At 72.3% G+C, this 51,059-nt stretch carries 43 protein-coding genes and 1 tRNA gene; 22 read left to right on the forward strand and 22 right to left on the reverse strand.

Annotated features, from left to right (window positions below; all coding sequences use genetic code 11):
- Both IF19_RS0131005 and pyk read left to right on the forward strand, forming a co-directional pair.
- A partial coding sequence (locus IF19_RS0131005) for an SIMPL domain-containing protein (RefSeq protein ID WP_030290212.1) occupies window positions 1-682 on the forward strand: 682 nt, incomplete at its 5' end.
- Between the two features lie 120 nt (window positions 683-802).
- The gene (gene pyk, locus IF19_RS0131010) at window positions 803-2,242 is read left to right on the forward strand and encodes a pyruvate kinase (protein WP_030114396.1); all 1,440 of its coding nucleotides are present in this window, start codon (window positions 803-805) and stop codon (window positions 2,240-2,242) included.
- A 6-nt stretch (window positions 2,243-2,248) separates the two neighbouring features.
- Here the strand turns inward: pyk and IF19_RS0131015 are convergent, their stop codons facing one another.
- Both IF19_RS0131015 and IF19_RS1000000137850 read right to left on the reverse strand, forming a co-directional pair.
- Window positions 2,249-3,037: a hypothetical protein gene (locus IF19_RS0131015; RefSeq protein ID WP_030114397.1), complete on the reverse strand. Its 789-nt coding sequence runs from the start codon at window positions 3,035-3,037 to the stop codon at window positions 2,249-2,251.
- Between the two features lie 81 nt (window positions 3,038-3,118).
- Window positions 3,119-3,201: transfer RNA gene (locus IF19_RS1000000137850), tRNA-Leu, on the reverse strand.
- Window positions 3,202-3,295: 94 nt separating this feature from the next.
- Here IF19_RS1000000137850 and IF19_RS0131020 point away from each other — a divergent pair.
- Window positions 3,296-3,952, forward strand: coding sequence for an ANTAR domain-containing response regulator (locus IF19_RS0131020; protein ID WP_030114398.1), 657 nt, complete (start codon window positions 3,296-3,298; stop codon window positions 3,950-3,952).
- Window positions 3,953-4,025: 73 nt separating this feature from the next.
- Here the strand turns inward: IF19_RS0131020 and IF19_RS0131025 are convergent, their stop codons facing one another.
- The 7 genes from IF19_RS0131025 to IF19_RS0131055 all read right to left on the reverse strand — a co-directional run bounded on the left by IF19_RS0131025 (window position 4,026) and on the right by IF19_RS0131055 (window position 13,383).
- Window positions 4,026-4,742, reverse strand: coding sequence for an ABC transporter ATP-binding protein (locus IF19_RS0131025; RefSeq protein ID WP_030114399.1), 717 nt, complete (start codon window positions 4,740-4,742; stop codon window positions 4,026-4,028).
- Entirely contained in the window at window positions 4,739-5,701 is a 963-nt protein-coding gene (locus tag IF19_RS0131030; protein WP_030114400.1) for an ABC transporter ATP-binding protein, read from the reverse strand. The genes IF19_RS0131025 and IF19_RS0131030 overlap by 4 nt, the downstream gene beginning before the upstream one ends.
- A 4-nt stretch (window positions 5,702-5,705) precedes the next feature.
- Window positions 5,706-7,499 carry a branched-chain amino acid ABC transporter permease gene (locus tag IF19_RS0131035; protein WP_030114401.1) on the reverse strand — a complete coding sequence of 598 codons (1,794 nt, stop codon included), beginning with the start codon at window positions 7,497-7,499 and terminating at the stop codon, window positions 5,706-5,708.
- Window positions 7,499-8,428 carry a branched-chain amino acid ABC transporter permease gene (locus tag IF19_RS0131040; RefSeq protein WP_030114402.1) on the reverse strand — a complete coding sequence of 310 codons (930 nt, stop codon included), beginning with the start codon at window positions 8,426-8,428 and terminating at the stop codon, window positions 7,499-7,501. The genes IF19_RS0131035 and IF19_RS0131040 overlap by 1 nt, the downstream gene beginning before the upstream one ends.
- 112 nt (window positions 8,429-8,540) lie before the next feature.
- Entirely contained in the window at window positions 8,541-9,752 is a 1,212-nt protein-coding gene (locus IF19_RS0131045; protein WP_030114403.1) for a branched-chain amino acid ABC transporter substrate-binding protein, read from the reverse strand.
- Window positions 9,753-10,423: 671 nt separating this feature from the next.
- Window positions 10,424-10,894, reverse strand: a complete 471-nt coding sequence (locus IF19_RS0131050) for a PaaI family thioesterase (protein WP_030114404.1) — start codon at window positions 10,892-10,894, stop codon at window positions 10,424-10,426.
- A gap of 209 nt (window positions 10,895-11,103) precedes the next feature.
- Complete coding sequence (locus IF19_RS0131055; protein WP_030114405.1) at window positions 11,104-13,383, reverse strand: FdhF/YdeP family oxidoreductase; 2,280 nt, start codon at window positions 13,381-13,383, stop codon at window positions 11,104-11,106.
- A 119-nt stretch (window positions 13,384-13,502) separates the two neighbouring features.
- Here IF19_RS0131055 and polA point away from each other — a divergent pair, with 119 nt between their 5' ends.
- Window positions 13,503-16,214, forward strand: coding sequence for a DNA polymerase I (gene polA, locus IF19_RS0131065; RefSeq protein WP_030277852.1), 2,712 nt, complete (start codon window positions 13,503-13,505; stop codon window positions 16,212-16,214).
- 69 nt (window positions 16,215-16,283) lie between these two features.
- Here the strand turns inward: polA and IF19_RS0131070 are convergent, their stop codons facing one another.
- Window positions 16,284-17,156 carry a DUF4184 family protein gene (locus IF19_RS0131070; RefSeq protein WP_030114408.1) on the reverse strand — a complete coding sequence of 291 codons (873 nt, stop codon included), beginning with the start codon at window positions 17,154-17,156 and terminating at the stop codon, window positions 16,284-16,286.
- A 188-nt stretch (window positions 17,157-17,344) separates the two neighbouring features.
- Between IF19_RS0131070 and IF19_RS0131075 the strand changes: the two genes are divergently transcribed.
- The 3 genes from IF19_RS0131075 (at window position 17,345) to pgfA (ending at window position 20,444) form a co-directional block, all read left to right on the forward strand.
- A complete protein-coding gene (locus IF19_RS0131075; RefSeq protein ID WP_030277853.1) occupies window positions 17,345-19,126 on the forward strand; it encodes a lytic transglycosylase domain-containing protein in 1,782 nt (593 codons plus the stop codon).
- 188 nt (window positions 19,127-19,314) lie between these two features.
- Window positions 19,315-19,452 carry an SPW_0924 family protein gene (locus IF19_RS1000000137270; RefSeq protein ID WP_106973626.1) on the forward strand — a complete coding sequence of 46 codons (138 nt, stop codon included), beginning with the start codon at window positions 19,315-19,317 and terminating at the stop codon, window positions 19,450-19,452.
- Between the two features lie 26 nt (window positions 19,453-19,478).
- Window positions 19,479-20,444 (forward strand): cell envelope lipid trafficking protein PgfA, encoded by a 966-nt coding sequence (gene pgfA / locus IF19_RS0131085; RefSeq protein ID WP_030114410.1) that lies wholly within the window; start codon window positions 19,479-19,481, stop codon window positions 20,442-20,444.
- On the opposite strand, the gene hrpB is transcribed toward pgfA, so the two are convergent.
- The gene (gene hrpB, locus IF19_RS0131090) at window positions 20,431-22,947 is read right to left on the reverse strand and encodes an ATP-dependent helicase HrpB (protein ID WP_030114411.1); all 2,517 of its coding nucleotides are present in this window, start codon (window positions 22,945-22,947) and stop codon (window positions 20,431-20,433) included. The two genes, pgfA and hrpB, sit on opposite strands and share 14 nt — an antisense overlap.
- A gap of 38 nt (window positions 22,948-22,985) precedes the next feature.
- Window positions 22,986-23,825: a class I SAM-dependent methyltransferase gene (locus IF19_RS0131095; protein WP_030114412.1), complete on the reverse strand. Its 840-nt coding sequence runs from the start codon at window positions 23,823-23,825 to the stop codon at window positions 22,986-22,988.
- 407 nt (window positions 23,826-24,232) lie between these two features.
- On the opposite strand from IF19_RS0131095, the gene rpsA reads away from it, so the two are divergent.
- Window positions 24,233-25,747 carry a 30S ribosomal protein S1 gene (rpsA, locus tag IF19_RS0131100; RefSeq protein WP_006123726.1) on the forward strand — a complete coding sequence of 505 codons (1,515 nt, stop codon included), beginning with the start codon at window positions 24,233-24,235 and terminating at the stop codon, window positions 25,745-25,747.
- A 100-nt stretch (window positions 25,748-25,847) separates the two neighbouring features.
- Here the strand turns inward: rpsA and IF19_RS0131105 are convergent, their stop codons facing one another.
- The gene (locus IF19_RS0131105; protein ID WP_030114413.1) at window positions 25,848-26,807 is read right to left on the reverse strand and encodes a right-handed parallel beta-helix repeat-containing protein; all 960 of its coding nucleotides are present in this window, start codon (window positions 26,805-26,807) and stop codon (window positions 25,848-25,850) included.
- A gap of 371 nt (window positions 26,808-27,178) precedes the next feature.
- Here IF19_RS0131105 and IF19_RS0131110 point away from each other — a divergent pair, with 371 nt between their 5' ends.
- The 3 genes from IF19_RS0131110 to IF19_RS0131120 all read left to right on the forward strand — a co-directional run bounded on the left by IF19_RS0131110 (window position 27,179) and on the right by IF19_RS0131120 (window position 29,272).
- Window positions 27,179-28,117, forward strand: a complete 939-nt coding sequence (locus IF19_RS0131110; RefSeq protein ID WP_030114414.1) for a PAC2 family protein — start codon at window positions 27,179-27,181, stop codon at window positions 28,115-28,117.
- A gap of 31 nt (window positions 28,118-28,148) precedes the next feature.
- Entirely contained in the window at window positions 28,149-28,754 is a 606-nt protein-coding gene (gene coaE, locus IF19_RS0131115) for a dephospho-CoA kinase (protein WP_030114415.1), read from the forward strand.
- Window positions 28,755-28,903: 149 nt separating this feature from the next.
- Window positions 28,904-29,272: a tetratricopeptide repeat protein gene (locus IF19_RS0131120; protein WP_030114416.1), complete on the forward strand. Its 369-nt coding sequence runs from the start codon at window positions 28,904-28,906 to the stop codon at window positions 29,270-29,272.
- Between the two features lie 58 nt (window positions 29,273-29,330).
- Here IF19_RS0131120 and IF19_RS0131125 read toward each other — a convergent pair whose 3' ends face one another.
- Complete coding sequence (locus IF19_RS0131125; protein WP_030114417.1) at window positions 29,331-29,639, reverse strand: DUF6343 family protein; 309 nt, start codon at window positions 29,637-29,639, stop codon at window positions 29,331-29,333.
- Between the two features lie 149 nt (window positions 29,640-29,788).
- Here IF19_RS0131125 and IF19_RS0131130 point away from each other — a divergent pair, with 149 nt between their 5' ends.
- Window positions 29,789-30,487 (forward strand): class I SAM-dependent methyltransferase, encoded by a 699-nt coding sequence (locus IF19_RS0131130; RefSeq protein WP_030114418.1) that lies wholly within the window; start codon window positions 29,789-29,791, stop codon window positions 30,485-30,487.
- An 83-nt stretch (window positions 30,488-30,570) separates the two neighbouring features.
- Here IF19_RS0131130 and IF19_RS0131135 read toward each other — a convergent pair whose 3' ends face one another.
- A complete protein-coding gene (locus IF19_RS0131135) occupies window positions 30,571-30,927 on the reverse strand; it encodes a hypothetical protein (protein WP_030114419.1) in 357 nt (118 codons plus the stop codon).
- 452 nt (window positions 30,928-31,379) lie between these two features.
- Here IF19_RS0131135 and IF19_RS0131140 point away from each other — a divergent pair, with 452 nt between their 5' ends.
- Genes IF19_RS0131140 through IF19_RS0131150 form a run of 3 tightly spaced genes read left to right on the forward strand, consistent with a single transcriptional unit; the run spans window position 31,380 to window position 36,533 of the window.
- Window positions 31,380-34,406 (forward strand): DEAD/DEAH box helicase, encoded by a 3,027-nt coding sequence (locus IF19_RS0131140; RefSeq protein ID WP_030114420.1) that lies wholly within the window; start codon window positions 31,380-31,382, stop codon window positions 34,404-34,406.
- Complete coding sequence (locus IF19_RS0131145) at window positions 34,403-35,758, forward strand: SWIM zinc finger family protein (RefSeq protein ID WP_030114421.1); 1,356 nt, start codon at window positions 34,403-34,405, stop codon at window positions 35,756-35,758. Before IF19_RS0131140 ends, IF19_RS0131145 begins: the two co-directional genes overlap by 4 nt.
- A gap of 43 nt (window positions 35,759-35,801) precedes the next feature.
- The gene (locus tag IF19_RS0131150; RefSeq protein WP_030114422.1) at window positions 35,802-36,533 is read left to right on the forward strand and encodes a DUF7873 family protein; all 732 of its coding nucleotides are present in this window, start codon (window positions 35,802-35,804) and stop codon (window positions 36,531-36,533) included.
- A gap of 376 nt (window positions 36,534-36,909) precedes the next feature.
- On the opposite strand, the gene IF19_RS0131160 is transcribed toward IF19_RS0131150, so the two are convergent.
- Both IF19_RS0131160 and IF19_RS0131165 read right to left on the reverse strand, forming a co-directional pair.
- Window positions 36,910-37,557, reverse strand: a complete 648-nt coding sequence (locus IF19_RS0131160; protein ID WP_030114423.1) for a cysteine peptidase family C39 domain-containing protein — start codon at window positions 37,555-37,557, stop codon at window positions 36,910-36,912.
- Window positions 37,554-38,765: a pyridoxal phosphate-dependent aminotransferase gene (locus tag IF19_RS0131165; RefSeq protein ID WP_030114424.1), complete on the reverse strand. Its 1,212-nt coding sequence runs from the start codon at window positions 38,763-38,765 to the stop codon at window positions 37,554-37,556. Before IF19_RS0131165 ends, IF19_RS0131160 begins: the two co-directional genes overlap by 4 nt.
- 85 nt (window positions 38,766-38,850) lie before the next feature.
- Between IF19_RS0131165 and IF19_RS0131170 the strand changes: the two genes are divergently transcribed.
- A complete protein-coding gene (locus IF19_RS0131170; protein ID WP_030277855.1) occupies window positions 38,851-39,543 on the forward strand; it encodes a winged helix-turn-helix transcriptional regulator in 693 nt (230 codons plus the stop codon).
- A gap of 213 nt (window positions 39,544-39,756) precedes the next feature.
- Window positions 39,757-40,404 carry a nucleoside/nucleotide kinase family protein gene (locus IF19_RS0131175; RefSeq protein ID WP_030121109.1) on the forward strand — a complete coding sequence of 216 codons (648 nt, stop codon included), beginning with the start codon at window positions 39,757-39,759 and terminating at the stop codon, window positions 40,402-40,404.
- 62 nt (window positions 40,405-40,466) lie between these two features.
- Here the strand turns inward: IF19_RS0131175 and IF19_RS0131180 are convergent, their stop codons facing one another.
- Together IF19_RS0131180 and IF19_RS0131185 are read right to left on the reverse strand one after the other, a co-directional pair.
- Window positions 40,467-41,357 (reverse strand): carbohydrate kinase family protein, encoded by an 891-nt coding sequence (locus tag IF19_RS0131180; protein WP_030114428.1) that lies wholly within the window; start codon window positions 41,355-41,357, stop codon window positions 40,467-40,469.
- A gap of 92 nt (window positions 41,358-41,449) precedes the next feature.
- Window positions 41,450-42,385 (reverse strand): pseudouridine-5'-phosphate glycosidase, encoded by a 936-nt coding sequence (locus IF19_RS0131185; RefSeq protein WP_030114429.1) that lies wholly within the window; start codon window positions 42,383-42,385, stop codon window positions 41,450-41,452.
- Between the two features lie 105 nt (window positions 42,386-42,490).
- On the opposite strand from IF19_RS0131185, the gene IF19_RS0131190 reads away from it, so the two are divergent.
- Window positions 42,491-42,853 carry a cupin domain-containing protein gene (locus IF19_RS0131190; RefSeq protein WP_030114430.1) on the forward strand — a complete coding sequence of 121 codons (363 nt, stop codon included), beginning with the start codon at window positions 42,491-42,493 and terminating at the stop codon, window positions 42,851-42,853.
- Window positions 42,854-42,912: 59 nt separating this feature from the next.
- Here the strand turns inward: IF19_RS0131190 and IF19_RS0131195 are convergent, their stop codons facing one another.
- The 3 genes from IF19_RS0131195 to IF19_RS0131205 all read right to left on the reverse strand — a co-directional run bounded on the left by IF19_RS0131195 (window position 42,913) and on the right by IF19_RS0131205 (window position 45,980).
- Complete coding sequence (locus tag IF19_RS0131195; RefSeq protein ID WP_030114431.1) at window positions 42,913-44,115, reverse strand: MFS transporter; 1,203 nt, start codon at window positions 44,113-44,115, stop codon at window positions 42,913-42,915.
- A gap of 223 nt (window positions 44,116-44,338) precedes the next feature.
- Entirely contained in the window at window positions 44,339-44,914 is a 576-nt protein-coding gene (locus tag IF19_RS0131200) for a methylated-DNA--[protein]-cysteine S-methyltransferase (RefSeq protein WP_030114432.1), read from the reverse strand.
- Window positions 44,915-45,095: 181 nt separating this feature from the next.
- Window positions 45,096-45,980, reverse strand: a complete 885-nt coding sequence (locus IF19_RS0131205; protein ID WP_030121106.1) for a glycerophosphodiester phosphodiesterase — start codon at window positions 45,978-45,980, stop codon at window positions 45,096-45,098.
- 228 nt (window positions 45,981-46,208) lie between these two features.
- Here IF19_RS0131205 and IF19_RS0131210 point away from each other — a divergent pair, with 228 nt between their 5' ends.
- The 4 genes from IF19_RS0131210 to IF19_RS0131225 all read left to right on the forward strand — a co-directional run.
- Window positions 46,209-47,063, forward strand: coding sequence for an MHYT domain-containing protein (locus tag IF19_RS0131210; protein WP_050493776.1), 855 nt, complete (start codon window positions 46,209-46,211; stop codon window positions 47,061-47,063).
- A gap of 39 nt (window positions 47,064-47,102) precedes the next feature.
- A complete protein-coding gene (uvrB, locus tag IF19_RS0131215; protein WP_030114435.1) occupies window positions 47,103-49,232 on the forward strand; it encodes an excinuclease ABC subunit UvrB in 2,130 nt (709 codons plus the stop codon).
- A gap of 295 nt (window positions 49,233-49,527) precedes the next feature.
- The gene (locus IF19_RS0131220) at window positions 49,528-50,106 is read left to right on the forward strand and encodes a TerD family protein (RefSeq protein WP_030121105.1); all 579 of its coding nucleotides are present in this window, start codon (window positions 49,528-49,530) and stop codon (window positions 50,104-50,106) included.
- A gap of 307 nt (window positions 50,107-50,413) precedes the next feature.
- Window positions 50,414-51,059 (forward strand): TerD family protein (locus IF19_RS0131225; RefSeq protein ID WP_030290213.1); only part of this gene is annotated, 646 nt, incomplete at its 3' end.

The following is a 51,059-nucleotide window of genomic DNA, read 5'->3' on the forward strand; positions in this document are numbered from 1 at the left end:
CTCCCACGCCACCCCCACCGCCCCCCGCGTCACCGTCCGCGGCGAAGCCCACCTCGAAGTCGACCCCGAGATCGCCCGCATCACCATCACCCTCACCGCCCGCGGCACCGACCGCCGCACCACCCTCGACGACCTCACCCACCGCAACACCACCACCCTCGACCTCATCAAGACCTACGGCGACGCCGTCGAAAAACTCGAAACCGGCACCCTCGCCATCCGCCCCGAACTCGCCCGTCACGGCCGCGGCGAACGCATCCGCGCCTACCACGGAAGCATCCAACTCACCGCAACCCTCGGCGACTTCACCGTCCTCGGCGAACTCGTCACCCGTCTCGCCGACCACGACCTCACCCGCATCGACGGCCCCTGGTGGGCCCTGCGCCCCACCTCCCCCCACCACGCCGCCGCCCGCCGCCAAGCCGTCCACGAAGCCCTCCAGCGCGCCCGCGAATACGCCGAAGCCCTCAACACCCGCATCGACGCCCTCCTCGAACTCAGCGACACCGGCACCCTCGGCGGCCCCACCTTCGCCACCGCCTCCTACGGCGCTGGCCTCTCCCGCTCCGCCCACACCGAAACCGCCACCGACCCCGCCCCCATCGACCTCGAACCCGTACGCCAGAACGTCGACGCCCACGTCGAAGCCGCCTTCACCCTCATCCCCCCGAACCTCGGATAAACGCTCATCGGAGCACCCCGCCGCACAATTCAACACTTGTCAATAACCCTTCACCCAAAGGTTGTTGAGGTGTCATACCGACCCACATACCTACCCGTAGGTAAGGATTAGGCTCGAACCATGCGCCGAGCCAAAATCGTCTGCACCCTGGGACCCGCAACCGACTCCTACGACCAGATCAAAGCCCTGGTCGAAGCCGGAATGGACATCGCCCGCTTCAACCTCAGCCACGGCAGCTACACCGAACACGAAGCGCGCTACCACCACGTACGCAAAGCCTCCGAGGAAACCGGCCGCAGCGTCGGCATCCTCGCCGACCTTCAAGGCCCGAAGATCCGCCTCGGACGCTTCCGCGAAGGCCCCGTACTCCTTGAACGCGGCGACACCTTCACCATCACCGTCGAACCCCTCGAAGGCGACGGCACCGGCGACATCTGCGGCACCACCTACGACGGCCTCGCCACCGACGTCACCACCGGCGAACGCATCCTCGTCGACGACGGCCGCGTCACCCTCGAAGTCACCGGCGTCGACGGCCCCCGCGTCCACACCACCGTCATCGAAGGCGGCATGGTCTCCGACAACAAGGGCCTCAACCTCCCCGGCGTCGCCGTCTCCGTCCCCGCCCTCTCCGAAAAGGACATCGACGACCTCCGCTGGGCCCTGCGCACCGGCGCCGACCTCATCGCCCTCAGCTTCGTCCGCACCGGACACGACATCGACGACGTCCACCGCATCATGGACGAAGAAGGCCGACGCGTCCCCGTCATCGCCAAAGTCGAAAAACCCCAGGCCGTCGACAACATCGACGACATCGTCGCCGCCTTCGACGGCATCATGGTCGCCCGCGGCGACCTCGGCGTCGAAATGCCCCTCGAACACGTCCCGATCGTCCAGAAACGCGCCATCAAACTCGCCAAACGCAACGCCAAACCGGTCATCGTCGCCACCCAGATGCTCGACTCGATGATCGACAACTCCCGCCCCACCCGCGCCGAAGCCTCCGACGTCGCCAACGCCATCATCGACGGCACCGACGCCGTCATGCTCTCCGGCGAGACCAGCGTCGGCAAATACCCCGTCGAGACCGTGCGCACCATGTCCCGCATCGTCGAAGCCGCAGAGGAAGACCTCCTCGCCAAGGGCCTCCCACCCCTCACCGAACGCAGCAAGCCCCGCACCCAGGGCGGCGCCGTCGCACGAGCCGCCGCCGAGATGGGCGACTTCCTCGGCGCCAAGTTCCTCGTCGCCTTCACCCAGAGCGGCGACACCGTCAAACGCCTCTCCCGCTACCGCTCACCCATCCCGCTCCTCGCCTTCACCCCCGACGAAGCCACCCGCGCCCAGCTCAACCTCACCTGGGGCGTCGAGACCTTCCTCGGCCCGGAGGTCGACTCCACGGACGCGATGGTGGCCCAGGTGGACGAGGAACTCCTGCGCATCGGCCGCTGCAAGAAGGGTGACGTGGTCGTCATCACCGCCGGCTCCCCGCCCGGCGTCCCCGGCTCCACGAACCTGGTCCGCGTCCACCACATCGGCGAGGACGACAGCCCGAAGTAGGGCGGCTCAGTACTTCGGCCCGACGTGCGCATCCATGAGGGCGACGGATGCCCGTCGGGCTACGGAGATGTTGTAGGGCTTGCCGGCGCGCGTGCAGTGCGTCCACACGACACCGAGCGCGTCGAGGGTGTCGGTGTAGATGCGGCGGATGTCGTCGGAGACGTTGGTGAACCAGTAGCGGGGATACTCGTAGCGCTTGCGTTCACCGCCGACCACGCGGGTCGTCCAGTTGGTGAGCCGGCAGCCGTCGGAGTGGACGAGACCCCGGACGAGCTGCCAGGGATGAGCGTCGACGATCTTCTGCTGCCAGGGCTCCAGGACGGTCCCGCGCTCGTGCTTCCTGCCCGGACCGTGCTGGGGGAAGTAGCAGACGAGATGCTTCGAATACACCTTGATGTTGTGACAGCCGGTCCGGCGGACCCGGCACGTGGCGTTCTGCGGGAAGACCCTGCGTAACGCGGCCTCCGCCTCGTCCTGGATGCCTGGCCAGGCATCGTCCAGAGTGATCATCAGGCTGGGTGCTCGGTGCTCCGAGTGTTGACTGATGTGGCCGTCGCCCAGGTAGAGCCCGAGCAGGTAGGCGTAGGCGTGCTCGTCCAGTACCGGGCCGTCGCACCGGTGGCACGACGGGTTGTGCGCCCCGGGGCACTCGCCACGCTTGGAACGGTCCTTATGAAGCCAGTACGAGACGGTACCGCGAGGGATGCTCAGCCGACGGGCCACTTCGGCGCTCCCGGTGCCGTCCCGTAGCAGAGCAAGCGCCTCTTGGCGTACCTCTGTGCTGTGCGCGTTCATGCGTTCACTCTTCGCGAGCTGACTCGACCGCGGACAGCGAAAAGCGGATGTTCACCCTAAAGTGAACATCCGCTTCGGTTGTGCCCGGTGTGGGATTCGAACCCACATGCCCGAAGGCACGGTGGTTTGAGCACCGCGAGTATGACCAGTTCCTCCAACCGGGCAGGTCACGCTGCTCAGAGTGTACCGGGTCCCTGGCCGTCGCTACAGCTAGGTAGGCTCTGAGGCAGCAGTTCTGCCCTGGAACAAGGAGCCTCCGTGACCACCCCCGAGTCGCCCCAGCCCGTTGACGCCGCCGACGACGACAAGTCGCACGTCCCGCCGCTGACGACCCGTGTCGTCATCGCCGAGGACGAGGCGCTCATCCGCCTCGACCTCAAGGAGATGCTGGAGGAGGAGGGCTACTCCGTCGTCGGAGAGGCCGGCGACGGGCAGCGGGCCGTCGAGCTGGCCCGGGAGCACCGGCCGGACCTCGTCATCCTCGACGTGAAGATGCCGGTCCTCGACGGCATCTCCGCCGCCGAGAAGATCGCGGGCGAGTCCATCGCGCCGGTCCTCATGCTCACCGCGTTCTCGCAGCGCGAGTTGGTCGAGCGGGCCCGGGACGCCGGGGCCATGGCGTACCTCGTGAAGCCGTTCAGCAAGAGCGACGTGGTTCCGGCCATCGAGATGGCCGTCTCCCGGTTCGCGGAGCTGAAGGCGCTGGAGAACGAGATCGCGGACCTCTCGCAGCGGCTGGAGACCCGGAAGCTGGTGGACCGGGCGAAGAGCATCCTGCAGACGGACTACGGGCTGTCCGAGCCGGCGGCGTTCCGGTGGATCCAGAAGACGTCGATGGACCGCCGGATGTCGATGCAGCAGCTCGCGGAGGCGTTGATCGCGGACGCCGAGGAGAAGAAGAAGGCGGCCGAGTAGCCGCGTACGGACAGGGCGAGAGGCCCGCACCCGGGGTGAACCGGGTGCGGGCCTCTCGCGTGCGGCGGGGGTGTCAGTCCTCGCCGAGGTACGCCTTGCGGACGGACTCGTCGTGGAGCAGGTCGGAGCCGGCTCCGGAGAGGACGATCTTGCCGACCTCCATGACGTGGCCCTGGTCCGCGAGGGAGAGGGCGGCCTGGGCGTTCTGCTCGACGAGCAGGATGGTGGTGCCCGCCGCCTTGAGCTCGACGATGGTCTCCATGATCTTCTGCATCATGATCGGGGAGAGGCCCATGGAGGGCTCGTCGAGCATGAGCAGCTTGGGCTGGGACATCAGGGCGCGTCCCATGGCGAGCATCTGCTGTTCGCCGCCCGAGAGGGTTCCGGCGGCCTGCTTGCGGCGTTCCCCGAGGATGGGGAAGAGGTCGTATGCGCGCTGGACGTCCTTCTCGATGCCTGCCTTGTCGTTGCGGAGGTAGGCGCCGAGGAGGAGGTTCTCGGTGATCGTCAGCCGGGGGAAGATGTGGCGTCCCTCGGGGGAGTGGGCGATGCCCAGGGAGACGATCTTGTGGGCGGGGATGTTGGCCAGGGGCTTGCCCTCGAAGAGGATGCGGCCGCCGAGGGGCTTGAGCAGTCCGGAGAGGGTGCGCAGGGTGGTGGTCTTGCCGGCGCCGTTGGTGCCGATGAGGGTGACGACCTGGCCGGCGTCGACGGTGAAGGAGATGCCCTTGACCGCTTCGATCTTGCCGTAGGCGACCCGGAGGTCTTCGACCTCTAGCAGTGCGGTCATCGGGTGCCCTCCTCATCGGTGCTGGTGGTGTCGGGCGCGGTGGTGTCGGCCGGGGTGCCGGTCGCCTTGGTGGGGGCGGTCCTGGTGGGGGCTGTCTCGGCCGGGGCCGTGGTTCCGGCGTGGGCTTCGGCGGCTTCCACTTCGGCGACTTCGTCGGCGCCGGGGGCGCCTTCGAAGGGGGTGCCGAGGTAGGCGGCGACCACGCGTTCGTCGGCCTGGACCTCGCCGGGGGTGCCTTCGACGAGTTTCTCGCCCTGGACGAGGCAGGCGACCCGGTCGCAGAGGTTGAAGATGAACCGCATGTCGTGCTCGATGACGAGGACGGCGATGCCCTGGTCCCGGATGGCGAAGATGAGTTCTTCGGTGACGCGGGTTTCCTGGGGGTTCATACCTGCGGTGGGCTCGTCGAGGAGGAGGAGTCCGGGGTCGCTGGCGAGGGCGCGGGCGATTTCCAGCTTGCGCTGGTCTCCGTAGGGGAGGTTCCGCGCGAGGTGGTCGGCCTTGTCCTGGAGGCCGATGAATTCCAGGAGTTCCATGGCGCGTTCGCGGCTGGCGTCTTCGGCTTTGTGGAAGCCGGGGAGGCGCAGGAGGGCTGACCAGAGGCCCTCTTTGGTCCGGGTGTGGCGTCCGACGAGGACGTTTTCCAGGACGGTCATGTTGGCGAAGAGCCGGATGTTCTGGAAGGTGCGGGCGATGCCGGCCTTGGTGACGAGGTGGGGTTTGGGCGGTAGGACGGTGCCCTTGTAGCTGACCTTGCCTTCGGTGGGGATGTAGAGGCCGGTGAGGCAGTTGAAGAAGGTGGTCTTGCCGGCTCCGTTGGGGCCGATGAGGCCGACGATCTCGCCGCTGTTGACGGTGAGGTCGACGCCGCGTACGGCGGTGAGTCCGCCGAATCGCATGGTGACGCCGCTGGCGTCGAGGACCGTGGTGGTGGTCGGGGTGGTGGTTTGGGTGGTCATGTGTTCACGCCCCCGCCTTCGTGGTGCCGGCGGTCGTCTGGGTCAGCGGGGCGTCTTCCGCTGGGACGTCGAGTTGGCCGGTCTCGTGGAATTCGAGCTGCTTCCTGCGGTCGGCGACGAGGCCTTCGGGGCGGAAGCGCATGAGCAGGATCAGCGCGATGCCGAAGAGGAAGAGCTGGTAGTCCTGCATGAATTGGAGTTTGGCCGGGATGAGGTAGAGGAGGGCCGCGCCGACGAGGGGTCCGCTGAGGGTTCCCATGCCGCCGAGGATGACGGCGGCGAGGAGGAAGGCGGAGTTCGGGGGTACGGAGCCGGCGAACTGGTACTGCTCGGGCGTCACGGTGTAGGAGACGTGGGCCTGGACGGTACCGGCGAGTCCGGCGAGGGTGGCGCCGAGGGCGAAGGCGAGGAGCTTGAGCCGGAAGGCGTTGATGCCCATGGCGGTGGCGGCGGTCTCGTCCTCGCGGATGGCGACCCAGGCGCGGCCGATGCGGGATTCTCCGGAGCGTCGGAAGACCAGGACGACGACGGCGGTGAAGACGAGCATCAGCAGGTAGTAGTTGGCCGACCTGCCGAGGGTGAATCCGGCGATGTCGTGGCTGATGCCGAAGTCGAAGCCGAAGAGGTTGAGGTCGGGGATGCTGGGGATGCCCTGGGAGCCGTTGGTGAGGTCGGGGCCGCTGACGCCGTTGAGGGCGTTGACGGTGAGGCGGAAGATCTCTCCGAAGCCGAGGGTGACGATGGCGAGGTAGTCGCCGCGCAGTCGCAGGGTCGGGGCGCCGATGACGACGCCGAAGACGAGTGAGGCTGCGGCGCCGGTGAGGACGGCGGCCCAGAAGGGGAATTGGACGCCGACGGGGGAGAGCGGGGAGCCGGAGACCAGGGCGGCGGCGTAGGCGCCGACGCCGAGGAAGGCGACGTATCCGAGGTCGAGGAGTCCGGCGAGGCCGACGACGACGTTGAGGCCGAGTGCCACGGTCGCGAAGATGAGGATGTTCGCGCCGATGAGGGCGTACTGCTCGTTCTGCTGGGTGAAGGGGAAGCAGAACGCGGCGACGAGTGCGGCGGCCAGGGTGACGTTGCGGTGCTTCGTGGTCAGCCGGGTGATGCGGGAGATGAGTCCGGCCCGGTTGAGTGCGGTGAAGCCGAACGCGACGCTGATGATGTAGCCGATGAAGAGTTCGGCGTACTCGGTGTCGATTCCGTAGGTGAAGACGTGGAGTGCGACGCCGAAGGCTGCGGCGATGATGAGGATCTCGGCCCAGTTGGGGAGGTCCTTGGCGCGTTCGGGCGCGGGGGCTCGGAGGGTGTTGAGGAAGCGGTCGAGGGGGTTGTGCTTGATGGTGTCGTCGAGCGGCTGGTCGGTGGGGAGGCCGAGGGAGGCGGCGACGGCGATGATGGCGCCGGCGAGGCTGACCCAGGCTCCGGGTTCCAGGTTGACGATGCCGCCGAGTTCGACGGAGATGGCGCCGATGGTGAAGCCGGTGGTGCCGAGGACGCCGATGGCGGCGAGTCGGACGGGGCTGTTGGCGCCGCCGGGGGTGAGCCAGCGCAGGCCCTTGATTCCGTAGCCGGAGAGGGCCAGGAGGAGGGTGAGGGCGGCGCCGACGAGGGTGAGGACCTGGAGGCCGCCGGGGTAGCCGGTGACGGTGAGGTCGCCGGGGAATTCGGCGGTCCAGGTCCAGGCGAGGAAGGTGCCGATGAGGGCGGTGGCGGCGCCGGCGGTGGTGAGGTGGCGGGCCGCGGGCACCGTGATGAGGGGGGTGCCGGTGGGCGTGTTGTTGTTGGTCATGGTCATCACGCTCGATCCGAGACGCGTTCGCCGAGCAGGCCCTGGGGTCGGACGAGGAGGACGATGATGAGGAGGGCGAAGGCCCATACGTCCTTCCAGGCGCCGCCGCCGAAGAGTTCCATGCCGGGGACTTCGCTCATGTAGCCGGTGGCGAGGGCTTCGGCGATGCCGAGGACGACGCCGCCGAGCATGGCGCCGTAGATGTTGCCGATGCCGCCGAGGACGGCTGCGGTGAAGGCTTTGAGGCCCATGATGAAGCCCATGCGGAAGCCGATCTGGCCGTTCTTGAGCCCGTAGGCGACGGCGGCGACGGCGGCGAACGCGGCGCCGATGGCGAAGGCCATGACGATGATGCGGTCGGTGTTGATGCCCATGAGCTTGGCGGTGTCGGGGTCCTGCGAGGTGGCCTGCATGCCGCGGCCGGCGCGGGTCTTGGAGACGAAGAGGCCGAGGGCGAGCATGCAGAGGGGGGCGACGATGAGGACGAAGATGTCGCCGCGTTGGATGGTGGCGCCGAGGACGTCGAAGGATTCGCCTTCGAACTGGGGGAAGGAGCGGTCCTTGGTGGCGTTCGGGTACCACATCCATACCGCTTGCTGGAGGGCGAGGGAGAGCCCGATGGCGGTGATGAGGGGTGCCAGGCGTGGTCCGCCGCGCAGGGGCCGGTAGGCGAAGCGTTCGGCGGCCATGCTGATGGCGACGGCGGCTATGACGCCGCCGACGATCATGAGGGGTATGGCGGCGATGAGGGAGAATCCGGACGGAAGCCCGAGGTAGACCGTGAGGGCTCCGAAGCCTCCGATCATGAAGATCTCGCCGTGTGCGAAGTTGATGAGCTGGATGATTCCGTAGACCATCGTGTAACCGATCGCGATGAGACCGTACATCGCGCCGAGGATGAGTCCATTGGCCAGCTGTTGCGGCAGTTCGTTCACCGCAGGGCCTCCGTGGAGTGGTTCGGATATGGCACCGCGCGGGAGGGCTGGTAGCGCTCCCGCGCGGTCTGGTTGCTTTGTGTGACGGGGGCGGGGCGGGGCCCGGCCGGTGTTACTTGACGGTGCTGCTGAGCTTGGAGGCCCACTTGCCGCCGGTGACCTGGTAGGCGGTCATGAGGGTGTTGGTGGTGTCGCCGTATTCGTCGAAGGAGACGGGGCCGGTGACGCCTTCGAACTTGACCTTGTCCATGGCGGCGAGGACCTTGGCGCGGGCGTCGTCGCCGGGGATCTTGCCGTCGTTCTCGGCGGCGACGATCTTGACGGCTTCGATGATGGACCAGGTGGCGTCGTAGGTGCCGCCGCCGTAGGCCTCGTAGGCGTCCTTGTAGCCGGCGGCCTTGTAGTCGGCGATGAACTTCTTGGCGGATTCGAGTTCTTCGACGGGCTTGCCGACGGAGGTGGCGATGTCGCCTTCGGACTTCTTGTTGAGCTTGATGAAGTCGGCGCTGTACATGCCGTCGCCGCCCATGAGCGGGATCTTGACGCTGTCCTTGATCTGCTGGCTCAGGGGGGCGCCGGCGGGGTATTCGCCGCCGTAGTAGACGGCCTTGGCGCCGGAGCTCTTGACCTTGGTGGCGACGGAGTTGAAGTCGCGGTCCTCGGGGTTGACGTGGTCGGAGCCGACGATCTTGCCGCCGAGCTCGGTGAACGTCGCCTTGAAGGAGGCGGCGAGGCCGGCGCCGTAGGGCTTCTGGTCGTCGATGAGGTAGACGTCCTTGATCTTCGCGGTTTCGAAGAGGTACTTGGCCGCGAAGGCGCCCTGGATCTGGTCCGTGGTGGCGGTGCGGAAGTAGGACGCGTAGGGGCGCTTCTTGTCGCCGGTCTTCCAGTTGTCGCCCTGGGACAGTTCGGTGCCGGTGTTGGCGGGGGAGACCTGGGTGAGCTTGGCGTCGTTGAGGGGCTTCTGCATCGACTGGGCGACGCCGGAGTTCAGCGGGCCGACGACTCCGAGGACTTCGTCGGTGCCGATGAGCTTGACGGCGTTCTGCTGGCCGACGGAGGGCTGGGCCTGGTCGTCGAGGGCCTGGAGTTTGAAGGTGACGCCGGGGACGGTCTTGTCCTTGTTGGCCGTGTTGACGGCGAGCTCGGCGGAGTTCTTGATGCCGAGGCCCAGGGCGGAGAGGTCGCCGGTGAGGGGGGCGTCGAGGCCGATGACGACCGTCTGGTTTCCGCCGTCGCCGCCGCCGCTCTTGCTGTCGTCGCGCGACCCGCAGGCGGTGAGGGTCAGTGCTCCGGTGGTGAGCACTGTGGTGAGTATGAGCAAAGAACGGTGTCGCACGAAAGGTCCTTTCCCTGGCGCGGCCTCCTCTGCGTGAGGTGCCGTGTCGGTCGCCGGGCCGTACTGGGTTGGTACAGGGCCGTGCTGCAGACGCGCCCGGCGGCGCGGTGACTGGCCGTGACTCTAAGCGCAGCCGGGGGCCATCGGGATGGGTCGGCGAGGGATGTGACTCTCTTGTTATGCCCTTGAGCAAGGCTTGAGCTTCCTGTGAGGACATGTGCCGGTTTCGCCTGGAGTGCGCGGTGACCACATGGTGAGAACGCGCAGCTCTGCTAAGGGGCTTGGGGTGATCTTGGTGCTGACGGGGGTGTCCGGCCGTGGTGGGGTGCGGCGGGCATGGCGGGGTGGCCCCGGGTGGCGGCGTGGGTGTGGGCGGCCGGTTTCCGCATCCCTTGATCGTCACGCTGTGTTACGTGGGGCGTGGGGGTGCGGGTGTCGCCGGGGCTGATGTGGCTGCTGAGTGGCTCATGGAACGCGTGCTGGCGTCAAGGGAGTTGACCGAGTGTGTTGGTCAACGGTCTTTCTTTGGTGGGGATATGGGACTGCCCGGCCGGATTGCGCTGGGTGCGCTTCCGGCCGGGCAGATGGGTGGTGCGGTGTGCGGGGGTGCTTTCCGCGGTGCGCGGGGTGCTTCTTCGTGGCGGGGTGTGGTGGTGTCAGTCGGCGTCGGGTCGCGGTGCGTCGCGCAGGAGGCAGGTGAGGCGGGCGGTGCAGACGCGCTTGTCCTGTTCGTCGGTGATGACGATTTCGTAGGTGGCGGTGGAGCGGCCGCGGTGGACGGGGGTGGCGACGCCGGTGACGAGGCCGTTGCGGGCGCCGCGGTGGTGGGTGCAGTTGAGGTCGACGCCGACGGCGATCTTGGAGGCGCCGCCGTGGAGCATGGAGCCGACGGAGCCGAGGGTTTCGGCGAGGACGGCGGAGGCGCCGCCGTGGAGGAGTCCGTAGGGCTGGGTGTTGCCTTCGACGGGCATGGTGCCGACGACGCGGTCGGCGGCGGCTTCGACGATGGTGACGCCCATGCGTTCGCCGAGGTGGCCGGCGGAGAAGAGGGCGGGGAGGTCGACGCCGAGTGCCGCGTACTCGTCGATGACTTCCTGGGGGAAGAGGGGTGCGGTGTGCTCGCCCATGGTCCGGCTCCGTTCGGGTGCGCTGGTTCGTCGCTGTCTGCCCTGTTCCTATCAGACGGCTGAGCGGACGCTTAGGGCGTGTCGGGCGGAGTGTGACCGGATCCGCGGCTTCTGGTGCGGCCCGTCCGGTCCTGGTCCGCCGGACCCACCCCGGGGTGGGTCCGGCGGACCGTGGCCGGGTGGTGGTCCGGCGGGCGCCGCTGGGGATCTCAGGCGGTGCGGGTGTTCTCGAAGCGGATGACGACGGACTTGCTGGCGGGGGTGTTGCTGGTGTCGGCGGTGGAGCCGAGGGGGACCAGGACGTTGGTCTCGGGGTAGTAGGCGGCGGCGCAGCCCCGGGCGGTGGGGTAGTGGACGATGCGGAAGCCCTCCGCGCGTCGTTCCACGCCGTCCTTCCATTCGCTGACGAGGTCGGTGTAGGAGCCGTCGGGGAGGTCGAGGGCGGTGGCGTCCTCGGGGTTGATCATGACGATGCGGCGGCCGCCTTTGATGCCCCGGTAGCGGTCGTCGAGGCCGTAGATGGTGGTGTTGTACTGGTCGTGGGAGCGCAGGGTCTGCAACAGGAGCCTGCCGTCGGGGAGTTCGGGGTATTCGACGGGGGCTGCGGTGAAGTTGGCGCGGCCGGTGGCGGTGGGGAAGCGGCGTTCGTCGCGGGGGGCGTGGGGGAGGGCGAAGCCGCCGGGGTGGGCGATGCGGGTGTTGAAGTCCTCGAAGCCGGCGACGACGTGGGAGATGCGGTCGCGGATGGTGGCGTAGTCGCGTTCGAACTCCTCCCATTCGGTGCGGGATTCGGGGCCGAGGACGGCGCGGGCGAGCCGGGCGACGATGGCGGGTTCGGAGAGCAGGTGGGGGCTCGCGGGGGTGAGGTTGCCTCGGGAGGCGTGGACCATGCCCATGGAGTCCTCGACGGTGACGAACTGTTTGCCGCTCGTCTGGACGTCCTTGTCGGTGCGGCCGAGCGTGGGGAGGATCAGGGCGCGGGTGCCGGTCACGGCGTGGGAGCGGTTGAGCTTGGTGGAGACGTGGACGGTGAGGCGGGCGCGGCGCATCGCGGCCTCGGTGACGGCGGTGTCGGGGGTGGCGGCGACGAAGTTGCCGCCCATGGCGAGGAAGACCTTGGCGTCGCCGTCGCGGAGGGCCTGGATGGCGCGTACCACGTCGTAGCCGTGGTGGCGGGGGGAGGTGATGCCGAATTCCTTGTCGAGGGCGTCGAGGAAGGCCGGTGCGGGGCGTTCGAAGATGCCCATGGTGCGGTCGCCCTGGACGTTGGAGTGGCCGCGTACGGGGCAGACGCCGGCGCCGGGGCGGCCGATGTTTCCGCGCAGGAGGAGGAAGTTGACGATTTCGCGGATGGTGGGGACGGAGTGCTTGTGCTGGGTGAGGCCCATGGCCCAGCAGACGATGGTGCGTTGCGAGGCGAGGACCAGGGCGAGGGCCTGCTCGATCTCGGCGCGGGTGAGGCCGGTGGCCTTGAGGGTCTCGTCCCAGTCGGCGGCTTCGGCGGCTTGGGCGAACTCCTCGTAGCCGTGGGTGTGTTCGGTGACGAAGGCGGTGTCGACGGCTCCGTCGGCGGCGAGGATCAGCTTGTTGAGGAGGCGGAAGAGGGCTTGGTCGCCGCCGATGCGGATCTGGAGGAAGAGGTCGTTGAGGGCGGTGCCCTTGAGCATGCCGTGGGGGGTCTGGGGGTTCTTGAACCGTTCCATGCCGGCTTCGGGCAGCGGGTTGACCGAGATGATCTTCGCGCCGGCCTTCTTGGCCTTCTCCAGGGCGGACAGCATGCGGGGGTGGTTGGTGCCGGGGTTCTGTCCGGCGACGATGATCAGGTCGGCCTGGTGGATGTCCTCCAGGGAGACGCTGCCCTTGCCGATGCCGATGGTCTCGACGAGTGCCGAGCCGGAGGACTCGTGGCACATGTTGGAGCAGTCCGGCAGGTTGTTGGTGCCGAATTCGCGGGCGAAGAGCTGGAGGAGGAACGCGGCCTCGTTGCTGGTGCGGCCGGAGGTGTAGAAGAGGGCTTCGTCGGGGGAGTCGAGGGCGGTGAGTTCCTCGGCGATGATCGCGAACGCGCGCTCCCAGGTCACCGGTTCGTACCGGTCGCCGCCCTCGGGTAGGTACACCGGCTGGGTGATCCTGCCCTGCTGGCCGAGCCAGTAGCCGCTGCGCTCGGCGAGGTCGGCGACGGGGTGGGCGGCGAAGAAGGCGGGGGTGACGCGGCGCAGGGTCGCTTCCTCGGCGACGGCCTTCGCGCCGTTCTCGCAGAATTCGGCGGTGTGCCGTTCGTCGCCCTCGGGCCAGGCGCAGCCGGGGCAGTCGAAGCCGTCCTTCTGGTTGACCTTGAGCAGGGTGCGGGCGGTGCGGCCGATGCCCATCTGCTGCCGGGAGATGCGCAGGGAGTGGGCGACGGCGGGCAGGCCGGCGGCGGCGTGCTGGGCCGGTTCGACCGTAGGGGCGTCCTGGACCGGGTCACCGGTCGGCGGCTTGGTTGCCATGATGCTGCTCCCCTTCGAGCGCTTCTTCCTCGGGTCTGTGTCCTGTCCATCGATCCTGTCACGGCTGGGCGAGGCGGTGGAGGCCCGGATTGTCGGTGGGCCGTGGCAGGATCGGGGGCGTGGCTGAGACGGCATCGAAGAAGACGGCAGACAACCGACCGCGCCTGCTCCTCATGGACGGGCACTCCCTGGCGTACCGGGCGTTCTTCGCCCTGCCCGCGGAGAATTTCACGACGGCGGTGGGCCAGCCGACGAACGCCGTGTACGGCTTCATGTCGATGCTGGCGAACACGTTGCGTGATGAGGCGCCCACGCATTTCGCGGTCGCGTTCGACGTGTCCCGCAAGACGTGGCGGTCCGAGGAGTTCCCGGAGTACAAGGCGAACCGTTCCAAGACCCCCGACGAGTTCAAGGGGCAGGTGGAGCTGATCGGGGAGCTGCTGGACGCGATGAACGCGGACCGGTTCGCGGTGGACGGGTTCGAGGCGGACGACGTCATCGCGACGCTGGCGACCCAGGCGGAGGAGGCCGGGTTCGAGGTGCTGATCGTCACCGGCGACCGGGACTCCTTCCAGTTGATCACGGACAACGTGACCGTGCTGTACCCCACGAAGGGGGTCTCCGAGCTGACCCGGTTCACGCCGGAGAAGGTCGTCGAGAAGTACGGGCTCACTCCGCGGCAGTATCCGGACTTCGCGGCCCTGCGCGGCGACCCGTCGGACAATCTGCCGAGCATCCCGAAGGTCGGGGAGAAGACGGCCGCGAAGTGGATCAACCAGTTCGGTACGTTCGACGAGCTGATCGCGCGGGCCGACGAGGTCAAGGGTGTGGCCGGGCAGAATCTCCGGGACCACCTGGACGCGGTGAAGATGAACCGGGTGCTGACCGAGATGGTCCGGGACGTGGAGCTGCCGAAGACTCCGGTGGAGCTGGAGCGCGCTCCGTACGACCGTACGGCGGTCACGGGCATCCTCGACATACTGGAGATCCGCAATCCGAGCCTGCGGGAGCGGCTGCTCGCCGTGGACCCGGGGGCGGCGGAGGCCGAGCCGCCGGCGCCGGCGGCCGGGATCGAGCTGGACGGGGCGGTGCTCGGTTCCGGCGAGGTCGGGCCGTGGCTGGAGGAGCACGGGGCGCAGCCGCTCGGCGTCATGACGGTCGACACGTGGTCGCTGGGGGCCGGGACGGTCACCGAGGTGGCGCTCGGCGCCGCGGACGGGTCGGCCGCCTGGCTGGACCCGACGCAGCTGGACGAGGCCGACGGGCGGGCGTTCGCCGCCTGGGTCGCGGACGGGTCCCGGCCGAAGGTGCTGCACAACGCGAAGAACGTGATGCGGGTCTTCCCGGAGATGGGCTGGCGGCTCGAAGGCGTCACGATGGACACGGCGCTCGCCGCGTATCTGGTGAAGCCGGGGCGGCGCTCCTTCGCCCTGGACGCGCTGGCCGTGGAGTACCTGGGTCGTGAGCTGGCGCCGGCGGCCGCGTCCGACGGGCAGCTCGCGTTCGGCGCGGACGACCGGGCCGAGCAGGACGCCCTGATGGCGCAGGCCCGTGCGGTGCTCGATCTGGGCGAGGCGTTCACGACCCGGTTGCAGGAGGTGGGCGCGGCGGAGCTGCTGCACGACATGGAGCTGCCGACGTCGATCCTCCTGGCCCGGCTGGAGCGGCACGGGATCGCCGCGGACCGGGCCCATCTGGAGTCGATGGAGCAGCAGTTCGCCGGGACGGTGCAGCAGGCGGTGAAGGAGGCGCACGCGGCGGTCGGCCGCGAGTTCAACCTCGGTTCGCCCAAGCAGCTCCAGGAGATCCTCTTCGGTGAGCTGGGTCTGCCGAAGACGAAGAAGACCAAGACCGGTTACACGACGGACGCGGACGCGCTGGCGTGGCTGGCGGCGCAGACCGAGCACGAGCTGCCGGTCCTGATGCTGCGCCACCGTGAGCAGGCGAAGCTGCGGGTCACCGTCGAGGGGCTGATCAAGACGATCGCCGAGGACGGGCGCATCCACACCACGTTCAACCAGACGGTGGCGGCGACGGGGCGGCTCTCCTCCACCGACCCGAATCTGCAGAACATCCCGGTCCGTACCGACGAGGGCCGGGCGATCCGCCGGGGCTTCGTCGTCGGTGAGGGCTTCGAGACACTGATGACGGCGGACTACAGCCAGATCGAGCTGCGGGTGATGGCGCACCTGTCCGAGGACGCCGGTCTGATCGAGGCGTTCACCTCCGGCGAGGACCTGCACACCACGGTCGCCTCGCAGGTCTTCGGCGTCGGGAAGGACGCGGTCGACGCGGAGATGCGCCGCAAGATCAAGGCCATGTCCTACGGTCTGGCGTACGGGCTCTCCGCGTTCGGTCTCTCCCAGCAGCTGAACATCGACCCGGCGGAGGCCCGGGTGCTGATGGACACCTACTTCGAGCGGTTCGGCGGGGTGCGGGACTATCTGCACCGGGTCGTGGAGGAGGCCAGGGCCACCGGTTACACGGAGACGATCCTCGGCCGCCGCCGCTACCTCCCCGATCTGAACAGCGACAACCGCCAGCGTCGTGAGGCCGCCGAGCGGATGGCGTTGAACGCCCCGATCCAGGGCACGGCCGCCGACATCGTGAAGGTGGCGATGCTGCGGGTGGACAAGGCGCTGCGGGAGGCGGAGCTGACCTCGCGGATGCTGCTCCAGGTCCACGACGAAATCGTCCTGGAGATCGCGAAGGGCGAGCGGAAGCGGGTGGAGGAGATCGTGCGCCACGAGATGGCGAACGCGGTCAAGCTGCGCGCCCCGCTCGATGTGTCGGTCGGCGTCGGCACGGACTGGGAGTCGGCCGCGCACTGAACGGGCCCGTCCCGCAGGTCACGGGGGCCCGGAACCGCGTCCCGGTTCCGGGCCCCCGTTCGTGTGCGGCTACCCCCGGCCGGCCGGGGCCTTCGTCCGGGGCTCCTCCTCCGGTAGGGGCCCGGGGCGTCCGGACCCCCGCGTCCCGCGCCGCAGCCGCATCCCCGCCCCGTACAGGAGCAGTCCGGCCGCCAGCCCCGCGCCCGCGCCGAAGCAGGCCGTGGGGACGATGTCGAGCGGGCTCTCCACCCGGCCGAAGTGGGCGTACCAGCGCAGGCACCGGTGGGCGACGCCGGCCAGGAGGCACACCGCCAGCAGTCCGAGCGCGCCCCACCGCTCCCGGCGGCCGAGCACCGGCACCTCCGCGGGCGCGGGGAGGGGTGCGGTCCGCCGCAGCCCGGTGGCGGCGAACCAGCCGATGACCACGAGGGCGAGCGCCGAACTGCCGTACTGGGCGAGCTGGTACCCCGGGAAGCCGCCGACGGCGCGGTTCAGTACCGGCAGCGACTCCGTGCCCCACCGGCTGTGGTGGGTGAACGCGTCCCACACCACGTGCGTGGCCGCGCCCAGCGCCGCCGAGGCCGCGAACCGCGCCCACGCGGACGGCCCGAACGATTCCCGTGTCCACCGCTGACCCCGGACGAACGCGTGGACGCGGCCCCGTACGTCTGCCGGCAACAGTGCGACCAGCGGCTCCCGCAGCAGCGCCCAGACGGCGACCAGGGCCGCGGCGATCGCCACGTTCACCGTGACGACGCCGACGGCGGTGTGGGTGAACGCCCCGAACTCCATCGCCCCGGGGACCACCGTGTCCGCGAAGTAGGTGACGTCCGGCGCGAACGAACCGGCGACGAGCGCCGACGGGAGCAGCGCCCAACGGGCGGTCCCGTTACGGCGGATCGCCGGGAGCACGGCGGCGGCGTGGCTGAGCGTGAACGGCATGGCGGCAAGTATGGGGGACCGTTCGGGCACCCTTCCGTGGCCGGGCGGACAACGTAGGGCCCCGAACGTGAAAAAACAGTAAGAAGCGGTCAGGGTGCGGTGCCCCGGTGACACGAGGTGTCGTAGGGTCGCTGAAGTCCTCGCGCTGGGGAGCGCGAGCAGCCTTCGAGGGGGAGGGACCGGAACGTATGGCAGCGCACATGCGCCGACGTCTGCGCAGGGGAGCCACGACCACCGCGGTGGCGGCGGCCGCCGTGGCGGCGCTCGCGGCCTCGCAGGCGCCCGCGGCGACCCTGTCCGAGGGGTCGGCCGGCGGTGACCCGCAGGCCGCCGGGGAGGACACCGCGAGCGCCGGGAACGACGGCGCGGCGACCGGCAACTCGCCCTACTACACCGACCTTCCGCCCCTGGTCACGCCCGACAGGCCCGGTTCGTCCAGCAACCTCCCGGCGGCAGGCCGTGCGGAGGCGGGCATTCCGGCGACGATCCTCGCCGCGTACAAGCAGGCCGAGCGGACCGTCGCGACCACCGACCCCACGTGCCGGCTGCCCTGGCAACTCCTCGCGGCGATCGGCAAGGTCGAGTCCGGGCAGGCCCGCGGCGGGCGCGTCGACGCCGACGGCACCGCGAGCCCCCGCATCCTCGGCCCGGCCCTCAACGGCCAGGGCTTCGCGCTGATCAAGGACACCGACGGCGGCGCCTACGACGGGGACGCGGTCCACGACCGTGCCGTCGGCCCCATGCAGTTCATCCCGTCGACCTGGGCCTCCTGGGGCCAGGACGCCAACGGCGACGGCCGCAAGGACCCCAACAACATCTACGACGCGGCGCTCGCCGCCGGCCGCTACCTCTGCGCCAACGACCGCGACCTGGCCGTCTCCGCCGACCTCGACAAGGCTGTGCTGAGCTACAACCGGTCCACGGAGTACCTGAACACGGTCCGCTCCTGGTTCTCCTACTACCAGCGCGGTACGCACGAGGTCCCCGACGGCGCCGGCACGCTGCCCACCACCCCGAGCACGCCCCTCCCCACCCTCCCGGGTCCGCGTCCGGGCTCCGGTCCGAGCGTGACGCCGAGCCCGAAGCCCTCCCCGTCCAAGCCGGGCGGCAAGCCGAGCCCGAGCCCCTCGAAGCCCGGCGGAGGCTCCACCAGCCCGACCCCGACCCCGAAGCCGCCCACCCCGCCCACCGGCGAGCCGACGCCGCCGGCCGAGACGTTCGGCTCCCTGGAGAACGCGGGCACCGGACCGCTGCGCGCCACCGCGGGCGCATCGTTCGACGAGCGGGTCTCCGTCCGCGCCCGCAACGCGCTCGGCGCCCCGCTGGCCAAGGCGCCCGTCACCTTCACCGTCACCGGCGACACCGGCACGCTCTTCGCCGGCGGCAAGAAGACCGTCGTGGTACGGACCGGGGCCGACGGCACCGCCACCGCGCCGGAGCTCCGGGCGGGCGAGAAGGCCGGGGAGTTCACCGTGACCGCCACCGCCGGCATCGGCCGGCCGCGCACCCTGACCTACGCGGCGACCGTCACCGCCCGCCAGGCCGACGCCATCGCCCGCACCGACGACAAGGAACTCGTCGCCGTCTCCGGCGAGAAGTTCACGGACGCCGTCACCGTCAGGGCCACCTACAAGGACGCCGCCGCGCCCGGCGTGGCCGTCACCGCCACCATGGTCAAGGACCGCCTCGGCGTCATCGACAACGACAAGGGCCCGTACTTCGAGGACGAGGCGGGCAAGCCCGTCCGCACCCTCACCGGGCTGACCACGGACGCCGACGGGAAGCTGCGCCTCCCGGACATCCACGCGGACGGCGAAGCGGGCACCTACCTGCTGCGCCTCACCACCGAGGGCGGCGGCTCGGTCGTCGTCGAACTCACCGTCAAGGCGCCGGCGGAGACCGCACCGGAGGAGCCGGCGTCCCCCAAGACCCCGAAGGCGACGGGGACTCCCCAGGCCGTCAAGCCCTGACCCCGGGCCCACCGCCCCGCCACCGCACGGCGATCGCACAGCCCCCCGGCCACCCGGCCGGGGGGCTGTGCGCCGTGCCCCGGCCGCCGGTGTTCTCATCTCGCGCCCGGGTTGCTACGGTGCCCCCGCCCTGGCGGCCCGTCAGCTCGCGGCGCCGTCGCCGGACCACCGCCCCGGGAGGCCCCAGCATGCGCGCCCTCGTCGCCGCCGCCATCGGGCTGGCCGCCGCCCTCGCCCTCGTGCTCACCGTCTCCGCCGTCGGCGCACCGCCGGGGGAGACCTCCCCGAAACCCCTGCTCACCACGGTCCCGGGCCCCAAGAGGTGACACCGCGGAGGGAGAGGACCCCCACCATGCGCCGCCGAGCCGGTCTCGTACTCCTGGCCTTCGCCGTCTTCTTCGCCGCGCTGTCACCGCTGCTGCGCTGGTACGCCTTCCCGCGCCTGGCCAAGGTCCCGCCGAACCAGTACCAGGAAGTCGTCCTGGAGGCGTCCCCCGCCACCCTCCTCGACTACACCACCCTGAAGGCGAAGGAGGTCGAGAAGGTCACCATCGTCCAGACGCTCAAGGGCAACGTGGAGGAGTCCGAGAAGATCGAACGCAGCGCCGGACGCGACGTCGTCGTCTGGGACGCGCTCTCCTACATCGAGGGCCCCGACGGCGAGAAGGTCTCCGCCATCCCCGAGCGCTACATCTTCGACGCCCACACCCAGGCCCCCGTCAACGCCACCGGCGAGATGGTCGACGGCGACCCGGTCCGCCGCGAGGGCATCGAGTTCAAGTGGCCCTTCCTCACCGAGAAACGGGACTACGCCTACTTCGACGCCCAGACCCGCACCACCGCCCCCATCCACTACCGGGGCACCCGCACCTTCCGCGGGCTGGAGGTCTACTACTTCGAGCAGACCGTCCCCTGGACCAAGGTCCCCCTGCCGAAGAAGATGCCCGTCGAGGGCATCACCCCCGAGCAGATCGCGCGGACCGGCATGACCCGCTGGTACACCACCCAGCGCATGTTCTGGGTCGACCCGGTCACCGGAGCCCCCGTCAACGGCGAGGAGATCCACCGGGAGGAACTGCGCGACGCCAGGAAGATGGGCATGTCCGAGGACACCGTCACCGCGTTCTCCGGCCATGTGAAGATGCGCGAGGACTACATCGAGGACACCGTCGAGCTGGTGAAGTCCCAGCGCGTCCTGGTCCTCCTCCTCACCTCGTACCTGCCCTGGGGATTCCTCGGCCTCGGCGCCGGACTGCTCGCGCTCGCCCTGTGGCTGGAGGCCCGGACGCGCCCGCCGCGAGGCCCTACGACCGCTTGAGCCGGGCCGTCGTGAACCGCGTCGCCGGTACGGTCGCGGGGTCCTCCGGCCACGGATGCTTCGGATAGCGGCCGCGCAGCTCCGCCCGCACCGCCCGGTAGCCCTCCCGCCAGAACGATGCCAGATCGGCGGTGACGGCCGCCGGGCGCCCGGCGGGGGAGAGGAGGTGCACCAGGACCGGCACCCCGGCCACCCGGGGCGTCTCGGCCAGCCCGAACACCTCCTGGAGCTTCACCGCGAGGACGGGCTGCTCCCCGCCGTACTCCACCCGGATCCGGGACCCGCTCGGCACCTCGATCCGCTCCGGCGCCAGCTCGTCCAGCCGGGCCGCCTCACCCGTCGCCCACGGGAGCAGCCGCCGCAGCGCCTGCCCCGCGTCCAGCCGCCCCAGATCCGAGCGCCGCCGCGCCCGCGACAGCTCCGGCTCCAGCCACGCGTCCGGGTCCGCGAGCAGCGCCCCGTCCGACACGTCCGGCCACGGCGCCCCCAGCACCCGGTGCAGGAACGCCAGCCGCGCCCGCGACTGCTCCGCGTCCCGGCTCCAGCGCAGCAGCCCGAGCCCCTCGCGCCGCAGCCCCTCCACCAGCGCCCCGCGCACCAGCCCGGTGTCCGGCTGCTTCAACGGCCGTACCGCCAGCTCCACCGCGCCCAGCCGGTCCACCGACCGGGCCACCACGTCGCCGTCCGTCCAGCGGACCTCCTCGCCCCGCACCCGCAGCCGCCCGGCGGCCGCCAGCGCGGTCTCCTCGTCGACCACCGCCGCCAGCCGCACCCGCGCCGACGCCGCGTGGGAGGGCCGGTCCGCGACCGCCACGGCCAGCCAGGGCGCACTGCGCAGCCGCGACCCCTCCCGCAGCTCCGCGCCCGTACCCGACACCATCAGGAACGCCCCGTCGCCCCGGGCCCGCGCCACCCGCTCGGGGAACGCCAGCGCGGCGACGAGCCCGACCGCCGCGTCGTCGGAGCGTCCCCCGCCGCCGGCCTCCCCGGCGCCCCCGCCGTCCACCTGGGCGGAGAGCCGGCGCACCTCCTGCTTCCAGCGCCCCGCGTACCCGTCCTGACCCCGGCGGGCCGCCCGCAGCGCCGCCGCGAGATCGTCCCCGTACTCCCTCGGCGGCTCCTCGCTGAGCAGCGCCACCACCTCCGCGGCCCGCCGCGCCCCGAGCTCCGCCGCCCCGTCCAGCAGGGCCCGCGCCAGCCGGGGGTGCAGCCCCAGCCGGGACATCCGTACGCCGCGCGGTGTGGCCCGGCCGTCCGCGTCCACCGCGCCGACCGCCGCCAGCACCTCCCGGGCCGCGCCCATCGCCCCGGCGGGCGGCGGGTCCAGCAGGGCCAGCGAGGAGGCGTCCGGATCACCCCAGCACGCCGCCTGGAGCGCGAACGCGGCGAGGTCGGCCACCTTGATCTCCGGGGCCGGGAAGCGCGCCAGCCGCCCGTCCTCGGCCTCGTCCCAGCACCGGTACACGGTCCCCGGCGCCTCCCGCCCCGCCCGGCCGGCGCGCTGCCGCCCGGCCGCCCGCGAGGCCCGCACGGTCGTCAGGGCGCTCAGCCCCCGGGCATGGTCGGTACGCGGCTCCCGCGCCAGACCCGCGTCCACGACGACCCGGACGCCCGGCACCGTCAGGGACGACTCCGCCACCGAGGTCGCCAGCACCACCCGGCGCCGCCCCTCGGCGGACCCGGCCAGCACCGCGTCCTGCACGGCCGCCGGGGCGCGCCCGTGCACCTGGAGGACCTCGGCGTCCAGCCCGGTGAGCTGCCCGGCCACCCTGCCGATCTCCCCGACGCCGGGCAGGAAGCAGAGCACGTCGCCCTCCCGCTCCGCGAGCGCCCGCCGCACGGTCGCCGCCACATGCGCCAGCAGCGCCGGATCGACTCTCATCCCGTGCGGCGGCCCCACCGGCCGCACGGGCGGCGCCCACACGACCTCCACCGGGTACGCGACGCCCTCGGCCTCGACGACCGGGGCGTCGCCCAGCAGCCGTGCCCAGCCCTCCGCGTCCGTCGTCGCCGACGCCGCCACCAGCCGCAGATCGGGCCGGATCGCCTCCCGTACGTCGAGGAGGAAGGCGGCCACCGTGTCCGCGTCCAGGTGCCGCTCGTGGCACTCGTCGATGATCACCACGTCGACCCCGGCCAGCTCCTGGTCCCGCTGGAGCCGCTGGAGCAGCACCCCGGTGGTCACGACCTCCACCACCGTGCCCCGCCCCACCGCGCGCTCGCCGCGCACCGTGAAACCGACCCGCTCGCCCGGGCGCTCGCCCAGCAGCCAGGCCATCCGCCGCGCCGCCGCCCGCGCGGCGATCCGGCGCGGCTCGGCCACCAGCACCCGGCGCACCGGGCCGCGACCGCTCAGCCCCGCCAGCACCAGCGGCACGAGCGTCGTCTTGCCGGTGCCGGGCGGGGTGCACAGGACGGCGACGCCCCGATCGTCGAGCGCGCGCGCCAGGGCGGGCACGGCGGTGCGGACGGGCAGGCGGTCCAGGGCTTCGGTACGGATCACGCCCCCAGTGTCGTACGGGGCGGACGCGGTCCGGGCGGTCAGTCCCGCTCGCACACGAAGATCGCCGTGCCCGGGATCAGGTTGCCGCGCAGCGGGGACCAGCCGCCCCACTCCTGGTCGTTCCAGGCGGGCCATTCCGGTTCGACCAGGTCGACCAGCCGGAAGCCGCCCGCCACCACGTCACGGACCCGGTCGCCGAGCGTGCGGTGATGTTCCACATAGACGGCCGTGCCGCTCTCGTCCTGCTCGACGTAGGGGACGCGGTCGAAGTAGGAGGCGGCGACGGACAGGCCCTCGGGCCCCGGCTCGTCCGGGAACGCCCAGCGGATCGGATGCGTCACGGAGAACACCCAGCGCCCGCCCGACCGCAGCACCCGGCGCACCTCGCGGAAGACCCGCACGGGGTCGGCGACGAACGGGACAGCCCCGTACGCGGAGCAGGCCAGGTCGAAGGAGCCGTCGCGGAACGGGAGCCGGCCCGCGTCGGCCTCCACCAGGGGCACGTCGCCGCCGATCCGCAGCGCGTGCTGGAGCTGGCGGTGCGAGAGGTCGAGGGCGACCGGGCGGGCGCCCCGCGAGGCCAGCCAGCGCGAGCACTGGGCGGCCCCGGCCCCGATCTCCAGGACGTCGAGGCCCGCCAGGCCGTCGGCCGGCCCCAGCAGGGCGGCCTCCGCCTCGTCCAGCCCCTCCGGGCCCCAGACGAAGCGGTCGTCCCCCAGGAACCCGCCGTGATCGCTCTGGTACTCGTCGGCGTTCCGGTCCCACCAGCCCCGGCTGGCCCGGCTGCTCTCCGCCTCGTCGGCGGGGCGGCGGGTGGCCTCCGCCCCGGCGTCGTCGGCCGCTTCCGCGGAGTGGGTGCGGTGGATCTCTTGGCTCATCGTGCCCGCCGTTGTAGTTTGCCTTCACCCGCCGCACGCGGTACATACCAGGGGTGTACTCCCGGGTAGGGGCCCGCGTCCGGGGTGCCGTGCCGTGGTGTTCCGGGACCGACGAGGCCCCGGGGAACAGGAGTTGTGCCGGGAATGGGGCGTTCCGCCCCGGGTGTGCGCCTTCGCGCATTGACCCTGTCCGGCTGCCCCCGTATGCTACAAGTTGCGCTGCGAGCCTGCGCGCTTCAGACCTAGCAGGCCGCGCTCGCGTCTGTTGCATGTCCCCTCGGTTGTCGAGGCGTCTCTCCGGAAACGGATTGCGCGCTTTCCAGGCTGTCCGGCTTCTGCAGAGGCGATACGGGCTTTCGGCGTGGCATTACCTACGACTCTCTGTCCGTACCGGAGCCCTTTCCCACATGACGAGCAGCACCGAGACCACCGCCACCACTCCGCAGGTTGCGGTCAACGACATCGGCGACGCGGACGCGTTCCTCGCGGCGATCGACGAGACGATCAAGTACTTCAACGACGGCGACATCGTTGACGGTGTCATCGTCAAGGTTGACCGGGACGAGGTTCTCCTCGACATCGGTTACAAGACCGAAGGTGTCATCCCGAGCCGCGAGCTCTCGATCAAGCACGACGTCGACCCGAACGAGGTCGTCAAGGTCGGCGACGAGATCGAGGCCCTGGTTCTCCAGAAGGAGGACAAGGAAGGCCGCCTGATCCTCTCGAAGAAGCGCGCTCAGTACGAGCGTGCCTGGGGCACCATCGAGAAGATCAAGGAAGAGGACGGCATCGTCACCGGTACCGTCATCGAGGTCGTCAAGGGTGGTCTCATCCTCGACATCGGCCTCCGCGGCTTCCTCCCGGCGTCGCTCGTCGAGATGCGTCGTGTCCGCGACCTCCAGCCCTACGTGGGCAAGGAGCTCGAGGCGAAGATCATCGAGCTGGACAAGAACCGCAACAACGTGGTCCTGTCCCGCCGCGCCTGGCTCGAGCAGACCCAGTCCGAGGTGCGCCAGACGTTCCTCACCACCCTGCAGAAGGGTCAGGTCCGCTCCGGCGTCGTCTCCTCGATCGTCAACTTCGGTGCCTTCGTGGACCTGGGCGGCGTCGACGGTCTCGTGCACGTCTCCGAGCTGTCCTGGAAGCACATCGACCACCCCTCCGAGGTCGTCGAGGTCGGTCAGGAAGTCACCGTCGAGGTCCTCGACGTCGACATGGACCGCGAGCGCGTCTCCCTGTCGCTCAAGGCGACGCAGGAAGACCCGTGGCAGCAGTTCGCCCGTACGCACCAGATCGGTCAGGTCGTCCCGGGTAAGGTCACCAAGCTCGTTCCGTTCGGTGCGTTCGTCCGCGTCGACGAGGGCATCGAGGGTCTGGTCCACATCTCCGAGCTGGCCGAGCGCCACGTGGAGATCCCGGAGCAGGTCGTCCAGGTCAACGACGAGATCTTCGTCAAGGTCATCGACATCGACCTCGAGCGCCGCCGCATCAGCCTCTCGCTGAAGCAGGCCAACGAGTCCTTCGGTGGCGACCCGGCCTCGGTCGAGTTCGACCCGACCCTGTACGGCATGGCCGCGTCCTACGACGACCAGGGCAACTACATCTACCCCGAGGGCTTCGACCCCGAGACCAACGACTGGCTCGAGGGCTTCGAGGCGCAGCGCGAGGTCTGGGAGACCCAGTACGCCGAGGCGCAGCAGCGCTTCGAGCAGCACCAGGCCCAGGTCATCAAGTCCCGCGAGGCCGACGAGGCTGCCGCGGCCGAGGGCGCTGCCGCCCCGGCCGGCGCTGCTCCGGCCGCCTCCGGCGGCAGCGGTGGCGGCGGCTCCTACTCCTCGGAGTCGGCGGACAACTCCGGCGCCCTGGCGTCGGACGAGGCCCTTGCCGCGCTGCGCGAGAAGCTCGCGGGCGGCCAGAGCTGACGCTTTGACCCCTGCGGCCGATCGGCTGCGGTAGCTGTACAGCGGTAGGTGAGGCCCGTTCCCTTCGGGGGGCGGGCCTCACTCGCGTTCGCCGGGGCCGCTACGGGGTGACGGCGATGTTGGTCAGCCCCTTGCCGCCGGTGACGGTGTTGCTCGCGTACACGGTGGTCCGGCAGTCGGGGCCGCTGTTGGTGACGTTGACGGCGAGCTGCTTGTCGCCGGTGGCGCCCGTCAGGTTCGAGGAGTTGTTCCGGAAGACGGCGCCGCAGCCCCAGCCGCTCCGCTGGGTGTGGGTCTCGTAGCCGTTGTTGGTGGTGCGGGAGCCCTTGTTGCCCTCCACCAGGACGTCGTTGCCCTTCACGTCGACCCAGGAGTCGTCGTAGTTGGCGCCGGTCAGCCCGTCGCCGTCGAAGGTGTTGCCGATGATCCGCGCCCCGGTCGTGCCCTCCTTGATGTCGACGGACTCGCCGCCGACGCCGGGGCCGATGGTGTTGTTCAGGATCCGCGCGTTGTCGCTGCGGTCGGAGAGGTCGCCGGCCGAACCGACGTACACGCCCTCGCCCATCCCGCGCCCGTTCTGCCCGGTGTCGTGGATCCGCGAGTTCTTCAGGACGCCGTCCCTGCTGGAGTCGCGGAAGTGCACGCCCTCCATGTCCAGGTCGTGCACGGTCACCGAGTCGATCACGACCCCGTTCGCCGCGTCGGTCACGATCCCCTTCTGGCCGCCCCTGACCGTGACCCCGTGCACCGTCCAGTACGAGGCGCCGTTCAGGTGCAGCCCGTAGCCGCCGCCCGCCGCCAGGACCGCCCCGGCGGAGCCGGTGAGGGTGATCCGCGCCCCGGAGGTACCCGGACGGGTGGCCTTGAAGTTCCCGGTGTAGGTGCCGTCGGCGAGCCGGATCGTGTCGCCGGGGGAGACGGTGGTGAGCGCCGACTTGAGCTGGGCGGCCGTGCTCACGTCGATCACGGCGGCGTTCGCCGGGCCGGCCGAGACCACGGTGAGACCGCCCGCCGCGAGGGCGGCGGCGAGCAGGGCGGTGAGGGGGGAGCGGGTGCGCATGGGGGGCCTTCCCGTCGGGGGAGTTGCGTCCGGAGCGTGCGGGCGGGTGTGCCGGTGCGTGCGTGGCAGGGCCGGGGGCGGGTGTGCGGGCGTGCCCGTGCGGGTGCCGGCACGGCCGGATGGTCGCGTGCGGGGATGTGTGGGGATGCGGAGCGTCGTGCTCTTCGGAACGCTCCGTGACGGTAGGGGCGGCGCCCGGACCCGTCAAGGTCTGGACCAGGATGGGCGTACGGCCGGCGTCGGCGGAGCGTCCGCACCGGGGGGCGGCCGACGGCCCGTGAACCGCTCCCGCCGGGAAAGGTCCGGGCGAGGGGGAATGCCCGTGCGGCCGGCCGCGTTCTCGCCTAGGAACACGAGGAGGAGCGGTAACCGTGCCTGATCCGCAGAGTTTGTACGAATGGGAGCCGAAGGGCCTGGCCGTCGTCGACATGGCGCTGGCACAGGAGTCGGCCGGCCTGGTCATGCTCTACCACTTCGACGGCTACATCGACGCGGGCGAGACCGGCGAGCAGATCGTCGACGGCCTGCTCGAGACGCTGCCGCACCAGGTCGTCGCGCGCTTCGACCACGACCGGCTCGTCGACTACCGCGCACGGCGCCCCCTGCTCACCTTCCGCCGCGACCGCTGGACCGCCTTCGAGGCCCCGACCCTGGAGGTCAGGGTGGTCCAGGACGCCACGGGAGCGCCCTTCCTGCTGCTGTCGGGCCCGGAGCCGGACGTGGAGTGGGAGCGGTTCGCCGCGGCCGTCGAGGAGATCGTCGAACGCCTCGGCGTCCGGCTCGCGGTCAACTTCCACGGCATCCCGATGGGCGTCCCGCACACCCGTCCCGTCGGCGTCACCCCGCACGGCAACCGCACCGACCTGATGCCGGGCCACCGCAGCCCCTTCGACGAGGCGCAGGTGCCCGGATCGGCCGAGGCCCTCGTGGAGTACCGGCTGATGGAGGCGGGCCACGACGTCCTCGGGGTCGCCACCCACGTTCCGCACTACGTGGCCCGCTCCGCCTACCCGGACGCCGCCCTCACCGCGCTGGAGGCGATCACCGCGGCGACCGGCCTGGTGCTGCCCGCCCTCGCGCACACCCTGCGCACCGAAGCGCACCGCACCCAGACCGAGATCGACCGGCAGATCCGCCAGGGCGACGAGGAACTGGTCTCCCTGGTCGAAGGACTTGAGCACCAGTACGACGCCGTCGCCGGCTCCGAGACCCGCGGCAACCTGGTCGCCGAACCGGCCGACCTGCCGTCCGCCGACGAGATCGGCCGCGAGTTCGAGCGGTTCCTCGCCGAACGGGAGGGCGAGGGCTGAGCGCCCCCGGGCGGCCCGTAGGCTGCGGCCCATGCTGAAAGTGGGTCTGACCGGTGGCATCGGCGCCGGCAAGAGCGAAGTGTCGCGGCTGCTCGTCGAGCGCGGCGCCGTCCTGATCGACTCCGACCGGATCGCCCGCGAGGTCGTCGAGCCCGGAACACCCGGACTCGCGGCCGTCGTCGAGGAGTTCGGTCCGGACATCCTGACGGCGGAGGGGACCCTGGACCGCCCGGCGCTCGGCGCGCTCGTCTTCGCCGACGACCAGCGGCGGGCCGCGCTGAACGCGATCGTCCACCCCCTCGTCGGCGCCCGCGCGGCCGAGCTGGAACGGGCGGCTCCCGAGGACGCCGTCGTCGTCCACGACGTACCCCTCCTCACCGAGAACGGGCTCGCCCCCTTCTACGACCTGGTCGTGGTCGTCGACGCCTCCGCCGAAACCCAGCTCGACCGGCTCGTCACGCTGCGCGGAATGACGGAGTCCGACGCCCGTGCCAGGATGTCCGCCCAGGCGACCCGAGAGGAGCGCCGCGCCGTCGCCGACCTGGTCGTGGACAACGACGGCACGCACGAGGCGCTGGTCGAGCAGGTCGACGCGGTCTGGGACGAACTGGTCCGCAGGGCCGCCGCCCCGCGCTGAGCACCGCTGGGGGACGCCCGGCGCGCGGCCGGCGGAACACGAAGAGCCCCGGCGCCGGAATACCGACGCCGGGGCGGACGTTGACGGCGCGTGGGGGCCCGTGCGAGGTGCGCGCGGCCGAGAACCCGAGGACCGGGAAGGACGGAACCGTGCCCGAGAGGAACCCGGAGACCGACGTCATCGACTTCCGCGCGGCCGAGCAACTGCTCGACGCCCGGGACCCCCGGGGCGCCGTCAAGCTCCTCGACTCGGTGATCGCCGCCCACCCGGAGAACACCGCCGCCCGGCTGCTGCGCGCCCGCGCCTTCTTCGCCGCCGCCCAACTGCGCCCGGCCGAGCTGGAGTTCGAGCTGGTCCTGGAGCGCGAACCGGACAACGCGTTCGCCCACTTCGCGCTGGCCCGCACCTTCGAACGCTCCGGCAACCCGGTCCGGGCGACCCGGCACTTCCGCCTGGCGGCCGCGCTGGACCCGAAGCCGGAGTACCTGCGCGCGGCGAAGTTCGACGAGCGGCCCTGAACGGACCGGGGCGCGCTCCCCGGCGTGCGGGCCGGGGAGCGGCGGCGGTCCGGCACGGTCAGCCCGAGGGCCCGCGCGGACGCCGGTCGCCGCGGTCCGGCTCGTACGGCGGAACCTCCCGGCCCGGCTGGTAGCGCGAGCCCTGGCGCATCCGGTACGTGACCACGCAGAGGTCCGTCACCGCGACCAGCAGCACCACCCCGCACGCCGCCGCCCAGCCGGGTCTGCCGTTCACCGCGAAGGCCACCAGGCCGAAGAGGGCCCAGGCCGTGCCCCACAGGCTCAGCCAGAGCCGCATCCGCAGCGGACTGCGGGCGGTCGTCGGTTCACTGCCGGTACGCATGGCGATCACCTCACTCCCCAGCATGGACCCACCCGGCGAAGGACGCGGCGCGGTGCGGCGTACGCGACCGGAACCGCCGGGTGCGCGGACGGGCGCGACCACCCGCGGTGACGGCGAGTTGCAGCCGGTGGGCGGCGGTGGAACCGGGGGCGGCGGCGGATCGTTCGTCTCTCATGAGCGAGTCACTGGTACGTGAGGGGTACGCCGGGACCGGCCCCGGGGCCATCACGCCGGACGGGTGCGCGGTCGAGCTGTACCGCCGGCTGGCCGTGGGCGACGAACCGGACGTGATCGCGGGCGCGGCTCCCGCCGGGGCGAGCCTGCTCGAACTGGGCTGCGGCGCGGGGCGGGTGACGCATCCGCTGGCGGAGCGCGGGTTCCGGGTGACGGCGGTGGACGAGTCGCCGGAGATGCTGGAGCGGATCGCCGGGGCGCGGACGGTGCGGAGCCCCATCGAGGCGCTGGATCTGGGCGGCGAGCGGTTCGACGTGGTGCTGCTCGGCTCGTTCCTGGTCCACGCGGGCGAGCACCGGGTGCGCGACGCGATGCTGCGCGTCTGCCGCGCCCACGTACGGGACGACGGGATCGTCCTGATCCAGCGCGAGGGCGTGGCACACCGCTCCGAGCTGCCGTGGGAGCGGACCGACGCGTCGGGCTGCCTGATCCGGATCGTCTCCGCCGATCCGGTGGGCGACGGTGTGCGCTCGGTGCGCGCGGAGTACCACTACGACGACGCCCGGTGGACGCAGACGTTCCTGTCGCGCGAGCTGTCCGACGCGGAGCTCGCCGGGCATCTTCTGGCGGCCGGGCTCCGGGTGGAACGCGTCCTCACCGACGACGGCACCTGGCTGCTGGCCCGCCCGGTCCTCTGAACGGGCTGTCTCCGGCCCGGCGCGCCGCTCCCCGTTCCGCCGCCGCCCTCCGGTGGGCCGAGCCCGTCGGCACACGCGGCCCGTCAGTGCACGAAGCTGTAGCTGCGCCACGGCCCGCTGCCCGGTGCGGTCACATCGCTGAACCGGGTCGGCACGTACGTCGTCCCGCGCCCCGTGCAGTCACGGGTGCGGTACAGGATCACGTCGACGAGCGTCCCGTTCTCCACCTCGTGGGCCCCCGCCGGGGCCATCCGGTGGCAGCCTCGCACCGAGGGGCTGTTCACCTGCACCACCGCGTCGCGTTCCGTCGTGTACGTCACGGGGCCCACGGCGGTCCGGCCGAGTCCGGAGCAGCCGGTGGCGGCGAGGGCGAGGAGCGAGACCCCGGCGACGGCGCCGAGACGGCGTCGGCGGCGGGGAGCGGTAGCGGTCACGGACATGGGCGGGTCCTCGTCTGCTCGTCCGGTGCTCGTCCGGCGGATCGGTACGTCGGGGGAGACGTGCTGGCGCTGGCCACCCTGCCCGCCCGGAGCGCCCCCGGCATCCGGTGCGCGGCCGACCGGGCGAGGGCACGCCCGGCGGATCCCGACCGGGACCGCGACAGCCGGTCCGACCCTGATCCGCCGGACACACCCCTGGGGCGCGTCCGGCGCGGGGTCGCCGCTCCAGGTCCGCCACCGGCCGTCACCGAGCGTCGCCGGGACGGTGAGCGGCGGGAACCTCTCCCGCCCGGGGCACCGCTCCGGTCCGCCCCCGTCCCGTCGCTGACCTGCGGTGACGGGGCGGGAGTCCGGAGTGTCAGACCGCCCGCCTAGACTCGCGGCATCAGCACATTCCGTGCTGGGGACGACCGGAAAACGACCGCGATACGGGCGGGAGGGGGGTGGCGGACATGACGACGGGGACCCGTGCGGGCGGACCGGGCGGCGCCGAGGGCGCGCCCCGGAGCGCCGACGCCGCCCGTCTGCTGCGCCGCGCGGCGCTCTTCCTGCCCGGAGCGGTGCCCCGGGACGGCCGGATCGCCTTCTGGGACCCGGACGGCGAGGACGACGCGCCGGGACGGTTCGCGGAAGAGCCGGAGCCGGTCGGGGCGCCCTTCGGGGCCGCCGACGCGGGCGCGCGCCGCGACCCCGTCCCGTACACCCCCGGCAGGCTCACGGTCGTCCGGGCGGACCCGGCGGCCGGCCCCGGCGAGGTGCGCGCGGCCGAGTCGCCCGTGGCGCTGCTGACCGTCGAGGACGCGCTGCCCCTGCTCGTACGGGCCCGGCACCTGGCCACCGCCCACCCCGCCACCCGCTGCTGGGGCGCCGCCGCGCTGCACGCCCTGCACCTCGTCGCGCGCGGCCGGCTCCTGCCCGGCCTCACGGCGGACGGCCACGACGCCTGGCGGGCCGGCCCCAGGGACGCCGAGGACGTCGCGCACCTGCGCGCGGTCGCCGCCGCGCTGCCGCCCGAGGGACACGCGGCCCCGGTGCCCGGCGCCGGGGCGCCCCGGCTGCCCGACCCGGAGGCGCTGGTCGGGGCGTTCCTGGACGCGGTCGCGGACACGCTGCCGCGCACGCCCGCCGCCGCGTACGCGATGGGCGCCCCGTTCGCCGCCCGCGAGGCCCAGCATCTGCCGCACGCCGCAGCCTGGGCCGTCGAGGTGGCCTCGGGACTGGACGCGGGCGTACGGATCTCGCTGCGCCTGGACCTCTCCGCGTACGAGCTGTTCGACACCTCCGACACCTCCGCGCCCACCGCCGCCCGCGAGGAGGCGGAGGACGGGGGCGGCGCGGGGCGGACCGCGTCCGGGGGCGATCCGGCGGCCCGCCGGGCCGCGGCGGCCGTCGTCCAGGTCCACAGCCTCGCCGACCCGACGTACGTGGTGGACGCGGCCGCTCTGTGGGGCGGCGCGGCGGGCGAGCCGTTCGGGCCGCGCGCCCAGGTCGACGCGGTGCTGGCGGTCCGTCGCGCCGCCCGCGTCTGGGCCCCGCTGGAACGGCTCCTCGGCCAGCCGGTCCCCGACGTCCTGGCGATCACCGAGGACGAGCTGTACGAGCTCCTGAGCGACGGCGGCTCGCGGCTGGCCGCCGCCGGGGTCGAAGTGCACTGGCCGCGCGAGCTGGCCCGTTCGCTCACCGCGACCGCCGTCGTGCGGCCCGCGCCCGGGTCGGCCACCGACGGCACGTCGTTCTTCGACGCCGAGCACCTCTTCGCCTTCGACTGGCAGCTCTCCCTCGGGGACGAGCGGCTGACCGAGGCCGAGATGGACGCCCTGGCCGAGGCGCACCGCCCGGTGGTGCGGCTGCGCGACCAGTGGGTGGTCGTCGACCCCGCCCTGGTCCGCAAGGCGCGCAAGCGGGAGCTGGGGCTGCTGGACCCCGTGGACGCGCTGGCCGTCGCCCTCACCGGCAGCGCCGAGGTGGACGGCGAGCGGGTGGACGCGGTCCCCGCCGGGGCCCTGGCCGCCCTCCGCACGCGCATCCTCGACCAGGACGCGGTGATCGCGCCCCCGCCCGGCCTCGACGCGACCCTGCGCGACTACCAGCTGCGCGGGCTGGCCTGGCTGGACCGGATGACCTCGCTCGGGCTCGGCGGCTGCCTCGCCGACGACATGGGCCTCGGCAAGACGATCACCCTCATCGCCCTCCACCTGCACCGCGCCCACCCCTCGCCCACCCTCGTGGTCTGCCCCGCCTCCCTCCTCGGCAACTGGCACCGCGAGATCAACCGCTTCGCCCCCGGCGTCCCGGTGCGGCGCTTCCACGGCGCCGACCGCACCCTGGGCGACCCGGACGGCGGTTTCGTCCTCACCACGTACGGGACCATGCGCTCCAGCGCCGCCGAGCTGGCCGCGCAGAGCTGGGGCCTGGTCGTCGCGGACGAGGCGCAGCACGTGAAGAACCCGCACTCCTCCACGGCCAGGGCGCTGCGCACCATCCCCGCCCCGGCCCGGGTCGCCCTCACCGGCACCCCCGTCGAGAACAACCTCTCCGAGCTGTGGGCGCTCCTCGACTGGACCACGCCCGGACTACTCGGCCCGCTCAAGGCGTTCCGCGCCCGCCACGCCCGGATCGTGGAGAGCACGGACACCGCCGCCGGGCTCGGCAACGAGGAGGCCGTCGAACGGCTCTCGCGCCTGGTGCGCCCCTTCCTGCTGCGACGCAGGAAGTCCGACCCGGGCATCGCCCCCGAGCTGCCGCCCAAGACCGAGACCGACCACCCCGTCTCCCTCACCCGCGAGCAGGCCACGCTCTACGAGGCGGCCGTCCGCGAGACGATGGCGCACATCGAGGCGGCGGAGGGCATCGCCCGGCGCGGCCTGATCATGAAGCTGCTGACCTCGCTCAAGCAGATCTGCAACCACCCGGCGCAGTATCTGAAGGAGGAGCCCACCCGCCTCGTCGGCCGCTCCGGCAAGCTCGCCCTCCTCGACGAACTGCTCGACACGATCCTGTCCGAGGACGGCTCCGTCCTGATCTTCACCCAGTACGTGTCGATGGCGCGGCTCCTGTCCGCGCACCTCGCCTCCCGCGCGATCCCCTCCCAACTCCTGCACGGCGGCACGCCGGTGGCCGAACGGGAGCGGATGGTGGACCGCTTCCAGTCCGCCGAGGTCCCCGTCTTCCTGCTCTCCCTCAAGGCGGCCGGCACCGGGCTCAACCTCACCCGCGCCGCCCACGTCGTGCACTTCGACCGCTGGTGGAACCCGGCCGTCGAGGAGCAGGCCACCGACCGGGCGTACCGCATCGGGCAGACCCAGCCCGTGCAGGTCCACCGGATCGTCGCCGAGGGCACGGTGGAGGACCGGATCGGCGAACTGCTGGAGTCCAAGCGCGCCCTGGCCGACGCGGTCCTCGGCAGCGGGGAGAGCGCCCTCACCGAGCTGAGCGACCGCGACCTCGCGGACCTCGTGGCCCTGCGGAGGCCCGCATGAGCCCCCGCCCGACCAGCGGTACCGCCGCCCGCAGGTCCGCGCCGCGCGCCAGGATCGGCCCGGACGACCTGCGGCGCACCTTCGAGGCGGTGCCCGCCCGCGCCTCCGCCGAGGGCGAGCCCTTCGCGGCCAGCTGGTGGGGCCGGGCCTGGGTCGACGCGCTGGAGTCCCTGTCCATGGACGAGGCCCGCCTCGCCCGCGGTCGCGCGTACGCCGACGACGGCCAGGTCGCGGCGATCACCGTCACCCCCGGCCGGGTCGTCGCCTACGTGCACGGCAGCCGGGCCCGTCCGTACCGGGCCGAGCTGCGGCTGCGCACCTTCGCCGACCCCGGCTGGGAGGCCCTGCTCGACGCGGTCGCCGCCCGGCCCGGCCAGCTGTCCGCGCTGCTGGCCAAGGAGATGCCGCACTCCCTGTCGCGTACGGCGGAGGAGGCCGGGGTCCGGCTGCTGCCCGCCGCCGACGACCTCGACCCCAGCTGCACCTGCCCCGACCACGGGCGGCCCTGCAAGCACGTCGCCGCCCTCTGCTTCCAGACGGCCCTGCTCCTGGACAGCGACCCGTTCGTCCTGCTGCTGATGCGGGGCCGGGGCGAGCGCGAGCTGCTGGACGCCCTGGGCCGGCACAACGCGGAGCACTCCGCCCGCGAGCGCCCCGCCGCCCCGGGCCTCTTGTCGGTCGCCGCGCGCGACGCCTTCGCCGTGCGCTTCCGGGCCCCGCTCCCGGCGCCCCTGCCCGCCCCGCCGCACCCCGGCCAGCCCCCGTCGTACCCGGACCTCCCCGGCGCCCGCGACCCGCTGGGCCTGGACCACCTCGCCACCGACGCCGCCGCCCGCGCCCACGCCCTGCTGACCACCGGCCGCGATCCGCTGGCCGGGCTCACCGCGTGGCAGGACGCCGTGCGGCTCGCCGCCTCCCGCCCGACAGCCGGACTCACCGCCACCACCCGTGCGCTCTACCGGGAGCTGGCGTACGCCACCGGCCGCACCACCACCGACCTGGCCCGCGCGGTCGCCGGCTGGCGGCAGGGCGAGGCGGAGGGCCTGGCGGTCCTGGAGACGCCCTGGGACCCGCCGGCCGGCCCCTTCGACCGGGCCAGGCCCGCCCTCGCCGCCGCCGGGCACCCCCGCTTCACGCCCCGGCGCAACCACCTGACCCACCCGGGCGGCTCGCTCCAGCTCCGCTTCGGCCGCGACATGCGCTGGTACGGCTACGAGTCCGACCCCGGCGCCGAGGACTGGTGGCCGCGCGCCGCCCCGGACCCCGACCCGGTGACCGTCCTGGAGGCGCTGCTGGCGGGTGACCGCGTCCCGGAGGCCACCGGGGACGACGACCCCCACTACGTACGGTAAAACCCGTGGCCGGAGGGGAGTTGCCGCTGTTAGCGTCCTCGACGTGGCGAAACTCAATCAGATCATCGCAGTGGAGAAGGGCGTCAAGACCAAGGCGCACCAGGACCTGACGGCGGCTCATCACGGGCTCCAGAAGGCGGCGTTGCTGGCCGGGATCTCCCGTACCTACCAGCCCAAGGACGAGGAGGGCGAGCAGCTTCCGCCCGAGTCGACGCTGGTCCAGGTCAAGGCGGAGGACGTGCTGCGGCAGACCGCCGCCACGCTGACCCGCCTCTTCGATGTGACCGCCACGAAGGACTGGGCGAACTGCTCGGCCCGCGCCGATGTGAAGGTCGACAGCCGGGTGCTGGTGAGCGAGGTGCCGGTGGCGTACCTCCTCTTCCTGGAGAAGCAGCTGACCGACCTCAACACCTTCGTCCGCAAGCTGCCGGTGCTGGACGCGGCCGAGGCGTGGGTGCAGGACCCGTCGACCGACTCCTGGAAGACCGAGCCGGTTCGTACGCTCCGCACCAGGAAGGTGCCCCGCAACCACGTGAAGGCGGAGGCCACCGAGAAGCACCCGGCGCAGGTCGAGGTGTACTACGAGGACGTCCCGGTCGGGTACTGGACGACCGTCAAGTTCTCCGGGGCGCTGCCCGCGCGGCGCGTCAACGAACTGCTGGACCGGATCGAGAAGCTCCAGCAGGCCGTGAAGTTCGCCCGCGAGGAGGCCAACGGCGCGGAGGTCACCGACCAGCGGGTGGGAGATGCGGTATTCGGTTACCTCTTCGGGTGACCGACCATGGATTCCCCGGCCGCCGATGACGGTGACCGGGGTGCGCGAGGAGCGCAAGCTGAAACTGAGGCTTGTCGTGAAAGCGCGGTCCCAGTGGAGGTTCGACTCCTCCCTCCGGCACGGGCCGGAGTAGCCCAAGTCGACAGAGGCAGACCGCCGTCAATCTCAGACTCTTGCTCCAGACTCAGCATGCGCCGCCGATCGCCGGATCGAACGGGCCCGGGCCCGCGCGCGTCGAGATGCCGGTTCAAGTCCGGCCCGCAGAGCTCCGATCTGCGGTGGTCCAAAGGCAGGACGCGACGACATCATGACTGACCCGGACCCTTAAACGTGCCGGCGTGCGAGATGGGCGGCAACCACAGGGCCCGGAGGCCGGCTACGCCTCCGGGCCCGCTCCCGTCTCCGACGCCTCCGCCGATCCCAGCGAGACGCCCCGGCCCGCGAAGAACCGCTCGAACTCCGCCAACGGCAGCACGGCCGCCCGTGTCCCGGCATCCGTCCCCGACGGATTGTGGAAGTGGACGCCCGCCCCGTCCGCCGTGCGCGCGGTCACCAGCACCAGATGCCCGCCCCGTCCCGGAGCGGGCCGCTCCGGATGCCGGATCCCGTAGTGGACGGAGGCCAGCACGGTCCGGCCCGCGTCCAGCAGTCCGGGGATCCCGGTCACGTCCAGGTGCCGGTGCACCGTGGCCTCACGCCCGTACACCTCGCTCACGTACTCCGCGAAGGGCGCGTAGACCAGGCCCCGGATGGTGCCGTCCGCGTCCTCCGTGTACGCCCCGTACTTCAACGCCCCGTCCCGCAGCGCGAACAGCGAGGGGGCGTCGGCGCCGAGCGCCATGCGCAGACAGGTCATCCCGCACAGATGGCCTGCCCAGCGCGCGTACTCGGCGGGCGAACCGGCCCCCGATCCGGCCCAGCCGGGGTCCTCGGCCGGATCGAGCCCGCCCTCCACGATCGCCCCCACCAGCTCCGGAGTGGCGAACTGGGTGTGCACGGGGACGGAGCAGAGGGCACAGGTCACTGGCGATATCCGTTCAGGAAGCGGCCGATGCGGCTGATCGCCGCGTCGAGATCATCAGCGTACGGAAGGGTCAGGATGCGGAAGTGGTCCGGGCGCGGCCAGCTGAAACCGGTGCCCTGCACCACCTGGATCTTCTCCCGCAGCAGCAGGTCCAGCACGAACTTCTCGTCGTCCACGATCGGGTGGACCTTCGGGTCGATGCGCGGGAAGGCGTACAGCGCGCCCTTCGGCTTCACGCACGAGACGCCGGGGATCTCGTTCAGCCGCTCCCAGGCGCGGTCGCGCTGCTCGTGCAGCCTGCCGCCCGGCGCGACCAGTTCCCGGATGGACTGCCGGCCGCCGAGCGCGGCCTGGATGGCGTACTGCGCGGGCGCGTTGGGGCACAGCCGCATGGAGGCCAGCATGGTCAGGCCCTCCAGGTAGTCGCGGGCGTGCTGCCGGGGGCCGGACACCACCAGCCAGCCGGAGCGGAATCCGGCCACCCGGTACGTCTTCGAGAGCCCGCTGAAGGTGAGGCAGACCAGGTCCGGGGCGAGAACGGCGGCGCTGTGGTGCTCGGCGCCGTCGTACAGGATCTGGTCGTAGATCTCGTCGGCGAACACCATCAGGTTGTGCCGCCGGGCCAGATCGAGGATGCCTTCGAGGACCTCGCGCGGATAGACCGCGCCGGTGGGGTTGTTCGGGTTGATGATCACGACGGCCCTGGTGCGGTCGGTGATCTTCGCGGCCATGTCGGCGAGGTCCGGATTCCAGTCGGACTCCTCGTCGCAGACGTAGTGCACCGCCTTGCCGCCCGCGAGGGTGGTGACCGCCGTCCAGAGCGGGAAGTCCGGGGCCGGGATCAGCACCTCGTCGCCGTCCTCCAGCAGCGCCTGCACGGCCATGGAGATCAGCTCGGAGACCCCGTTGCCGAGGAAGACGTCGTCCACGCCGATCCCGGTCAGCCCCATGGCCTGGTAGCGCTGGACCACCGCGCGCCGGGCCGAGAGGATGCCGCGCGAGTCGGTGTAGCCGTGGGCCTGCGGCAGCATCCGGATCATGTCCTGGACGATCTCCTCGGGAGCCTCGAAGCCGAAGAGCGCGGGGTTGCCCGTGTTGAGCCGGAGCACGCTGTGGCCCGCCTCCTCCAGGGCGTTGGCATGCTCGATGACCGGGCCCCGGATCTCGTAGCAGACCTCGTTGAGCTTGCTGGACTGCCGGAACTCCATGCGCTGCCTCCCGAGCCGAATTGCGGTACTTGGTTTTACCAAGCTTGAGCTTGGAAAGTCCAACAACATGTCTAGACTGCGTCGCATGCCACGTCAGCAGCAGCCGCCCGCACGCCCCGCACGCCGCCGGAGCTACGACCAGTTCGACGCCACCGCCCGCGCCCTCGACTCCGTCGGCGACCGGTGGACGCTGCTGATCGTCCGTGAACTGCTGGGCGGCCCCCGCCGGTACACCGACCTCCACGCCGACCTGCCCGGCGTCAGCACCGATGTGCTGGCCTCCCGCCTCAAGGACATGGAGCAGGGCGGACTGGCGCTGCGCCGCAAGCTGCCGCCCCCCTCGGGCGCTTCGGTCTACGAGTTGACCGAGCACGGCCACGGCCTGCTGCCCGTCCTCACCGCCCTCGCCGCCTGGGGAGCGCCCGCCCTCGCCGAGCGCCGCCCCACGGACGCGGTCCGGGCCCACTGGTTCGCCCTGCCCCTGCTCGGCGCTCTCGCCGGACTCACGGGCGGGGGCGTCCTCGAAGTCCGGCTCGACGAGGGTGCGTTCCACCTCCATGTGGGCGGGGGAGCGGGGGCGGTGGTGCCGGGCGCCGAGGCGTACGGAGCGGTGTACGGGTACGGCCCCGCCGACCGCCCCGACGCCCGGATCGCCCTGGACGCGGAGGTCTGCCTGGAGCTGGCGCGGGGCGGGACGACCTTCGCGGAGGCGGTGAAGGGCGGCCGTGCGGAGGTGACGGGGGAGGGGCCGCTGGCGGCGGAGCTGCGGGGGGAGTGACCGGCCCGCCTCTCGACAGCGCCGGCCGGGCCCCGGGCCGCTTCGGGGGAGCGGCTGCCCCTCGACAGCGTCGGCCGAGTCCCGGGCCGCCTCGGGAGAGCGACTGCCCCCGGCCGCCCCTCTCCGGTGTCGGCCGAGCCCCGGGCCGCCTCTCCACGGGGCCCCGGCCGCCCTTTCGCGCCGCCCGCCCGCCGGACCGGTGATGATGGGACCGTGCGATTCGAACCGATCACCCGGGAACGGCTGGCCCGCGAACTGGCGCGGTACGGCGACGGTCGATCCGCCGCCGACGGCGGGTCCCGGCTCGCGTTCGGCATCGACGGGGCGCCGGCCGCCCGCACCGGTGAGACGGCCGGCCGCCTGGCCGAGGAGCTGGGACTGCTCGGCCGCTCGGTCCTCGTCGTCCCCACCGAGGGCTTCCTGCGCCCGGCGAGCCTGCGCTACGAGTACGGGAAACGGGACCCGGACGCGTACCTCGACGGCTGGTACGACACCGGGGCGCTGTGGCGCGAGGTGTTCGGGCCGCTGGAGGCGGGCGGTTCCGGCCGGGTGCTGCCCGACCTGTGGGACCCCGTGACGGACCGGGCCACCCGTACCCCGTACCGGCAACTGCCCGAGGGCGCGGTCGTGATCGTGCACGGGCCGTTCCTGCTGGGGCAGTGGTTCCCGTTCGCGCTCGGCGTCCATCTGCGGCTCTCCCCGGGCGCGTTGCGGCGCCGGACGGCGGAGGACGAACGCTGGACCCTGCCCGCCTTCGCCCGGTACGAGGACGAGGTCGGGCCGGCGGAGCGCGCCGACGTGGTGGTGCGGGCGGACGACCCGTCGCGCCCGGCCTGGACGGGGCTGCCCGGGGCCGGGTGAGCCCGCGGCCCCTGCCGCGCCGCCCCCCCCCGCCGCGCAGGCTCCCGCCGCGCCGGCCTTCGTCAGCGCGCGGCGAGGGGCGGACGCCCGCCCACCGTGCCCACGGCCGCCGCCCCGGCCCGGCAGCCCGCGAGCGCGGCGGCCGTATCGTCGCTCCCGGCCAGCAGGGCCGCCAGGAACCCGCCGGTGAACGCGTCGCCCGCACCGGTGGAGTCGACCGGCTCACCCACGGGCGGGGCCGCGACGCGGCCGACGACCTCGCCCCCGGCGGCCACCACGGCCCCGTGCGCGCCCAGCGTGACGACGACGCGCGGGAACCTCCGGCTCAACTCGGCCGCCGCGTCCCCCGGTTCGGGCAGCCCGCTGAGCAGCCGGGCCTCGTCCGCGTTGGGCACGAGCAGCTCCGCCCCCTGCGCGTACTCCAGGAAGCGCTTCGGTCCCAGCGCGCCGAGGAACCCGGCCGACGCCGGGTCCACGCTCACCGGAACGCCCCGCTCCACCGCGGTCCGCAGCGCGAGGCGGGCGGCGGCCCGGCTGCCCGGGGCGAACAGCAGATAGCCCGAGACGTGCACCCGCCCGACGCCGTCCAGCACCGAGGGCGCGACGTCCTCGGCGGTGAGCCGCAGCACCGCCCCGCTGTCGGTCAGGAACGTCCGCTCGGCGCCCGCGTCGACCAGTGCGATCACGGTCGCGGTCGGGGCCTCGTCGTCCACGGCGAGGAGCGCCCGCACCCCCGCCCGCTCCAGCGCCTCGCGGTGCCAGCCGGCGGACTCCACGCCCGCCCTGGCCAGCAGGCGGACGTCCGGGCAGCCCGACCACGCGGCCCAGCACGCGACGTTGGCTCCCGCGCCGCCCGGCAGCGTACGGATGCGGGCCGTCGTGTCCGTTCCGTACGCGAGGGGCGTCCGGTGCCGCGCCACGACGTCCGTCACCACCTCGCCCACCACCAGCAGACCGTCCCCGGCCGCCGCGTCTCCCGCACGGGGATTCCGCGCGGTGCCTGCGCCCCTGGCGCCGTCCACCGGCCGCCCGTCCCCGGGACCGGTCACCTGGGTTCCGCGGCCGCGACCGCGATCCGTGCGGCGAGCGCCACGTTCCCGCGAACCGCCGCGAGGTTCGCCTCCAGGGACGCGCCATCGGTCCGCCGCATCAACTGGTCGAGCAGGAACGGCGTCACGGCCTGCCCCGCGACGGCCCGCTCCCGGCACGCGTCCAGCGCCTCCGCCAGCACCCGGTCGTGCAGCCGGGGATCCAACTGCTCCTCCTCCGGTACGGGGTTGGCGACGATCAGCGCGGTGGGCGGCCCGCCCAGCGCCGCCTTCGCCCGGATCACCTCCACCACCTCCTCGGGGCTGTGCACCGTCCAGTCGACGGGCTCGCCGGAGCTGCTCAGATAGAAGCCGGGGAAGCGCCCGGTGCCGTACCCGAGGACGCCGACGCCGAGGGTCTCCAGGCGCTGGAGGGTCGCCGGGACGTCGAGGATCGACTTCACCCCCGCGCAGACCACGGTGATGCCGGTGCGGGCGAGCAGCCGCAGATCGGCCGACTCGTCCTGGTCCACGGCCCATTCCCGGTGGACGCCGCCCAGCCCGCCCGTCGCGAAGACGCCGACCCCCGCCCGTGCCGCCAGGAACGCCGTCGCGGACACCGTCGTCGCACCGCTCGCCCCGGTGGCCAGCGCCGGGGCGAGATCGCGGTGCCCCAGCTTGCGTACCGAGGGATCGGCGGCGACCCGCTCCAACTGCTCCGCGCCCAGACCGACATGGGCCCGCCCGTCGAGCACGGCCACGGTGGCGGGGACGGCCCCGGCGGACCGGACGAGCCCCTCCAGTTCCAGGGCCACGGAGAGATTGCGGGGGCGCGGCAGACCGTGCGCGATGATCGTCGACTCCAGTGCCACGACGGGCCGTCCCGCGCCCAGAGCGGCGCGCACCTCCGCCGAGAGCACCGGCTCATAGGGTTCGGGCGAGTTCTGCGACATGCCCCCATCCCTGTCGCGGACCGTGGGGGCGCAAACCACGGGCGGGCTCCTTACGGCGGGTCCTGGTCGCGAGGTGGCCGGAAGTAGTCGCTAAGGTGACCGGCCATGACGACAAATGGCCAGGCCACCCCCTCCTTCGCCGTGCACATCCCGGACGCCGAACTCGTTCCGGAACCTCTCGATCCGTCGCAGATCGTCTCGGGCGACCCCGTGGTGACGGGCAAGGTGCTGTGGGAATCGCCCGACGGCAAGCAGATCCGGGGCATCTGGCAGATCACGCCCGGCGTGGTCACCGACACCGAGGCGAACGAGCTGTTCGTCGTCGTCAGCGGCCGGGCGACGGTCGCGGTCGAGGGCGGGGCGACGCTGGAGATCGGCCCGGGGGACGCCTGCGTCCTGCGCGAGGGCGACCGGACGACCTGGACCGTCCACGAGACCCTGCGCAAGGCGTACCACATCAGCCTCTGACCGGAGGACGGCCCGGGACGCGCGGCCGGGGCGGTGCGACGGTGCGCCCCGACTACGGATCAGCCCGCCGCCGCGTCCGGCCGCCGCAGGCTCCTGCGCAGGGTGAGCGCGGCCACCGGCAGGAGCAGCGCGGCGCCGATCGCGTTGAGCGGGCCGTACCCCCACTGCGCGACGATCACCCCGGCCGCCGCCCCGCCGACCCCGGCCGCCGCGTTCATGGTCAGGTCCGAGAGCCCCTGCACCGCGGCCTGGGCGGACCGGGGCACGGCGTCGGTGAGCAGCGCCGAACCGGCGATCATCCCCGCCGACCAGCCGAGCCCCAGGACGAACAGGCCCGCGGCGGTCTGCCCGTGCCGGGGTCCGGCGGTGCCCGCGAGCAGCGCGGCGCAGCCCAGCAGCCCGACGGCCAGCCCGATCACCGCCGGCCTTCCGAACCGGTCGGCCAGCCACCCCATCACCGGCGAGAACGCGTACATGCCGGCGATGTGGCCGCTGATGACCAGCCCGATCAACTGGAGACCGGCGCCGTGCCGGCCCAGGTCGACCGGGGTCATGACCATGATCGACACCATCACGGTGTGCGACACGGCGACCGTCACCAGCGCCAGGCGTGCCGTCGGCGACTCCCTGACCGCCGCGATCCCGGCCGCGAGGGAACGTTTCGGCGGCTCCACCGGGCCCTCCGGCGCCAGGGCGCGGGCGGTGAGCAGCGGGTCCGGGCGCAGCGCGAGCGCCACGACGAGCGCGGCGACCAGGAACACGGCGCCCGAGCACAGATACGGCCCGGCCGCCTCCGGTATCGGCGTACCGCGGAACAGTCGGCTCGCCGGGGCCGAGATGTTGGGCCCCAGCACCGAGCCGATCGTGGTGGCCCAGACGACGGTGGAGATCGCCCGCCCCCGCCGTTCCGGTCCCACCAGGTCGGCCGCGGCGAACCGGGCCTGGAGACCGGCCAGCGACCCCGCGCCGAACGCGGCCATGCCGAGCAGGAGCAACGGGAAGCTGGGCAGCATCGTGGCGACGACCACCAGCCCGCCGCCGAGCGCGCCGATCAGATAGGCGAGGACCAGGCCGGCGCGGCGTCCCCGTCCGGTCATCAGCGCGGCCAGCGGCAGCGACAGCAGCGCGGTGCCGATGACGGACGCGGTCGGCGCCAGACCGGACAGCGCCTCCGATCCGCTCACCTCGGCGGCCAGCATCGGGGCCAGGGCGATACCGACGGCGACACCGAGCCCGCCGAGTATCTGGCTGACGACGAGCACGGCCGACGTCCGGCGCTGAAGAGCGGGCAGAGCGGCGGCGGTGACCTGGGGGAGGGGAAGGGATCGCGTCACCGGCGCAGTGTGCCATTTCCCGGCCGCCGCCATGCACCCGTTCGAGTGAACAGGTTCTCGCGAGGACCGCCCGTGCGGACTCCGCACGGGTGGTCCTCGCGAGAACCGCCCGTGCCGAATTCGGCACCGGCGGAGGCCGATCCGGGCCCGTCTAGAACAGCGGCTGCGGCAGGACCCCCTCCAGCGCCAGCAGGTGCCGCTTGGTCTCCGTGCCGCCGCCGAACCCGCCGAGACCCCCGTCGCTCTCCACCACCCGGTGGCACGGCACCACCACCGGCAGCGGGTTGGCCCCCATGGCCGCGCCCACCGCCTGCGCGCCCTCCGGCCGGCCGACCCGGGCGGCCAGCTCCCCGTATCCGACGACCGTCCCGTAGGGCACCCCGGTCGCCAGCTCGCGCAGCACCTCGCGGTGGAAGCCGGCGGTCAGCGCCCAGTCCAGCGCGAGGCCGAACTCCTGCCGGTCACCCGCGAAGTACGCCGCGAAGGCGCGTACCGGTTCCGCCAGCCGGGCCGAGGCGGGGGCCTCCACCGGCTCCGTGCCGAACCGTGCCCGCAGCCGGCCGAGGGCCGTGTCGCGCACGGCGGGGCGGGCGTGGAAGGCCACGTTCACCAGGCCGGTCGCGGTCGCCGCGAGCAGCAGTGGGCCGATCGGGCTGTCCACGACCGCCCACTCGACGGAGGCCGGACCCGTGGCGGACGGACCCTCGCCGGTCCCGTGGCTGTCCATGCCGTCACCCGCCGGTCCCGTAGTCGTTCATGCCGTCACCGTACGGCCCGCCACTGACAACGAGGGACGGGGCGAGGGCAGAACGGGAGGGGACGGCACTGGTGCCGCGCCGACCCCGGCGAGGCCCGCCCCACCGCCCCCGCGCCGACCCCGGCGAGGCCTGCCCCACCGCCCTACCGCGTCAGCTCGTCGCGTCGCGCACCACGTCGGGGAAGTTGGTGATGATCCCGTCGACGCCCAGGTCCCGGGCCCTCACCGCGTCCGCCGCCGTGTTGACGGTCCAGGTGTTCACCCGCAGCCGCTTGCCGTGCGCGCCCTTGAGCCGCTGCACGGCCGCCACGTAGTCGGCGTCGATCGTCGCGTACGAGGGGTTGATCTGGTCGGTGAACGCCGCGTACGAGGGCAGGTCGGCCACGGCCGGGGTGCCCAGGAAACCGGTCGTCACGTCCGGGCGCAGGCTGTGGATCCGCTTGACGCTGTCCGCGCCGAAGCTCTGGACGACCAGCCGGTTCCGTACGTGGGAGCGGTCCAGCCACCCCGTACGGCCCAGCGTCCGGATGATGTCGCGCTCGATGCCCGGATAGGTCGCCGGGCTCTTGATCTCCAGGAGCAGCTTCTGCCGGTTGCGCTCCAGGCGGTGCAGGAACTGCGTCAGCGTCGGAATGCGCGTCCCGGCGAACTGAGCGCCGAACCAGTTGCCCGCGTCGAGTTTCGCCAGCTCCGCCGCGGTGAAGTCCTTGACCGCCCACGGGGCTCGGTCGGGGAAGACCTGCTCGACGTCGGTCGTGCGCTTCAGGTCGGTGTCGTGCAGGACGACGAGCACACCGTCGCGGGTGCGCTGCACGTCGTTCTCCACCCAGTCGACGCCGAGCGCTTCGGCGGCGTCGACGGCCGCGAGGGTGTTCTCCGGCGCGTGACCGGACGCTCCCCGGTGGGCCACCACGACCGGGTCCGCCCGGTGGGCGGAGACCTGGCCCGTCGCCTCGGGCCGGTCTGCGGGCAGCAGCAGGGCGCCGGAGCCGAACAGGGCGGCGGCCGCGGCGGCGGTTGCGGTGCGGACGGACACGGGGGCTCCTCACGTCGGGAGAGTGCGGACACGCAGAGAGTGACAGTGTCCCGCCAACACTCGGCGGGGCAGCGGTAACCGTGACATGAACGGAACCTTCGCTCCCGGGCATCACGGAAGCCCGGCACGGTGCCGTGCCGATAAAATGGAGTTTCTTTGTCTGCCTGCCGGGACTCGCTCCTCGGGGGCCCTCCTCGACCCCGGGCACTCTCGAAGGGCGCTGCACACATGCAAGGAACGGTGGACGGATTCACCTACGGCCTGGTGACCCCGGTCGCGGCGTTCCTGATGGCCGCCCTGGGAGCCGCCCTCGGGCTCCGCTGCACCACCCGGTCCCTCCGGACGAAACGCGGAGGCCGGGCCGGCTGGCTGGCGCTCGGTTCGCTGTCCATCGGCTCCGGGGTCTGGACCATGCACTTCGTCGCGATGACGGGCTTCACCGTCCGGGAGACCCCGGTCTCCTACGACAAGCCCCTCACCTTCGCGGGTCTGGCCGTGGCCGTGGTGATGATCGGGATCGGCATCTTCATCGTCGGGTACCGGGGCGCGACCCGCATGGCGTTGATCACCGGCGGCACCATCACCGGCCTCGGCATCGCCTCGATGCACTACCTCGGCATGGCGGGCATGCGCGTGGACGCGCGGCTGGCGTACGACACCCCGCTCGTCGCCCTCTCGGTCGTCATCGCCGGATGCGCCGCCACCGGGGCGCTCTGGGCGGCCGTCACCCTCAGGGGGACGCTCGCGAGCCTCGGCGCGAGCGTCCTGATGGCCGTCGCGGTGACCGGGATGCACTACACCGGCATGGCCGCGCTGAACGTGCACCTCCACCTGCCGCCCACTCTGCCGTCCGACCTGGCCGACGTCCTGCCCGGTGACCGGCCCGCCGAGATGATCGGCCCGATGCTGGTCGGGCCGGGCTGCTTCCTGCTCCTGGCGGCCCTGGTGCTCCTGTTCGACCCCGGGGCCGTGACGGGCGGGCCGACCCGCCGGGACCCGCGGGCGGTACGGCGCCCGCGGCCCTCCCCGGAGCCCGCGCGGAGCACCGGCCGACACGACGCGGGAAGCCTCCGCCACCGCTGATCCGGAGCCGTTGTCAGTGGCGAGCCGTACGGTGGATGCATGCGGCCCGTTTCCAAGATCGAACGTTCGGTGCGGCCTTTCGAGGTCGTCAGTCCCTACCAGCCCAGCGGCGACCAGCCGACGGCCATCGCCGACCTGGAGCGGCGCATCCGCGCGGGTGAGAAGGACGTCGTCCTGCTCGGCGCGACCGGCACCGGCAAGTCGGCGACCACCGCCTGGATGATCGAGAAGCTGCAGCGCCCCACCCTGGTGATGGCGCCGAACAAGACCCTCGCCGCCCAGCTCGCCAACGAGTTCCGTGAGCTCCTGCCGAACAACGCGGTGGAGTACTTCGTCTCGTACTACGACTACTACCAGCCCGAGGCGTACGTCCCGCAGTCGGACACCTACATCGAGAAGGACTCCTCCATCAACGAGGAGGTCGAGCGGCTGCGCCACTCCGCGACGAACTCCCTGCTCACCCGGCGCGATGTCGTCGTGGTCGCCTCCGTCTCCTGCATCTACGGCCTCGGTACGCCCCAGGAGTACGTGGACCGCATGGTCCGGCTCGACGTCGGCGAGGAGATCGACCGGGACCAGCTGCTGCGCCGCTTCGTCGAGATGCAGTACACCCGTAACGACCTGGCGTTCACCCGCGGCACCTTCCGTGTCCGGGGCGACACCATCGAGATCTTCCCGGTCTACGAGGAGCTGGCCGTCCGCATCGAGATGTTCGGCGACGAGATCGAGGCGCTGTCCACGCTCCACCCGCTGACCGGCGAGATCATCAGCGAGGACCCCATGGTCCACGTCTTCCCCGCCAGCCACTACGTCGCCGGCCCCGAACGCATGGAGCGGGCCGTCTCCGGCATCGAGCAGGAGCTGGAGCAGCGCCTGGCCGAGCTGGAGAAGCAGGGCAAGATGCTGGAGGCCCAGCGGCTGCGCATGCGCACCACGTACGACATCGAGATGCTCCGCCAGATCGGCACCTGCTCCGGCGTGGAGAACTACTCGATGCACTTCGACGACCGCGCCCCCGGCACCGCCCCCAACACCCTCCTCGACTACTTCCCGGACGACTTCCTCCTCGTCCTGGACGAGTCCCACGTCACCGTCCCCCAGATCGGCGCGATGTACGAGGGGGACGCCTCCCGCAAGCGGACCCTCGTCGACCACGGCTTCCGGCTGCCGTCCGCCATGGACAACCGGCCGCTGAAGTGGGAGGAGTTCCTCAAGCGGATCGACCAGACGGTGTACCTCTCCGCCACCCCGGGGAAGTACGAGCTCTCGCGCGGCGACGGGTTCGTCGAGCAGATCATCCGACCGACCGGCCTCGTCGACCCCGAGGTCGTGGTCAAGCCGACCGAAGGCCAGATCGACGACCTGGTCCACGAGATCCGCAAGCGCACCGAGCGGGACGAGCGAGTCCTGGTCACCACGCTCACCAAGAAGATGGCCGAGGACCTCACCGACTACTTCCTGGAGCTCGGCATCCAGGTCCGCTATCTGCACAGCGACGTCGACACCCTGCGCCGCATCGAGCTGCTGCGCGAGCTGCGCTCCGGCGAGTACGACGTGCTCGTCGGCATCAACCTGCTGCGCGAGGGCCTCGACCTCCCCGAGGTGTCCCTCGTGGCCATCCTCGACGCCGACAAGCAGGGCTTCCTGCGCTCCGGCACCTCGCTCATCCAGACCATCGGCCGTGCCGCCCGCAACGTCTCGGGCCAGGTCCACATGTACGCGGACAAGGTCACCCCGGCCATGGAGCAGGCGATCGACGAGACGAACCGCCGCCGCGAGAAGCAGATCGCCTACAACACCGAGCGCGGCATCGACCCGCAGCCGCTGCGCAAGAAGATCAACGACATCGTCGCCACCATCGCCCGCGAGGAGATCGACACCGAGAAGCTCCTCGGCACCGGGTACCGGCAGGGCAAGGACACCAAGGCCCCGGTTCCCGCCCTCGGCGGCAAGGCCGCCCAGGGCGGCGCGAAGGGCAAGGCGGCGAAGGCCGGCGAGGTGCGCGGCGACCGGCCCGCGACCGAGCTGGCCGGGATCATCGAGGAGATGACCGACCGGATGCGGGCCGCCGCCGCCGACCTGCAGTTCGAGGTGGCCGCCCGGCTCCGCGACGAGGTCGGCGAGCTGAAGAAGGAACTGCGCCAGATGAAGGAGGCGGGCCTGGCCTGACCCGGGTCCCGCAGGGGGCGTCCGTCCGGTGCCGGGTCCGGGCCGTTCCCGGCGGCCACGCCCGGCATCGTTCCCGGGCCGTTCCCGGCACCGGACGGGCGCTGCCCTCGCTCGCGGTGTGCCGTACGGGGCGTGAGGTACGGGCGTTCCGCCGCCGCACCCGGTACGCCGTGCCGGTGTGTTGCAAGACCGACACGAAAACGGACGGAACCTGCTGCCGCACGGGGTGGAATGCGTAGGGTGCGGGGAAACCGCACACGGATGGTTGCGGGGCAACGCCGAGAGGGGACAGCGCGTGACGGTCAACATGACCAAGGGTCAGGCCATCAGCCTGCAGAAGAGCGACGGGGGGACCCTGACCGCGGTGCGGATGGGGCTCGGCTGGCAGGCGGCCCCGCGTCGCGGGCTGTTCGGTTCGCGCACCCGGGAGATCGACCTGGACGCCTCGGCGGTGCTCTTCGCCGACAAGCAGCCGGTGGACGTCGTCTTCTTCCGCCACCTCGTCAGCGACGACGGCTCGGTCAAGCACACCGGTGACAACCTGGTCGGCGGGGCAGGCTCCGGCGGCGACGACGAGGCGATCCTCGTCGACCTCCAGCGCGTCCCGGTCCACATCGACCAGATCGTCTTCACGGTGAACTCCTTCACCGGGCAGACCTTCCAGGAGGTACGACACGCCTTCTGCCGCATCGTCGACGAGACCAACGGCCAGGAACTCGCCCGCTACACGCTCGACGGCGGCGGCCAGTACACCGCCCAGATCATGGCGAAGGTGCACCGCTCGGGCGGCGGCTGGCAGATGACGGCCCTCGGGAACCCGGCCAACGGCCGTACCTTCCAGGACCTGATGCCCGCCATCCTGCCGCACCTGTAGGTTCCGCCCGCGCGGGCGGCGAGGCGCGGGGCGGCGGCGGTCCCCGGGGGCACGGACCGCCGGGGCCGCCGCGCCGTCGTCCCGCCGGCACCACGCCAGGGCACGACACGGCACCGCACCGGCACAGCACCAGGTCGGCCCGGGGAACACCCGCACAGCACCACCGGCCCGCACCACACCGGCCCGGACCACCTGTACAGCACCACCGGCACCGCACCAGGCCGGCCCGGAACACCCGCACAGCACCAGGCACCAGCACGGCACCGCCCCCATCGGCGCGCGGGCCGTCGTCGAGGGGGACAACGCAATGACGGCCGAATTGGTCCGGGGGCAGAACCACCCCCTGCCCCAGACCCGCCTGGAGATCCGGGTGTCGGCCGGCACGCCCGTCGTCGCCGGGGCCACCCTCGGCGACGACCGGGGCACGGTGGGCGGCGCCGAGCGGATCGCCCACCCCGGCTCGCCCCAGCTCCCCGGCCTCGACGTCTCCCGGCAGGCGGCGGCCGACCACCGGCTCGCCGTCGACCTGGAGGCCCTGCCCGAGGACGTCCACCGGGTCACCGTGCTGCTCGCCCTGCCCGCGGTGGACGGCGCGGCGACGCGGTTCGGCGCCGTCCCCGCCCCCTTCGTCGCCGTCACCGGGCTCGACGGCGAGGAGATCGCCACGTTCACGCTCACCGGCCTCGACGCCGAGTCGGCGGTCAGCGCCCTGGAGCTCTACCGTCGCCAGGACGCCTGGAAGGTCCGGGCCGTGGGGCAGGGGTACGCGGGCGGGCTCGCGGACCTGCTCGCCGACCAGGGCGTGAGCGACGCCGCCGCACTGGCCGGCTCCATCCAGGAGACCGTGACCCGGGGCCTGGCCCGCTCCGTGGCCCCGCCCCCGCCCCGCACCCCCGACGGCGACCGCGTACGGCACCCGGCGGGCCCGGCCGACCCTCTCCCGCCCACCCCGC

The sequence above is a fragment of the Streptomyces californicus genome (assembly GCF_000717645.1).
In the GTDB taxonomy this organism is placed as follows: Bacteria; Actinomycetota; Actinomycetes; order Streptomycetales; family Streptomycetaceae; genus Streptomyces; species Streptomyces californicus.

What these genes read in the sequence shown, in the direction of transcription:
- pyk (WP_030114396.1), top strand. Translation starts at nt 803, where the DNA reads ATGCGCCGAGCCAAAATCGTCTGCACCCTGGGACCCGCAACCGACTCC.
- IF19_RS0131015 (WP_030114397.1), bottom strand. Translation starts at nt 3,037, where the DNA reads ATGAACGCGCACAGCACAGAGGTACGCCAAGAGGCGCTTGCTCTGCTA.
- IF19_RS0131025 (WP_030114399.1), bottom strand. Translation starts at nt 4,742, where the DNA reads ATGACCGCACTGCTAGAGGTCGAAGACCTCCGGGTCGCCTACGGCAAG.
- IF19_RS0131030 (WP_030114400.1), bottom strand. Translation starts at nt 5,701, where the DNA reads ATGACCACCCAAACCACCACCCCGACCACCACCACGGTCCTCGACGCC.
- IF19_RS0131035 (WP_030114401.1), bottom strand. Translation starts at nt 7,499, where the DNA reads ATGACCATGACCAACAACAACACGCCCACCGGCACCCCCCTCATCACG.
- IF19_RS0131050 (WP_030114404.1), bottom strand. Translation starts at nt 10,894, where the DNA reads ATGGGCGAGCACACCGCACCCCTCTTCCCCCAGGAAGTCATCGACGAG.
- IF19_RS0131055 (WP_030114405.1), bottom strand. Translation starts at nt 13,383, where the DNA reads ATGGCAACCAAGCCGCCGACCGGTGACCCGGTCCAGGACGCCCCTACG.
- IF19_RS0131070 (WP_030114408.1), bottom strand. Translation starts at nt 17,156, where the DNA reads ATGCCGTTCACGCTCAGCCACGCCGCCGCCGTGCTCCCGGCGATCCGC.
- IF19_RS0131075 (WP_030277853.1), top strand. Translation starts at nt 17,345, where the DNA reads ATGGCAGCGCACATGCGCCGACGTCTGCGCAGGGGAGCCACGACCACC.
- IF19_RS1000000137270 (WP_106973626.1), top strand. Translation starts at nt 19,315, where the DNA reads ATGCGCGCCCTCGTCGCCGCCGCCATCGGGCTGGCCGCCGCCCTCGCC.
- pgfA (WP_030114410.1), top strand. Translation starts at nt 19,479, where the DNA reads ATGCGCCGCCGAGCCGGTCTCGTACTCCTGGCCTTCGCCGTCTTCTTC.
- IF19_RS0131095 (WP_030114412.1), bottom strand. Translation starts at nt 23,825, where the DNA reads ATGAGCCAAGAGATCCACCGCACCCACTCCGCGGAAGCGGCCGACGAC.
- rpsA (WP_006123726.1), top strand. Translation starts at nt 24,233, where the DNA reads ATGACGAGCAGCACCGAGACCACCGCCACCACTCCGCAGGTTGCGGTC.
- IF19_RS0131105 (WP_030114413.1), bottom strand. Translation starts at nt 26,807, where the DNA reads ATGCGCACCCGCTCCCCCCTCACCGCCCTGCTCGCCGCCGCCCTCGCG.
- coaE (WP_030114415.1), top strand. Translation starts at nt 28,149, where the DNA reads ATGCTGAAAGTGGGTCTGACCGGTGGCATCGGCGCCGGCAAGAGCGAA.
- IF19_RS0131125 (WP_030114417.1), bottom strand. Translation starts at nt 29,639, where the DNA reads ATGCTGGGGAGTGAGGTGATCGCCATGCGTACCGGCAGTGAACCGACG.
- IF19_RS0131130 (WP_030114418.1), top strand. Translation starts at nt 29,789, where the DNA reads ATGAGCGAGTCACTGGTACGTGAGGGGTACGCCGGGACCGGCCCCGGG.
- IF19_RS0131135 (WP_030114419.1), bottom strand. Translation starts at nt 30,927, where the DNA reads ATGTCCGTGACCGCTACCGCTCCCCGCCGCCGACGCCGTCTCGGCGCC.
- IF19_RS0131140 (WP_030114420.1), top strand. Translation starts at nt 31,380, where the DNA reads ATGACGACGGGGACCCGTGCGGGCGGACCGGGCGGCGCCGAGGGCGCG.
- IF19_RS0131145 (WP_030114421.1), top strand. Translation starts at nt 34,403, where the DNA reads ATGAGCCCCCGCCCGACCAGCGGTACCGCCGCCCGCAGGTCCGCGCCG.
- IF19_RS0131165 (WP_030114424.1), bottom strand. Translation starts at nt 38,765, where the DNA reads ATGGAGTTCCGGCAGTCCAGCAAGCTCAACGAGGTCTGCTACGAGATC.
- IF19_RS0131170 (WP_030277855.1), top strand. Translation starts at nt 38,851, where the DNA reads ATGCCACGTCAGCAGCAGCCGCCCGCACGCCCCGCACGCCGCCGGAGC.
- IF19_RS0131185 (WP_030114429.1), bottom strand. Translation starts at nt 42,385, where the DNA reads ATGTCGCAGAACTCGCCCGAACCCTATGAGCCGGTGCTCTCGGCGGAG.
- IF19_RS0131190 (WP_030114430.1), top strand. Translation starts at nt 42,491, where the DNA reads ATGACGACAAATGGCCAGGCCACCCCCTCCTTCGCCGTGCACATCCCG.
- IF19_RS0131200 (WP_030114432.1), bottom strand. Translation starts at nt 44,914, where the DNA reads ATGGACAGCCACGGGACCGGCGAGGGTCCGTCCGCCACGGGTCCGGCC.
- IF19_RS0131210 (WP_050493776.1), top strand. Translation starts at nt 46,209, where the DNA reads ATGCAAGGAACGGTGGACGGATTCACCTACGGCCTGGTGACCCCGGTC.
- uvrB (WP_030114435.1), top strand. Translation starts at nt 47,103, where the DNA reads ATGCGGCCCGTTTCCAAGATCGAACGTTCGGTGCGGCCTTTCGAGGTC.